Source organism: Streptomyces sp. 5-10 (assembly GCF_014712245.1).
Classification (GTDB): domain Bacteria; phylum Actinomycetota; class Actinomycetes; order Streptomycetales; family Streptomycetaceae; genus Streptomyces; species Streptomyces violaceusniger.
This window is the reverse complement of the sequence record NZ_JACVYG010000039.1, coordinates 1-57,671: the sequence shown is the minus strand read 5'-3', so window position 1 is coordinate 57,671 and position 57,671 is coordinate 1. Positions and strand designations below refer to the sequence as shown.

Genomic DNA, 57,671 nt, shown 5'->3' with positions numbered 1-57,671 from the left:
CCGCTGTTCGACGGCACCAAGAAGTCCTTCGACAAGTGGCAGCACGTGGGCGGCGGGGCCTTCGGTCTCAACGACGACGGCAGCATGACCAGCGACACCTCGGTCGAGGGCATGGGCATGCTGTGGTTCCCGCAGCGGACGTACGACGACTTCTCGCTGAAGCTCCAGTTCCGCGATGACGCACCCGGGACGGGCAATGCCAACGGGGGTGTCTTCGTGCGCTTCCCGTACGTCCATGACCACCCCGAGGAGTCCCGCCCGGAGTGGGTCGCCATCAAGTACGGGCACGAGGTGCAGATCCTCGACCGCCCGGACGGCGATATGTACAAGACCGGATCGATCTACGGTTTCGACCGGGTCGGGCTGGCCGGGGCGGGGGTCACCCCCAAGGGCAGCTGGAACGACTACGAGATCCGGGTGGTCGGTCAGCACTTCTCGATCTACCGCAACGGTGTGCTGCTCAATGAGTTCGAGAACACCGGTGGCCAGGAGTTCACCCCGCCGCGCGCGGACGACCCCGGCACGGACGGCCGTCGGTACTCCTCCGGGTACATCGGTCTCCAGGTCCACAGCACCGATGATGTGATCTCGTACCGCGACATCCGCATCAAGGAGCTGTAGGAACGCCTCGTACGGCATGAGGAACGGCGCGAGGGTGAGTGGCCGCCGGAGCACCCCAGTCCCCGGCGGCCACGGACCACGGGCCCTGACGTTACCTCAGGTAACACTCATCGGTAACCCCTGTGCTCCAGACCTGCCAAACCCCCGCTCCCGGCTTGCGGAAGCGAGGGTTTCACGCGGGGGTTTGACGTATCGTCAGGAGGCTGGGGCGGTCAGGACGCCAGGGTGTCCAGAATCCCCTGCCCGTACTTCACCAGCTTGTTCTCGCCGACCCCGCTCACCGTGCCGAGCTCCTCGAGGGTGGCCGGGGCGCGGGTGGCGATCTCGCGCAGGGTGGCGTCGTGGAAGACCACATACGCGGGGACGCCCTGCTCCTTCGCGGTCGCCGCCCGCCAGGCGCGCAGCCGCTCGAAGACCGGCACGGCCTCCTCCGGCAGATCCACCGGGGCCTTCTTGGCCTTCCCCGAGGCCCCCGGCTTCGCCTTCGCGGTGCGCGGTGCCTTCTCCGGCTCGCGCCGCAGCCTGACCTCGCGCTGCCGGCCCAGCACCTCCGCGCTCGCGTCGGTGAGCACCAGCGTGCCGTAGTCCCCCTCGACGCCGAGCAGCCCCTGGGCCAGCAACTGCCGTACCACACCGCGCCATTCGGCCTCGCGCAGCTCGGTGCCGATGCCGAACACCGACAGCGCGTCATGGTCGAACTGGATGACCTTGGCCGTCTTCTTGCCGAGCAGGATGTCGATGATCTGCCCCGCGCCGAACTTCTGGTTGCGCTCCCGCTTGAGCCGCACCACCGTGGACAGCAGCTTCTGCGCGGGGATGGTGCCGTCCCAGGACTCCGGGGGCGTGAGGCAGGTGTCGCAGTTGCCGCAGGGGGCGGACTTCTGGCCGAAGTACGCCAGCAGCCCCACCCGGCGGCACTCCACCGTCTCGCACAGCGCCAGCATCGCGTCGAGATGGGCGCCGAGGCGGCGCCGATGGGTGTCGTCGCCCTCGGAGGTGTCGATCATCTTCCGCTGCTGGATCACGTCCTGGAGCCCGTACGCCAGCCATGCGGTGGAGGGCTGTCCATCACGCCCGGCCCGGCCCGTCTCCTGGTAGTAGCCCTCCACGGACTTGGGCAGGTCCAGATGGGCCACGAACCGCACATCGGGCTTGTCGATCCCCATGCCGAACGCGATCGTGGCCACCACGACCAGACCGTCCTCGCGCAGGAAGCGCGCCTGGTGCTCGGCGCGGACCCGCGCGTCCAGCCCCGCGTGGTACGGCACCGCGTCGATGCCCTGGGCCACCAGGAACTCGGCCGTCTTCTCCACCGAGGAGCGGGACAGGCAGTAGACGATCCCCGCCTCGCCCGCGTGCTCGGTGCGCAACAGCTCCAGCAGCTGCTTCTTCGGCTCGTTCTTGGGGGCGATCCGGTACTGGATGTTCGGGCGGTCGAAGCTGGCCACGAAGTGCAGCGCGTCCTGGAGCTTCAGCCGGGACGCGATCTCGGCGTGGGTGGCCTCGGTGGCGGTCGCGGTCAGCGCGATCCGGGGCACGGTGGGCCAGCGCTCGTGCAGCTCGGACAGGGCCAGATAGTCCGGCCGGAAGTCGTGCCCCCACTGCGCCACGCAGTGCGCCTCGTCGATGGCGAACAACGAGATCTGGCCCCGGTCCAGCAGCCGCAGCGTGGACTCGACCCGCAGCCGCTCCGGGGCGAGATAGAGCAGATCCAGCTCGCCCGCCAGGAATTCGGCCTCGACCATCCGCCGCTCGTCCAGGTCCTGGGTGGAGTTGAGGAACCCGGCCCGCACCCCGAGGTTCCGCAACGCGTCGACCTGGTCCTGCATCAGCGCGATCAGCGGGGAGACGACGACGCCGACGCCCTTCCGCACCAGCGCCGGGATCTGGTAGCACAGCGATTTGCCACCGCCGGTCGGCATGAGGACGAGGGCGTCACCACCGGCCACCACATGGTCGATGATCTCCTGCTGCCCTCCCCGGAACGAGTCGTAGCCGAAGACGCGGTGCAGAACGCCGAGCGCCTCGCTCGTCTCGGGGCCGGGCGCGTCGCTCATGTCGGGGCCGGTGTCGGGGAGAGCCATCCGGCGATTCTAGGGTGCCGGAAGGTACGCGTGGTGACCGCCTGTGGACAACCGGCCGGATGAGAGAAGGTGTGGGGACGCAGTGGCCGATGAGCGGGCGGACATGCCATGCTCATGCCCACTTGCTCCGTCCATCCTTTCCCCACGAGGAGGCCGATCGTGAGATCCAGCACGTTCGTACGTGCCTTACCCGCCGCGGTGACGGCGGTGCTCGCCCTGACGGCCGGACAGGCCGTGGCCGCCCCCGCCTCCGCCGCCCCGGCGGAGCACACCGCCGCCGCGCGGACGGTGACGTACGACGCCAGCGGGGCCGCCGAGTTCAAGGACGCCGTGGCCAAGGGCGCGGCGATCTGGAACGAGAGCGTGGTCAACGTCCAGCTGAAGCCGGCCACGTCCGGGCAGCGGGCCAACGTCCGCATCATCGCGGACAACGGCTGGCCCCGCACCCTCTCGACCGGTCTGGGCAGCGGCACGATCTACTTCGGCCGCCAGGCCGTCGACGAGGGCTACAACACGGTGCGGATCTCCTCGCACGAGCTCGGCCACATCCTCGGTCTGCCGGACATGAAGCCGGGCCCGTGCTCGAGCCTGATGTCCGGCTCCACCGCCGGGGTCTCCTGCACCAACCCCTACCCGAACGCCGCCGAGAAGGCCGAGGTCGAGGACAGCTTCGGCCTCGTGGGCGCGGGTGCCACGGCCGCGGCCGCACCGCGGATGTACCGGGACTGACGTACCGGGACCGACCGGAGTGGGCCGGGTGCGCCGGAACCGACCCGAGCGGGCCGGGAGCCAGGCTCCCGGCCCCTCACCCCGGAACCGCCACCGCCGCCGAGGTGGTGCGCCGTCAGACGGTGATCACCTCGGTGTCGGGCAGCGCCCGGAAGGGGCCCAGCTGGTCATCGGTGGCGCCGCTGTCGGTGACCAGCGTCCACGGCCGGTCCAGCGGGGCCCAGGCGGTGAACGGGGACTGGCCCAGTTTGCTGCTGTCGGCCAGGACGTACACCTCCTTGCCGCGGTCGGCCATCATCTCCTTGAGCGAGGTCTGCTGGAGGCTCGCCTCGCAGATCCCCAGCCGCGCGTCCAGCCCGTCGGCGCCGAGGAAGACCTTGTCCGCGGTCAGCCGGGACAGGGTCAGCTCGGCGAGCGGCCCGACGAACCCCTGGCTGACGTGGCGCAGCGTCCCGGCGAGGGTGATCAGCTCGACGCCGTCCGCCTCGGCCAGCTCGCGCAGCGCGGTGAGCCCGCAGGTGATCACGGTCAGATCGCCGCGGGCGCGCAGATGGTGGGCGAGCCGTCCGGTGGTGGTGCCGGCGTCGAGGATGACGGTGTCGCCCGGCACGATCCGCGCGGCCGCCCAGCGCCCTATGCGGTCCTTCTCGGCGACCGCGAGCCCGCTGCGCTGCCCGAGGGTGGGCTCGGCGGTGTGACCGGCGCTCATCGCGCCGCCGTAGGTGCGGGCGATGGCGCCCTGTTCGGTGAGGAGCGCGAGATCCCGGCGGATGGTGGAGGGCGTCACCTCCAGCGAGCGGGCCAGCTCCTCCACGACGACCGTGCCATCGGTCTGGATCATTCGGGCGATCAGTTCCCGGCGGTCCCCGGCGCGCAGCCGCCTGCGCTCCTCCGCCCCGGCCTCCTGACGCATCGCGCCCCCCATCTTCCGTCACTCCGCGCGACTCTGCGCAGCCCTGAGCAACCCTATCAGTCTGCGCATTTCGCGCTGATCCATCGCGGAAACCGCGCAGTTGCTTGCGTGTTACGTGCAATCGTGCGAGCGTTCCGCTCATAACGCGCATGGAGTGAAGAGGGCGCACCACTCGCCGAAGGAGAGAAGCCGACAGCATGAACACTTCCCCCGCCGACTTCGCGGCCCGGCTGCGCGCACGCCGGCGAATCATCGGCTACTGGGTCGTCCTCGACAATCCCGTCGGCACCGAGCGCCTGGCCGGGCTCGGCTACGACTACATCTGCGTCGACGCCCAGCACGGCCTCCTCGACTACAAGGGCACCCTCGCCGCGATGACCGCCATCGACGCCCGCGGCACCGCCGCCGGTATGGTGCGCGTCCCGGGCAATGACGGCTTCTGGATCGGCCAGGCCCTCGACGCCGGCGCCCGTGGCGTGATCGTTCCGCTGGTCAACACCGCCGAGGAGGCGGCCGCCGCGGTGAGCTACTGCCGCTACCCCCCGCTCGGGATCCGCTCCTACGGCCCGATGCGCTCGGGTCTGCGCGTCGGCCCCGCCCCGGACGAGTCCAACCGGCAAGTGGCCTGCGTCGTGATGATCGAGACGGCCCAGGCGCTGGCCAACACCACGGAGATCTGCGCCACGGACGGGCTCGACGGCGTCTACATCGGCCCGTCCGACCTCACCATCGCGCTCGGCGGCCGCACCTCGACGGACACCGCGGTGGCGGAGCGGTTCGACGCGGCGCTGGCGAAGGTCGCCGAGGAGGCACGGACCGCGGGCATCGCCGCCGGTATCCACTGCCCCGACGGGGCGACGGCCGGCAAGCGCCTGGCCCAGGGCTTCACCTTCGCCACGGTCAGCAGCGACCTGGCCCACCTGGAGCAGGCGGCGGCCGCGCATCTGCGCGACGCGGCCGGCTGAGCGCGCTCTCCCGGGCACCCTCCCGGGTCAGCTCTCCACGCGCAGCGGCGGGTCCGTCAGGCCCCGGCCCCTCGGCAGCAGCACCGTCCGCAGGGCGACCCCGGGGGACAGCAGCCGGGACGGCCCCGCCGCCAGATAGGTGACATCGCGGAACGCCGCGCCGACCACCCGGTCGATCGCCGCCCGGTCCGCCAGCCGCCCGAAGTACCAGCTCCGCAGCCGCTCGGCCGCCCTCGGTGGCGTGGCGTCCGCGTCCGTGACGTACGGGCGGTCCGCGCCGACGGCGGTCAGCCAGGCGGTGTCGCCCGCCCGGGCCACGGCGCGCTGCGCCGCGGCCGCGAAACCGGGCCGCAGTCCCCCCTCGGCCAGGCAGCGGCGCAGGGCCAGCCCGCTGAGGGCGGCCACCGCCATGCCCTGGCCGTAGATCGGGTTGAAGGTGCAGGCGGCGTCCGAGACCGCGAGGAACCCCTCGGGCACCCCGCCCGGGGCGTCGTAGTGGCGGCGGCGGTTGGAGGTGTCGCGGAACCCGTACGGCGGGGACACCGGCTCACAGGTCAGCAGGTGTTCGTACAGCGCGGGCTCGCCCAGGGACTTGACGAAGCCGGGCACCTCCGAGCTCTCGGTCGGCGGATGGTGACCGCGCACCCCGCCGAGCGTCAGCAGCCAGGTGCCGCCCTCGACCGGGGACCACGCCGCGCCGCGCGGACAGTCCGGGCGCGGCTGGATGACCATCACCATGTCCAGCGGCTCGGCGGGCCGGAACTCCTGCGTGCAGTAGCCGATCCCGGCGTCGACGACCTCCTCGCGCGGCGCCGGAGCGCCCAGCTCCGCCAGCCACTTGAGGGCGCGCGAGCCGCGCCCCGAGGCGTCGATGACCAGATCGGCGGGTAACTCCCGCTCGGCGCGCCCGGCGTCCCGCGCCCGCACCCGTACGCCGGTCACCTGGTCCGCGCCGCCGAGCAGCCCGACGGCCTCGGTGCCCTGGAGCACCTCCACCCGGGTCCCGGACCCCTCGGCCTCGGCGAGCACCCGCGCCCGTACGGTGGCGTCGAACAGCGCCCGGGTGCAGCTGGTGGTGGCGTGTCTGCCCTCGTGGAAGCGGCGCTGCCAGCCGTTGCCGCCCTTGGTGATCACATCGCGCGGCGCCTCCAGGCGGTGCGCGCCCGCCGCCTCCAACTCGCCGTTCAGCCCGGGGAACAGCTCCTCCAGGGCGCGCCGCCCGCCGCTGAGGAAGACATGCAGATGGCGGCCCTGGGGCACGCCCTTGCGGAAGGCCGGGCGGTCCGGGTAGCGGTCGCGCTCCACCAGGGTGACCGTGTCGACGTGGCCGAGGAGCGCGCCCGCCGCCAGCGTGCCCGCGAGACCCCCGCCCACCACCACCGCGTCGCCCTTGCCCATGTGCCCGCCCCTCCCGCCGACCGTGATCGATAACGGCCCAAGCCTGGTGCCCCGGGCTTGGGCCGTCAACCACACACGGTTATGGGACGACCACGATCTTCCGGCCCACTCCCGCCTTGAACTGGTCGAGTGCCTTGGGGTACTCCTCCAGCGGCATCCGGTGGCTGATGAAGATCTTCGGGTCCAGCACCCCGCTCGCGAACAGCCCGGCGGCACGCTCATAGCTGTGCAGCACGGCCATCGAGCCGGTGATGGTGATCTCCTGGTTGTAGATCTTGTACGGCTCGATGGTGGCCCGCGTCGCGTAGTCGGAGACACCGAACTGCAGGAACGTTCCGGCCTTGGCCACCCGGCCCAGGCCGTCCTGAATGGCGGCCTGGTTGCCGGTGGCGTCGATGACCACGTCCCAGCCCCGCGGCTGGTCCAGCTCGTCCGCCGAGGCGGCGGACCGGGAGCAGCCGAGGGTGGTGGCGGTGGACAGCCGATCGGGGTTGACATCGAGCATGTCCACGCTGGTGGCGCCGGTCCGCTTGGCCAGCTCCAGCATCATCAGCCCCATGGTGCCGGAGCCGTAGATGAGCACCTCGGCGCCCAGGTTGCCGTTGAGCACGTCATAGCCGCGCACCGCGCAGGACAGCGGCTCGATCAGGGCCGCGTCGGCCACGTCCACCTGCTCGGGCAGCTTGACGCAGTTGGCCACCGGGGCCACCGCGAACTCGGCGGCCCCGCCGGGGACGCTGACCCCGATCGCGTTCCAGTTGTCGCACAGGTTGCCCCGGCCGATCCGGCAGTAGCGGCACTCGTGGCAGTGCAGCGAGGGGTCCACGGCGACCCGGTCGCCCACCGCCACCTCGGTGACATCGCTGCCGAGACCGACGACCACACCGGCGAACTCATGCCCGGGGACGATCGGCAGCGTGGGCGCGAACTCCCCCTGGAGGATGTGCAGATCGGTGCCGCACAGCCCGCAGGCCGCCACGTCCACCACGACCTCGCGGGGGCCCGGGGTGGGGTCCGCGACGGTGGTGACGGCGACCTTCCCGGGGGCTTCGATGACTGCGGCCCTCATTTGACTGCTCCTAGCGACAGGCCCTGGACCAGCTTGTCCTGGGCGGCGAAACCGGCGGCCAGCACCGGCAGGGAAATGACGACCGACGCGGCGCACACCTTGGCCAGGAACAGCCCCTGGCTGGTCACGAAGGTCGTCAGGAACGCCGGGGCGGTCTGGGCGACCACACCGGTGAGCACTTGGGCGAAGAGCATCTCGTTCCAGCTGAAGATGAAGCAGATCAGCGAGGTGGCGGCGATGCCCGGGCCCGCGATCGGGGCCACGACCCGCCACAGGATGGTGGGCAGCCGCGCCCCGTCCATCTGGGCGGCCTCGATGATCGATACCGGGATGTCGGCGAGGAAGGACTGCATCATCCACACCGCGATCGGCAGGTTCATCGAGGTGTAGAGGATGACCAACAGCCAGACGTTGTCCAGGAAGTTGATGTCCCGGGCGAACAGGAACACCGGCAGCAGTCCGGCCACCACCGGCAGCATCTTCGTGGACAGGAAGAAGAACATCACATCCGTCCACTTGCGCACCGGCCGGATCGACAGCGCGAACGCCGCCGGTAGCGCCAGCAGCAGCACGAAGCAGGTGGAGAAGAGGGAGGTGCCCACCGAGTTGAGCAGCGCGGGCCAGGGACTCGCCCCGCCGCCCACGCCGAAGAAGTCCTTGTACCCGTCGAGGGTCAGCGGCGCGGCCAGCGACGGCGGGTTGGTGGCGGCGTCGGCCTCGGAGTGGAACGAGGTCAGCAGCATCCACAGCACGGGCAGTACGAAGACGATGCCGACGAACCAGGCCAGCACGCCGAGCGCGGCACCGCGCCGCTTGGCCCGGCGGGTGGCCTCCGGAACGGATGTGATGGTCACCGGGGTGCTCACGGCGGTCATGCGCGGGACGCCTCCTCACGGAAGAGGGACGACACCACGCGCAGCGCGAAGGTGGCGATGATGATCGTGCCGATCACCACCACGACTCCCGCGGCCGATGCCAGCCCGTACTCGTGGGCGTTGTAGAAGGTTTCGTAGATGGTGTAGGGGAGGTTGGCGGTGTCCAGGCCACCGCGGGTCATGGTGAAGACGGCGTCGAAGTTCTGCACGATGTAGATGGACCCCAGCAGGGTGCCGAGCTCCAGATAGCGGCGCAGATGCGGAAGCGTCAGAAAGCGGAAGATCTGCCAGTTGCCGGCCCCGTCCAGCCGGGCCGCCTCGACCATGTCCAGCGGCTTGCTCTGCAGCCCGGCCAGCAGGATGAGCATCATGAACGGCGTCCACTGCCAGATCAGCGACGCCTCCACCGCGATCAGCGGCGTATCGGTGAGCCACTCCGGCTGGGGTCCGCCCAGCCAGTTGAGCACGCCGTTGAACAGGCCGTACTCGGGGTTGTACAGCGCGTGCTTCCACAGCAGCGCCGAGGCCACCGGCACCAGCAGGAACGGGGCGATGAGCATGGTGCGCACCAGGCCCCGGCCGCGGAACTTGCGGTCCAGCAGCAGTGCCAGCAGCAGCCCCAGCACCACGCTGACGATCACCACGGAGGCGGTCAGCAGCACGGTGGTGACGATGGACTCGCGCAGCGACGCGTCGCTGAGCACCGTCTTGTAGTTCTCCAGCCCCGCGAACGCACGGCGGTCGGGCCGGAACGAGTTCCAGTCGAAGAGCGAGATCACCAGCGTGGCCACGAACGGAAGCTGGGTGACCACGATCAGGAAGATCAGCGCGGGCAGCAGCGGTGCCCGGGTGGCCCACTCCCGGGCCCGGTTCCGGGACGCCACGGGGCGCCCCGCGGAGGCGGGGGCCGCGGTCGGTGGCCGCTGGCCGCTCACGGGTACTGCCGTCGTCGGATTACTCATCGGTACTCCTCGCCGACCTTCTCGGCCAGCTTCTGCGAATTCTTCAATGCCGTATCGACGGACTGCTTTCCGGCGATGGCGGCGCTGATCTCCTGGGCGACCTTGGTGCCGAGATCGGCGAATTCGGGTATGTCGACGAACTGGATGCCGATGGTCGGCCGCGGCTGCACTCCCGGATCACGCGGCTTGGCGCTGAGGATCGCCTTGCGGGTCTCCTCCGAGAAGCTGCCGGCGGTCTCGCGGTACTCCGGAGAGGTGTAGGTGGACGACCGCTTTCCCGCGGGCACGTTGGCCCAGCCGAAGGTCTTGCCCACCAGGGCCTCGTACTTCTTGCTGGATGCCCAGGAGATGAACTTCCACGCGTTGTCGGGGTGGCGCGATGCCTTCTGGACGCCCCATGCCCAGGTGTAGAGCCAGCCCGAGCTCTCGGTCTTCTCCACCGGCGCCTGGACATATCCGATCTTGCCCTTGACCGGGGACTTGCTCGCCTCCAGCGACCCGGCGGCCGAGGTGGCGTCGTACCACATGGCGCTCTTGCCCTGGGTGAGGTTGTTCAGGCACTCGGCGAAGCCCGACTGGGCCGCACCGGCCTCACCGTGCTTGCGCACCAGGTCGACATAGAACTTGGTCGCCTTGGTGAATTCCGGCGAGTCCAGCCGCGCCTTCCAGTCCTTGGTGAACCAGGTGCCGCCGAAGGTGTTGACCACCGTGGTCAGCGGCGCCATCAGCTCACCCCAGCCGGGCAGTCCGCGCAGGCAGATGCCGTTCATCCCCTTGCGGGCGCCGTCCACCTTGGCCGCGATGTCCGCGACCTGCTGCCAGGTGGGCCGCTCGGGCATCTTCAGCTTCTTCTCGGCGAGGACGTCCTTGCGGTACATCAGGAACGACGACTCACCGTAGAAGGGCTCGGCGTAGAGCTTGCCGTCCTCGGCGGTCAGCGACTGCCGCATCGAGGGGAGGACGTCCTTCTGGTCGAATGCCTTGTCCTTGGCGGCGTAGCCGTCGAGCGGCATCAGCCAGCCGTTCTTCGCGTAGAACGGCACCTCGAAATTGCTGATGGTGGCCACGTCGTACTGGCGCGCCTGATTGGCGAAGTCCTGACTGATCTTGTCGCGGACCTCGTTCTCGGGCATCATCGTGAATTTGACCGTGATGCCCGTTTCCTTGGTGAAATACTTCTTGGTGAGCTTCTGCAGGTCCACCATCTGGGGGTTGTTCACCATCAGGACATTGATGGTCTTGTCGCCTGAGCTGCCGCCCCCCATACCGGCGCAACCGGTCAGGAGCGCGCCCGCGGTCAGGGCCACCACCGGTATCCGGGCAGCACGAAGAGTCAGGACTGGCATCACGGATCCAATCGAAGGGACGTGGGGAAGGAAAACAGTGGGGGAAGGGCGTCAGACCCTGACGATCTGGGGGCCCAGCAGCGAATAGCGGTGTGCCTCGGTCAGCGGCAGACCCGTATCGGTCACGATCGTTTCGAAGTCCGAGACATCCGCGAACCGGCAGAAGCTGACGGCTCCGAATTTGGTGTGCACCCCGGAGAAGATCTTCCGCCGGGACACCCGCACCACCTGCGCCTTGACCTCGCTGACCGCCGGATCCGGGGTGGTCAGGCCGTACTGGCGGGAGATGCCGTTGGCGCCGATGAACGCCAGGTCGATGACGAAGCCCGAGAGCATATGCGTCGCCCAGTGGTCGACGGTGGCCATCGTGCCCCCGCGCACCCGGCCGCCGAGGAGCAGCACGGTGGTGTTGTCACGGGTGGCGAGGCCGGTGGCGGTCGTGAGGGAAGCGGTGATCACGGTGAGCGGCCGGTCCCTGGGCAGGGCCTCCGCGATCAACTGCGGGGTGAATCCCTCGTCGATGAAGACCGTCTCGGCATCGCCCAGCAGATCGGCGGCCGCGGTCGCGATCCGCGACTTCTCCGGTACGTGCATGGTGGTGCGGAAGGCGAGGGTGGTCTCGAAACCGGCGCTCTCCACGGGGTAGGCGCCGCCATGGGTACGCCGCACCAGCCCGTGCTGTTCCAGGACCCGCAGGTCGCGGCGCACCGTCTCCTTGGACACCCCGAGGTCGGCGGCGAGTTTGCCGACGTCGACGACGCCGGCACGGCGAGCCGTGTCGAGGATCTCCCGACGGCGTTCCTCCGCGTCCACGCCGCACCTCCTGCCTAGGTCTTTCGGCTTGCGTGGCAGTTTTACAAGCGTGCAACAGGGGAAGCCAGCCTTGGCACCACAGAGATCGTGACCGTATGCGCCCGTTTCACAACCGTTATAAGAGCAGTTCGGAGCGGGTGAGGCAACGGACGGTGAGGAACTCGGCTGCCTGGTTGTCCACCCGGCGGGCCCGTTTCCCGCCCGTTTACCGAAAGAGGGCGTGAACGGAGCCCGTCCGGGCGGGTTCACATACTGGGGAATGCCCGAACGGACATGTGCTATAGGGCCCCGGAGGCGTCGAGAATCCGGCCCGCGACCTTGACCGAGTCCACCAGCGGGTGGAGCGCCAGGGCCCGCAGGGCCGCACCGCGGGCGATGCCCGAATCGCTGCCCGCTTCGGTCGTGGCCGCCTCGATGGCCGAGCGCTCCACCGCCTTGATCGACAGCATCAGACCGAGCTGGTCCGGCGCCACCGCGCCGGTCGCCAGCGGCCGCGCCCCGCCCGCGTCCACCAGACAGGGCACCTCCACCACGGCGTCCTCGTCAAGACCGGGCACGGCCGTCCGGTTGCGCACGTTGAGGATCAGCGTGGCGCGCTCATCGCGGGCGATCGCCCGCATGATGGCCAGCGCGATCCGGTCGTAGCCGCCGCCGTCCAGATCGCAGGAGTCGCGCTCCCAGCCGCCGGTGGCCTCGCGGCTCTCGGCCATGTACGTGGCCTCACGCTCCAGCCGGGTGCGCTCCCACTCCCTGAGTGCCCCGGGCGCCCCGGAGCCCGCCGTCTCGTAGAACCGGGCCTGCTGGTCGCGGAGGAACTCGCCACGAGTGGCCGGGGCCTGCCGGATCGAGGCCACCGCCTCCCGGTTGAAGTAGTAGTAGTGCAGATACTCGTTCGGCAGCGCGCCCAGCGCCCGCAGCCACTCGGCGCCGAAGAGCTTGCCCTCCTCGAACGACTCCAGGGCGCCGGTGTCGCCGAGCAGCTCCGGCAGCCGGTCCCGGCCGTCCACCACCACCCGGCGCAGCCAGCCCAGGTGGTTCAGGCCCACATAGTCGTACGTGGCCCGGTCCGGGTCGGCGCCGACCGCCCGCGCGGCGCGGCGGCACAGGCCGACCGGGGAGTCGCAGATGCCGATCACCCGGTCGCCGAGCACCCGCTGCATCGCCTCGGTGACCATGCCCGCCGGGTTGGTGAAGTTGATGACCCAGGCGTCCGGGGCCACGGTGGCGATCCGCTCGGCGATCCGCAGCGCCACCGGCAGGGTGCGCAGCCCGTAGAGCACGCCGCCCGCGCCGACGGTCTCCTGCCCCAGCACCCCCTCGCCGAGCGGAATCCGCTCGTCGTTCGCCCGGCCCTCCAGACCGCCGACGCGGATGGCCGAGAAGACGAAGTCGGCGTCGCGCAGCGCCTGGTCGAGATCGGTGGTGGCGCGGACCGCGGGGGCGGTGGGGCGGCCCGTGGCCTGTTCGGCCAGGACCGCGCGGATCGCGTCCAGCCGGCGCCGGTCGGTGTCGTACAGCACCAGTTCGGTGCAGCGCCCCGCCCGGTCCCCGGTGTCATCGAGCAGCGCCCGGTACACCAGGGGCATACGGAACCCTCCGCCGCCCAGCACGGTCAGCCTCATACGGTCACTACCTCCACATCGCCCTCGCGGAACACGGCGAGCGTCGCCGGGTCGGACGTCTTGTTGGTGATCAGGGTGTCGATGCCCTCCGGTCCGCAGATCCGGGCGAGGCCGGTGTCACCGGGGAACTTGCCCGCGGTGACCAGCAGCACCACCTCCCGGGCCGCGCCGAGCATGGCCCGTTTGACCGGCACCTCCACATGGGTGCTGTCCAGCACGCTGCCGTCGGGGAGCACCCCGCTGGCGCCGAGGAAGAGCCGGCCGACCCGCAGCTGGCGGATATTGGACTCGGTGAGGAAGCCGACCACGGAGCGGTAGTTGGCGCGCACCTGGCCGCCCAGCAGGATCAGGGTCACCCGCGGGTCGTCGCGCAGCTCGTCGTAGACCGCGAGATTGCTGGTCACCACGGTGACCGGACGGCCGCGCAGCAGCTTGGCGAGCTGGAGGGTGGTGGTGCCGATGTCCAGCAGCAGCACATCGCCGTCCGCCACCAGCTCCGCGGCGGCCCGGGCCACGGCCTCCTTGTCGGCCAGGTCGTCGACCGCCACCTCGCTGAACGGGCGCTCCTCGTCCTGCGAGGGTGCCGCCACCGCGCCGCCGTAGACCCGGGTGAGCCGGCCCGCCCGGCCCAGCTCGGTGATGTCCCGCCGGGCCGTGGCCTCGCTGACGCCGAGACGCGTGGCGATCTCCCCGATGGGCAGCACGCCCTCCTCGCCGAGGATGCTCAGCAGCTTCTCGTGGCGGCTCTCTCGCAGCATGGTGGCAACGTACTGCAGATGAGCGAGTGTGCGCGACTCTGATCGACCTCTTGCATTCACCCCAGGTGAGGTGCAAGGTGTCGCTCACGCCAACAGGGTCCTTCCGGCGGATGTCCGTGGGCATGCCGGGCGTCGCGACGCCGCGGAGATCCGTCAGGAGGGCCCTGGGCGCGAACAGGCCATGCCGCACAAGGAAAGGCACGTCGGTGAGCACCACGGCCGGAACCCCCGATCCGATCCAACCGATCCAACCGATCGACCCGCTCGCGGCGCTGCGCGCCACCACGGACCCCGAGCACGACGTCTACCTCACCGGCACCGTGTTCCTGGACATCATCTTCACCGGGCTCGACCACGCCCCCGTCCGCGGCACCGAGTCATGGGCGCGCGGCATGGGATCGAGCCCCGGCGGCATCGCCAACATGGCCACCGCCCTGGCCCGGCTCGGCCTGCACACCACGCTCGCCGCCGCCTTCGGCACCGATGTCTACGGCGACTACTGCTGGGAGAGCCTCGCCCTCGGCGAGGGCGTGGACCTCACCCCGTCCCGCCGCGTCCCCGGCTGGCACTCCCCGGTCACCGTCTCCATGGCGTACGAGGGCGAGCGCACCATGGTCACCCATGAGCACCCGGCCCCGCCGCCCGCCGTCCGCGGCGCGCCGCCCCGCTCCCGCGCCTGTGTGGCCACCTTCGAACCGGGGCGCCAGGACGACTGGGTGCGCCGGGCGCAGACCCAGGGAGCCAAGATCTTCGCCGATGTGGGCTGGGACGAAACCGGCCGCTGGGACCCCGCCGCGCTCCCCGATCTGCCCTACGCCCACGCCTTCCTGCCCAACGCGGCCGAGGCCCAGCGCTACACCCGCACCGACAGCCCCGAGCGGGCGGTGCGCGCCCTGGCGGAGCTGGTGCCGATCGCCGTCGTCACCCGGGGCGCCGAGGGCGCCGTGGCCATCGACTCGATCACCGGGGAGAGGGCGGAGGTGCCCGGGCTGCCCGTGGACGCGCTGGACCCCACCGGGGCGGGCGATGTCTTCGTGGCCGGATTCATGACCGGCACGCTCGCGGGCTGGCCGCTCGCCGACCGGCTCGCCTTCGCCAACCTCACCGCCGCCCTCTCCGTCCAGCACTTCGGCGGCTCCCTGGCCGCGCCCGGCTGGCCGGAGGTGGCCGCCTGGTGGAACCGTGCGCGCCGGGCGGCCGGCGGCGGGGCGGACGCGGCCGGACTCGCCCGCCGCTACGCCTTCCTGGGCGAGCTGATCCCGGACCGGGTGCACGGCTGCCCACGGCTGCGGGCCCTGCCCACCATCGGCTTCCGGGTGCACGACAGTGCCCAACGGTCCTGACGGTCCTGATCACCGCATCGAGGAGAACCCCATGGAACTCGCCCGTACCGGGGCGCGCCGGACCCGTGGCAGAGCCGTCCCGGCCGCGCTCGCCATCGGCGTCGTCCTGCTCGCCGCGGGGTGTGTCCCCGGCACCGACGGCTCGGGGGCCGCCGGTGCCGGGACCGGCGCGGCCACCGCCATACCCGATCCGGCGAAGGCCGGAAAGACCACGCTGACCGTATGGGACCAGGAGATACGCGGCGGGACCAACGGGGAGATACAGCAGCTGAACCGGGAGTTCGAGCGGAAGTACCCCAATGTGCGGATCAAGCGGGTCGCCCGGAGCTTCACCGATCTGAAGACCACCCTGAAGCTGGCCGTCTCCGGCAACAATCCGCCCGATGTCATCCAGGCCAACCAGGGCTACCCGGACATGGTGGCCTTCGTCCGGGCCGGGCTGCTCGCCCCGCTGGACAACTACGCCGGGATCTACGACTGGAACACCCGCTACCCCGCCACCCTGCTGGGCCTCAACCGGGTCTCCGCCGACGGCAACGACTTCGGCAGGGGGCGGCTGTACGGCATCTCCCAGACCGGCGAGTACATCGGCCTCTACTACAACAAGGACCGGCTGAAGCAGGCGGGGCTCCAACCCCCGCGCACCTGGCGCGAGTTCACCGACGGCCTGGCCCGGCTCAAGGACCGCGGCGAGCTGCCGATCCAGTTCGGCAACCTCGACAAGTACCCCGCGATCCACACCTTCGGGGTGCTGCACGACCAGCTCGGCGCCTCCGACGCCCGCGACACCGTCCTCGGCCGCGGCGGCGGCTTCGACAACGCCGCCACCAAGAAGGCCGCGGCCACCCTCGCCGACTGGGCGAAGCGCGGCTATCTGCCCGGCGGCGCCAACGGCCTCGGCTACGACGACGCGGCCAAGAAGTTCGCCTCCGGCGACGGCGCGTACCTGCTGACCGGCACCTGGCAGCTGGCCGACCTGAAGAAGCCCATGGGGGACAAGCTGGGCATCATGCCGCCCCCGCCCGCCAAGGCCGGCGGCGACCCCGTCACCACCGGAGGCCAGGGCCTCGCCTGGTCCATCACCTCCCGCTCCCGCCACCCGGAGGTGGCCGCCGCCTATCTGGACTTCCTCACCAACGCACACGCCGCCGACGTGATGACCCGGCACGGAGTGCTGCCCGCCGTCCCCGCGAAGGCCGCCGCGGGCGTGAGCCCGGACAGCGCCGACGGCCAGATGATCGCCGGGTGGAAGCGGCTGAGCGCCGCCGACGGGCTCGTCCCGTACCTCGACTACTCCACCCCCACCTTCTACGACACCCTCTCGGCCGCCCTCCAGGGCGTGGTCAGCGGCAAGACCTCCCCGGACAGCTTCGCGAGGATCCTGCAGAAGGACTACGGGACCTTCATGAAGAAGCAGCGCGAGCAGCACACTTCGGCGGGGCCCCGATGAGACTCGCCGCCCTGACCGGGGCCTACCGCCGCCGCGCGCCCGGCGAGCCGCGGGCCATCGGCTACCTCTACATCCTGCCCGCGCTGATCCTGTACGCCGTCTTCCTGCTCTACCCCTTCGGGCAGTCGGTGTGGCTGTCCTTCGTGCACTGGGACGGGCTGACGGTCGCCACCCCCGCCGGATTCGACAACTACCGCGCGCTGTTCACCGACGCGAGCCTGCGCGCACCCTTCCTCCACGCGCTGCTGCTGCTCGTCTTCTACGCCGCGCTGCCGGTGGCCATCGGGCTGCTGCTGGCCGCCGTGATGTCCCGGGCCCGGGTCCGGGGGATGACCTTCTTCCGTACGGTGCTGTTCCTGCCGCAGGTCCTGGCGCTGATCGTGGTCGGCGTGGCCTGGCGCTCGATCCTCGCCCCCGACGGGCTGCTCAACGACGCCCTCCGCGCCGTCGGCCTCGGCGGCCTCGCCCGCCCCTGGCTCGGCGACTACACCTGGGCGCTGCCCGCCGTCGGCGTCGTCGGCACCTGGGTCGGCACCGGGCTGTGCATGGTCCTCTTCCTCGCCGGGGCCCAGCGCATCCCGCGCGAGCTGTACGAGGCGGCGCGGATGGACGGCGCCGGGCCGCTGCGCGAGTTCCTCACCGTCACCCTGCCCGGCCTGCGGCCGCAGATCGCGGTGGCGCTGACCCTGACCATCGTGGCGGGGCTGCGCAACTTCGACCTGATCTACATCACCACCAGCGGCGGCCCCGGAAACGCCACCTCCGTCCCCGCCTACGAGGTCTACCGCCGGGCCTTCGAGACCAACCAGGTCGGCTCGGCCGCCGCCGTCGGCGTGGCCCTCACGGTCCTGATCTTCGTCCTGACCGTCACGGTCTCCCGGCTCGTGGAAGGGCGGCGGGCATGACCACACGCCTGGAACGCAACGTCACCTACGGCATCCTCGCCCTCTTCACCATCATCGCGCTCACCCCCGTGATCGGCATCCTCTCCACCGCCTTCGGCTCACAGAGCTCACTGGACACCGGCTTCGCCCTGCCCGAGGACGGTCTGCACTGGAGCAACTTCGCCGACGCCTGGAGCCGTGGCCACTTCGGCACCTATCTGGGGAACTCGGTGCTGGTCACGGTGGCCGTGGTGGCCGCCACCACGGTGCTGGCCATCCTCGCCGCGTACGCCTTCGGGGCGATGCGCTTCCCCGGCTCCACGGTGCTGTTCCACCTCTTCGTGATCGGGCTGACGCTGCCCCAGGAGGCGCTGGTCGTCCCGCTCTACTTCGATCTGCGCTACGCCGAACTCACCGACAGCTACTGGGCGTTGATCCTGCCGCAGACCGCGCAGTCCCTGGCCTTCGGGGTCTTCTGGATGCGCACGTACTTCCGCGGCAGCGCCCGGTCGGTCATCGAGGCGGCCCGGATCGACGGGGCCAACACCTGGACCACGCTGTGGCGGGTGCTGGTCCCGATGGGCCGTCCGGCGATCTCCACCATGGTGGTGATCACCTTCATGTGGACCTGGAACGAGTTCCTGATGGCCCTGGTGATGGTCAGCGACGAGGCGCATCGCACGGTCCCCCTCGGCCTCGCCTTCTTCCAGGGGCAGCACAGCTCCGACGCGGCGCTGCTCGCGGCGGCCTCGGTGCTCATCGCGCTGCCGGTGGTCGTGGTCTATGTGGCACTGCAGCGCCGGTTCATCGAGGGCATGCTGGGCGGGGCGGTGAAGGAGTGAGCCCGGCGGGCGCCGGGCTCATGCCGAGGGGGTGCGGCTGACCGGGCGGCCGAGGCGGGCCACGGCGCGGGCGAAGACGGCCGCGTCGTGCACCGCCGCCCCGCCCGTGTCGTTGTTGAAGTACGCATAGACCTCCGCGTCGGCCGGCCAGGTGTCCCCGACCCGCCGCGCCCAGGTGGCCAGCGCCTGGCGCCCGTAGCGCGGGGCCGGGCGGGCCAGCCCGCCGTGGAAGCGCAGATACCCCCACCCGGTGGTCCGCCACAGCGGGGTGACCGGCCGGGAGCCGGAGTCGGCCCAGCACAGCGCGGCCGCGCGGCGCTCCAGCACCGCGCGGATCTCCTCGGTCCACCAGGAGGTGTGCCGCGGCTCGACGGCCACCCGCGTCCCGGAGGGGAAACAGCCCAGGCAGCGGTCCAGCAGCTCGCCGTCGGCCCGGAGGGTGGGCGGCAGCTGCACCAGTACCGGGCCCAGCCGGTCGCCGAGCCCGGCCGCATGGGACATCAGCCGCTCCACCGGCTCCTCCGGGTCGCGCAGCCGCTTGATGTGGGTGAGGTAGCGGCTCGCCTTGAGCGCCATCACGAAGCCCTCCGGCAGCCGCTCCCGCCAGGTGGCGAACTGGTCGTACGAGGGCAGCCGGTAGAAGGCGTTGTTGCTCTCCACCGTGGCGAAGGCGCGGGTGTACTCCTCCAGCCACAGCCGCTGCGGACAGCCCTCGGGGTAGAGATCGCCGCGCCAGTCCCGGTACTGCCATCCCGAGGTGCCGATGAGGGTGGTCATGCCTCGCCCGGATGCCAGGGCGGCCACTGCCCGGGCCGGTCCTCCCAGTGCACCTGGGCCGGGTCGTCCAGGTCGATGTCGGGGAAGACCTGCCGGACGCGCGGCTCGAACTCCTCCCGTTCCAGCGGTTCGCACCCCAGGCCACGCAGCCGCACCAGCCGGTAGCGGCTGTCGGCCTCGATTGACTCGACGAAGACGGGGTAACCGGACTCGTCCGGGCCTGTGGTGTTCTCCATACCTCCAGGGTGCCGGGTCTCCGGTATCCGCGCGCCCCGGCCATCGGCCGGGTACCGCCGGTTCGCGGACGGGCGAACCGTCGGCTCGATTCGCAGATGAGTCCCTCAGGAGCGGGGGTGAGTCATGATCTTCACCGACCGGACGGACGCCGGGCGGCGCCTCGGCGAGGCGCTGCGTCCCTTGGCGGATGAGAAACCGGTCGTGCTCGGGCTGCCGCGGGGCGGGGTGCCGGTGGCCTTCGAGGTGGCCCGGGCGCTCCATGCGCCCCTGGACGTGATCATCGTCCGTAAGCTCGGCGTCCCCTACCACCGGGAGCTGGCGTTCGGCGCCATCGGCGAGGGCGACGTACGGGTCGTCCATGAGGCGATCGTCCGGATGAGCCGGGCCGATGAGGAGGACCTGGCCGAGGTGGAGCGGACCGAGCGGGAGGAGCTGGCCCGCAAGGCGCGCCGGTTCCGCCAGGGCCGCTCGCGGATCCCGGCCGAGGGCCACACCGTGATCATCGTGGACGACGGCATCGCGACCGGCGCCACGGCCCAGGCCGCCTGCCGGGTGGCACGGGCCCAGGGAGCCACGCGGGTGGTCCTCGCCGTGCCGGTGGCGCCGCCGGACGCGGTCGCCGCGCTGCGCGAGGACGCGGACGAGGTGGTGGCCCTCTCCACCCCCTCGGACTTCGCGGCGGTGGGGGAGTGGTACCGGGACTTCTCGCAGACCGCGGACGACGAGGTGGTGGAGTTGCTGTCCCGGTCGACCGGAGAGACCGGTGAGGCGCATCCTGGAAGGTGACGCAGGAGGTGAGCGCGATGGAGACGATCGTGGGATGCGACATTCAGATGGAGTTCCGTGAGATCGGTCCGCTGACCGAAGCGGTCGTCCGGCTGAGGATGCACGACGGCACGGAGATGCTGGCCCAGGGCCGCGCCAACCGCAACCCCGACGACCCGGCACAGCCGAGGGTCGGCGAGGAGATCGCGGCGGCGCGGGCACTGAGCAATCTGGCGCACCGGCTGATCGGCAAGGCGGGCGGCGACATTGAGGAAGTCACCCATTCCAAGGCGCATTTGGTGATGTAAGGCGGTTGATGCGAAGGAGCGCCCGCCGCGGTGGACCACCGCGGGCGGACGCTCCTGTGCGTACGCACTGCTGGTGTCATGCTCCCGTGCGTACGCACCGCCCGTGCGCGGGCTCGTTCAGTGGCGCCCGAGGGTGAGCTGCTGGCCGGGCCGGATCAGATCCGGGTCGGCGCCGATGACCTGGCGGTTGATCTCGTAGAGCCGCTCCCAGCCGCCCGCCACGCTCTCCCGGTCCGCGATCCGGGAGAGGGTGTCCCCGCGGACGACGGTGTACGACCCGGCCTGGGGCTGGGCCTTGGCCGGTGGTTCGGGCACCGCCTTCGGGGCGATGAGCAGCGGCTGGGCCTTCGTGGCCGTGACGGCCGTGACGGTGGTCGCGGCCGGGGTCGGCGAGGTGGGCGTGGCGGCTGAGGCGGCGTTCGCCTGGCCGATGCCGATGAGCGGCAGGGCGACGCCGGCGCCGCCCGCGGTGATCGCGAGCGAGGTGCGGGAGACACGGTGGGGCCGGGGCCGGCGATGACGTCCGCGTGCGGCCATGGAGTCCTTCTTCCTGTCCTGGTACGGCAGTTGGCGAGTGCGATGGCTGCCGAACAGTAATCCCAGGGTTCTGGCGTGGACAAGGTGTTCGGATGTTTGCGGTAGAGAATCCAATGTGAGGAATTTGAGCGCGGACGCGATCAATGTGCCCCGGACATAAGAGCCTGCGCGTGGGGAAGGGAGTCCGATGGGGGAATGCACGGGAGGCATCGGGGCACCCGCCTTCGATGCCGGTGGCCCCGGCAGACGGCTGACCTCGGGAGGTCGCTCATGAGTCAACGGAACGGTTCGGCTCCTCGGCGCACGACTCGACGCACGGCGGCAGCGCGGTCCCGGCCGCCGGTCTTATGCGCGCTGCTGGTCGGCGCGCTGGCCACGGTCACCGCGTGCGGCAGCGACACCGGGGGCGGGGACTCCGCGCGGCGCGCCTCGTCCGTCACCCCCGCCTCCTCCGCCGCGCCGCCCTCTTCCCCCTCGGCCGCCTCCTCCGGCTCCTCCGCCTCCTCCGAGAGCGGGTCCTCCCGGAACGAACGGCCCGCCTCGCAGACCGCGCAGTCCCCTCCGCCCTCGGCGCGGCCCTCGCGTCCGCCCTCCTCGCGGCCCGCCGCCGCGTCCGGGGTGCGCCGCGTCTGCTCCAAGGCGCAGTTGACGCTGGCGGTCGGCCGGATGGACATCGGCGCCGGCAATGTCCATCTGCCCCTGGTGTTCACCAACAAGTCCACCACGACCTGCACCCTCACCGGATACCCCGGTGTCTCGCTGCTCGACTCCACCGGCGCGGTGATCGGCGACCCCGCCACCCGGCGCGGCCCCACCCGCTCCCCGGTCTCCCTGCCGCCCGGCGGCAGCGCCTCGAGCAGTCTGCACACGCTCAATGAGGGCATGAACGACACCCCGTGCCGGCGCACCGCCGCGCTGATCCGGGTCTATCCGCCGGATTCCTTCGACGCGATGACCGTCCCGGCGCGGTCGTTCCGGGTGTGCGGAGGCGTGTTCGAGGTCGAGACGATGCAATCCGGAATGGGTGGATGACACCGGCATATCGGGGGGCTCCCGGGCGCGCGGAAGTGACCGAAAATCTTGACAACGCAGGCGCCGACTGGCCGTGTTCACTCTTTCGCAATCAAAAGGGGTAAGACACCATGGGGATGCCTCATATGAGCCATTAGGGAGCGTCCGGAGGGGGACGGTGTCATGGAGCGAGTCGCGACCGAGGTCGAGACAGAGCTGCTGGACCTTTCGGGGGCGACACTCGAAGACCTTGAGCGGCACGAAGGGCTTTCCGCGATGACGGAGCGGCTGCTCGACATCGTCCAGTACCCGCCGACGGTCAGCGGCAACTCGTCGTCGTCGGAAGGCTGTGGTGGGAGCTAGGCGGCCATGACGTCCTCCGCCACGCGGGGCCTCAACCACCGTTTGCCGGTGGAGTCTTTCGCCGAGTTGGCGCGGGGTTCCGGAGGCCCCTCGGCCGTGGCCGAACTGAGGTCGGGACAGCGCAGCCGGGCCATGCTGCTGCTGCGCGCCCTGGTGGACATCGCCTCCGCGCACCCCGCCCTGCCCGGCCCCCTTCCCCCGCCCGGGGACGCCTGGCACCTGCTGGTTCGGGCCGAGAACCGCTCCCCGGCAGCCGTGGACAGGCTGCTGCTGCACCCTCCCACGGGCGTATGGCTCAACCGCTGTCTGCGCAGGCTGCGCGGTATGGAATCGGGGGACGGGCCGCTGTGGAGCGCGGTGGGACATCTGCATGCCGTAGCCGCCGCGGCCGCTCTTCTCGCCGGAATCGACTTTCGCGGCGCCGTTCCGGCGCGCGCGGGCGCGGTGATGTTGCCCGCCCTGGGACTGGCCCGCATTCCGGACACCGCCGATGTCGCCGAGGTCGTCGGATACGGCCGGAAGGCGGCGGTGTTATCCGGCCCCTATTCGGTGATGCTGCCCGCCGACTTCTCCGAGGACGCTCCCGGTTGGCACGGTCTGCGGCGGCTGCGCGGAGAGCACGAGGGGATTGTCTGCGCCCCCCTTGTCGATGACCTCGATCCCTATCGCGACTTTCTCCGGATCCGGGACCCGGAGCGGCTCGGCGACGAAGAGTGGCGGGGCTGGCAGAAGCGATTCGGCAATGCGTGGCGGCTGGTCTCGGAGCAGCGCCAGGTGGACCCCCGGGGAATCGCCGCCTGCCTGTCCTCCGTGGTGCCCGTGCCGTACGCCGCCTGGCCCGAACCGTTCAGCGCCTCGTCGCCGGAGGCGTACGGCTGTGTGCTGCTCAACGGGGCCACGGACCCGCTGACCCTCGCCGCCGCGCTGGTGCACGAGGCCCAGCACATCAAACTCAGCGCGCTGATGGACCTGGTGCCCCTGATCGAAGGGGGCCTGGAGGAGATCCACTACGCGCCCTGGCGGCTGGACCCGCGACCGCTGCGCGGACTCCTCCAGGGGGTGTACGCGTTCCTGGGCGTGACCGGATTCTGGTGGGACCGACTGCGGCGCGCCGAGCCCGGACCGGCCCGGGACACCGCCGCGTTCGAGTTCGCCCTGCGCCGGGCACAGACCGCCTCGGGGCTGCGCACGCTCCTCGCTCATGCCGAACTGACGCCCCGGGGCGAGGAATTCCTCCACCGGCTGGAGGGACGGCTGGCCCTGTGGCTCGCGCAGCGGGTGCCCGCCGTACCGGGGGGCCTGGCGTCGGACCTGATCCACGATCATCGGCTCGTCCACCGCATGCGCCACCTGGCGGCGGACCCGGAGCCGACCGCCCAGTGGGCGCGGGCCTGGCGGGAGCGGACCGACCCGCCCGGAGAGCTGCCCGGGACCTCCGTCCGGCCGACCCGCCCCGAGGCGCCGGCGCGCCCCGCGCTCGCCCGGCTCCGGCTCGCGGATCCGGCGGGGTTCGCCCGGCTGAGCGAGGGCGGGGGAGCGGGGCTGCGCGAGGGCGAGGACGCCCCCGACCGAGCCGATCTCGACTGGGCCGCAGGGGACACCGCGGCCGCGCTGCGCGGCTACCGGGCCCGCCTGGAAGCGGACCCGGACGACATCGCGGCATGGGCGGGCCTCGCGCTCAGCCTGCCGGACGGCGCGGCCAGGACGGTGCTGCTGAACCACCCCGAACTGGCCCTGGCCGTCCACCGGGAGCTGCGCACCGCGCCGGACACGGGCCCCGATCCGGTGGCTCTGGCGCGGTGGATCGGGACGCGTACCCGCGAGTGAACGGCGCGCGGCACGGGGCCCGCGAACGGCCCCGCGCACGGCGGCTCAGATGGAGATCGCCTCCACATCGCAGTCCGCCCGGATGCCCCGGGCCGCCGCGACCGTCGCCGGGTGGTTGGCCGTCAGCACCCGGCGCAGCCGGCCGAGCGCGTCCTGGTGCAGCTCCTCCGCCCGCCTGCCCTCGCCCAGCGCGCGCAGATCCCCCGACAGATTGACCGCACACGCGAGCGTGGTGGGGTGGTCCTCACCGAGCCGGGACCGGCAGGTCGCCAGGGTCGTGGTGTCCAGGTCGTGGGCCTCCTGGTAGTCCGCGAGGGTGTAGTGGTCGCTGGCCATGTTGATGGCACAGGCCAGCGCCGTGGGGTGGTCGGCCCCCAGCCGCTCGACGAGCACCGGCAGCGTCTCCTTGTTCAGCGCGAGCGCCTCGTCCGTCTCGCCCAGCAGCCGCAGCGTCACGGCGAGGTCGGTCGCCGCGCCCAGGGTCGCCGGATGCCGTTCCCCCAGCAGGACGCCCATCTCGTCGAGGCATTTGCGGCCCAGCTCACGGGCGCCCTCCAGATCGGCGGTCTGCCGCAGATCCATCGAGACGGCCAGGGCCGTGATGGTGATGTGGAGGTTGGGTTCGGTGTAGCGCAGCCGGTAGCGCTCCAGCACCTCCCGGCTGAGGTCCAGGGCGCCCTCGTGGTCGCCCGCCTTACGACGCGCCACGGCCAGGTTGCGCAGGGCGAAGATCCCGATGGGCGCGTTCTGCGGGAGCACTCGGCGGACGCGGGCGCAGGTCTGCTCCAGCATGTCGCGGGCGGCCAGGTAGTCCCCGCCCTCGCGGATGTCGATGCTGAGGTTGGCCTCCACCAGGATGGTGAGCAGGGCGTCCTCGCCGAGCACCAGACCGGCGGTGCGCCGGGCGTCCTCGTCCAGCTGCCGGGCGCGTTCGTAGTCCCCCATCGCGCGCAGTGCCAGGGCGTAGTCGTTCGCCGCGCCGATGGAGTACGGGTCCTCGTCCCCGAAGAGCCGCAGGGTCCTGGTCCAGCGGTCCTTCTCCAGCTCCACATAGCGCGCGTAGTCGCCCTGGTAGCGGTTGTCGACGGCGACCGCGCCCTGAGTCACCAGGGTGTTCTCGTGGTCGTCGCCGTCCTTGGCGCGCTGGAGCTCCAGCGTCCGGCGGTTGAGCTCCCGGGCCTCCTTGAAGTGGCCGAGCACGGTCAGGACATGGCCCAGGGTCCGGGAGACGGCCAGCGTCTCCGCACTGTCCTCGCCGAGCGTCTCCACCCACTGCCGCCGCACCTGGTTGCCGAGCTCCAGCGCTCCCTCGTGGTCCCCCCAGATGAAGAGGAAGCGGACCAGGTTCCGCACCATCTGCCGCACCCATTTGTCGTCGCACTCCATCGCGCGCGACGCCCGGACATGGGAGAGGAGGTCGGCGTACCGCCCCCAGTTCGCGGGGGTCACGTCGTTGGGGTCGCCGACGGCCAGCAGCACATGGGCGCTGTGCCGCATGTCCGCCTGCTGCTGTGTGGACATCTGGCCGATCAGCACGGCCTGCACCAGCCGGTGCATCTCGATCGTGTTGCTGCGGTGGTTGATCTTGATCAGGGCGTAGCGGTTGATCTCACGGATCGCGTGGCCGAGCCTGATGGGGTCCTGCAGCACCTCTGACAGCTCGGGCGAGAGGGACACCCCCCGCACGCCGGAGAAGAGCCGCCGGGAGATCGGCTCGGGTGCGAAGAACGAGCACATCTGGAGGAGCTGGATGGCACCGGGATGGGTTTCGGCCAGCCGCCGCAGCGACATGTTCCAGGCGGCGGCGACCGGTTCGGGGTAGTCCACCGGAACGCCCGCCGCCAGCAGCTCGTTGCGGCGGGTGGAGACATCGGCCCGCTCGTCCTCGAAGACCTGGAGGTACTCGTCGACCGGCATCCCGGTCTCGGTGAGCCACGCGGCCGCCTGCTCGATGGCCAGCGGAAGGTCCCCCAGCGCGTCGGCGACCCGGTCCGCCTGGTCGCGCGGCAGCTCCGGCCCCCGGCGGCGCAGCAGCTCGATGCTCTCCTCCCGCTCGAAGACGTCCACTTCGACGGTGCGGGCGGCACGCGACCACTGGGCGTTCCTCGAGGTGACCAGGATCCGGCCGGGCCCGCCCGCGGGGAAGAACGGCCGAACCGTCTCCAGCTCCTCGGCGTTGTCGAAGACCAGCAGCCAGTTGCGGCACGGGCGCCCGGTGCGGAGCGCGTCGAGCACGCTGGGCACGGCCGTGTTGGCCTCCATGCCCGCGTGCAGCCCGAGCCGGTCGGCGAGCTGGACCAGCGCCTGGCGGATCTGCTCGGGGCGCTCCGCCGGGATCCACCACACCGCGTCGTAGTCGGCGGCGTGCTGGTGGACGTACTCCAGCGCGATCTGTGACTTGCCCACCCCGCCCAGCCCGTGCAGGGCCTCCGGCAGCACGGCGGCGGTGCCCTCGCTCCTCAGCCGCTCGTGGAGAGTGTCGAGCAACGTCTGCCGCCCGGTGAAGTTGTTGTTCCGGGGCGGCACATTTCCCCAAATGGACGGGGGTTCCCCGGGCTGGCGCTCCTCCACGGCGGGCAGGGACCGGGCAGCGGTCACGGACACGAATGTTCCTCTCAGATGCTCCCCCGCCGGGCCCGGCGCGCCGTGCGCCGGCGGGGATGGTGAATCGTCGGCCTGGGACAGCGGGTCTGTTCGGGGAGACGTGGAGTCAGTCATGGCCGCAACCGCCTCGGAGACCACATATTTTCCCCTGTGTGATGCGTCTTCAACTGGATCGGGTGGGCTTTCCCCCGAGCGGGCGAGCGCCTGATGGGCCAGGACAAGGGCGCGAAAGGAGCGCGCGCCCTCCAGGTACGGCCCCGAAAGCGCCTGGTAGACCTGCTCCTGGAGGCGGATGTACGGCAGCAGGCGCTCCGTCCTGGGCAGGTCGCCCACCGAGCCCGAGGGGTGGTTGAGCAGATCGCGCAGCATCAGCAGCGGCTTCCAGCGGCGGCCCAGCCGGTCCAGGACGCTGCCGAGGATGTACAGCGACTCGTCCCGCATCCCGGCGGACAGCAGCAGTTCGCGCACCCCGTCGTGGAACTCGTAGCCGATGCCCGTCTCGTCCAGCGGGTCGGCGGTCCCCACCTTGCGCAGCAGCCCTCCCAGCAGCACCTCGGCCAGATCTCCGGGGCTGCCCTCCGGCTGGTGGATCCCCTGCACGAACTCCATCACGGGAATGTTCAGCGGGGCCGCGGCCAGCCGGGACGCCAGCCGGAAGGCGCTCGGCGAGGCGGTGGCGCGGAACCGGAAGACGCGGTCCCAGGCGCTCGGTTCCGGTTCGGGATCCCAGAGCTCGGCGGGCGCCCCGGGCAGCAGCGCCATCGTGTTCTCGCCGCGCGCCGACGGGCGGGCCACCAGCCGCGCCCAGTTGGCCATCCACCGCGCGTCCAGCTCCAGCACCGGGACCGGTGGCGCGCCGCCCGGCCAGGAACCGCCGTCCGCCCGCCGCCAGGTGCCGTTGGGGGCGCCCGGTTCGGGGACCCGCACCCGCACCCGCTCCGGCGCCACCCCGGTGTGGTGCCAACGGCCCTGGCGTAAGACGTGGAGCACCGCGACCGACGCCTGCCGCGCCCAGCCGGCCAGTGCGCGCCGGGCGCTCTCATCGGCCCAGGCCGCGCCGATGCCGTCGGTCAGCACCAGCACCGTACGCTTGCCGCGCGGCGCCATCCCCGCCACCGGCGACCGGTCCTCGGCGGATAACGGATGGTCGGTGTTCACCCGGTGCACCCGCACATCCCGGAAGGCACCGGTGCGTTGCAGCACGGTGACCAGATGCGTGGCCGTCCGCCGCCACACCACCATCGAACTGCCGCAGTCCACCACCAGGACGGCGTCCATCCAGCGCTCGCGCACGGGCACCAGGTCGGGCACCCACAGCCCCTCGCGCGCCGCGCGCTCGGCCGTGGCCTCCTCGTCGACCTCCGTCTCGACCGGCGACGGCGAGGTGCGTTTGAGCGGCCGCAGCGCCCGGAACAGGGCGCGCTCGGGCAGCGGCGGCCCGTCGGCGGACGGCCGGCGCACGGGCACGAAGGCCTCCGCGACGGTCGCCGGCTCCGCCTCGCCGGGCGGCGCGGAGACGCCGACCAGCTCCGCGGGGAGCGGCGGTTCCGCGACCGCGGGCGCCGCCTCGGGCCCGGACGCGGGGCGCTCCCCCCGGCGGTCCCGCCGCGGCTCGTCCGACGGCTCGTCACCGGGCGGCGGGGCGTCCGCCTCCGGTGTCCCGGGGAGGGGGCCGGGGTCCGGCCGTCCGGGGCCACGGTCCGTCTCGGCCTTGCAGATCGCCAGCCACAGGGCGTCGGCGAGCTGCCGCCAGTCGAGGTCCCGTGGGCCCGGCCCGGCGGACCCGCCGCCTGGGTCGTGTGTCATGTCGAGCCCGCTGCGCTGTCCAGCCGGTGCCAGACGGCCTGCAGTAGCTCCTCCCACTCGGGCCCCGGAACATGTGACTGGGACATCACCAGATACACCGCGTTGAGCAACTGGTCGGCGGCCAGGCCGCCTTCGCGCTCGCTGCGCTCGAGGAACATCTGGATCAGCTCCCGCGCACGCGGATCGCCGGCCCGCCCCAGATGCGCGGCCACGATCGCGGCGAGCCGGTCCGCGTCCGGGTCGGGCAGCCGCAGCTGGAGACAGCGCCGCAGGAACGCGGGCGGGAACTCCCGCTCGCCGTTGCTGGTGATGACGACGACGGGGAAGGCGCGGCAGCGCACCCGCCCCGAGGCGATGACGGTACTGCGCTCCGGGTCGTCGGTGAGGACCGATACGGCCGGGCGGCGCCTGCGGATGCGCACCAGCTCCGGGATGGAGTACTCGCCGGCCTCGAAGATGTCGAGGAGGTCATTGGGCAGATCGATATCGCTCTTGTCGAATTCGTCGATGAGCAGGACGCGCGGCAGGCGGTGCGGGAGCATCGCCGTGCCCAGTGGCCCGAGTTGGAGGAAGTCACCGATGTCCTCCGGTCCGGGTTCGCGGCTGTCCCCCTCCGACGCCTGGCCGGCCGCGGCGGCGTGCACACGGCCGACGGCATCGTAGCCGTAAAGCCCGGACCGCAGGGTCGATCTTGTGGTGATCGGCCAGCGCAGCACCCGGCCCAGACCCAACTCCCGGCTGATGCGGTACGCCAGCGTGGACTTGCCGGTGCCCGGGCGGCCGGTCACCAGAAGGGGACGCCTGAGGATCAGGGCCGCGTTGACGAGATCGGCCTCCTCGGGGTCCGAGCGCACGCCCAGGGGCATCGCGCCCAGCCGCCGGGCGGTGTCCTGCTGGTCCTCCGGCGGTGCCGGGGGCTCGGTCGGGGCTTCGTCCGCGTCCGGTAACGCGCCGGACTGGCCGTTGCCCTCGACCGGGCAGGCCGAGACCCCGCCGAAGGCGCGCCACGGGGGCGGCGGCGGAAGGATCTCCTCCAGGCTCACGTCGTGCAGCGGGCGCCCGGTGCCCTGGTAGATCCACCAGGGGCGCGGGATCCCGGACGGCAGGGCGGCCGAGGCGGAACCGGAATCCTGGTGGACCCGTCCGTTGTGGCGCCGCGCAGGCTCTTCGTCGCTCATCGACCACCCACCCCCTCGTCCGGCCCCGTCATGCGCCCTTGCGGTTCCACGGGACGGGTCGGGTCGTCCCAAACGAGCACCACATGCTGCCCCAGGTGATGCTCCCGCTCCGCGGAGTCGATCGTATGGGCGTCCAGACGTAACTCTGTCACGGCTTCGCGGAGCCGTGCCAGGTTCCCGCTGGCGTCGGCCTGTTTTTGCCCCAGCTGCTGGACGAAGCCGGGGTCCCGGGTCGCCCGGCCGTCCCAGGCGACCACCGGAATCCCGGCCCGCCATGCGGTCAGCGCCTCCGAGGTGCCCTCGGGGGTGGTGCCCGGGGGCGAGGTCAGGACCAGGGCCACCACCTGCGGATCGGCCTTGAGTCGGGCCAGCAGCGCGTTGGGGTCGCCGGAGCGCGGGCTGTCCGGCTCCTCGCCGTCCACGACGAGCTGCTTGGCGCGCTCGGGCTGCTGGTCGAGGAGGTTCCAGCGGTGCTTCCACTCCCGGTGCCAGCGCCGGGTACAGCTGCGCTCCAGGCTCCGTACGACCACCGGATGGTCCATGTACAGCGGGATGGGAAACTCGCTGTCGAGCTCCAGACGCCAGCGGTGGACCGGCAGATTCAGGTCATCCGGGCCGAGCATGAACTCGATGTGGATCGCCCGGGCGTCGTCCCACTCCTCGGCCGCCTGGTACACCAGCGTCTGGACCGCCCGCTCCGCGGTCTCCGAGGTGACCTGGGCGACCGGGCCGCGGACCGGATGCCAGCCGGTGGGGTCGTACTGGCGCCAGGACGAGAGTTCATAAGCCCCGGCCTCCTCCCGCGGCAGCAGCCGGATCACCAGGTAGGCGTCCACCGGACCGGCCGGTGCGGCATGCCCCACCTGCTGCCGCAGCGACCGCAGCTGGGGCGTCAGACCCAGCTCCCGGGCCTGCTCATCGGCCCATTCGCGCAGCGCGTCGGCCCGCTGCAGCGGCCGCGCCGCCGCCGCGAGGTACTCCACGAGGGCGAGCCCCGGCGGCAGCCCGCCCGGCTGCGCGTTCATCCGGCTGAGCACCTCGAAGGCGTGCCAGGGGCCGGTGACCGGGGGGACGTCCTGCAGCGGGCCCGCCGCCGCACGGCACAACTGGCCCAACTGCTCGATCTCCAGCTCCTCCAGCAGCGACCGCAGCTTCGCGATGGCGGTCTCGGGCAGCGCCGGACGGGCCGTCATCTGCTCCATGACCGAGTCGAGCCGCTTGATCGCGTCCTCGTCGGCCGCCGCCATCACCGCGAGGGACGCGCGTAGCGCGTGCATGATCCGCACGTTTTCCAGGCATTCGCGGGCCAGCTCCACCAGGAAGTAGTCGGTCACCCGATGGGCGCGTACGGGGACGCTGGTCATCTCCAGCTCCATGGCGACCAGATCCAGACACAGCGTGCGCAGATCCGGATCCGTCAGACAGCGGAACTCCTTCAACGCCGTGACGAGGTTGCCCACCGATTTCAGGCCACCTTCCCCCATGGCCGCCATGCCGTGCCCTCCCCCGAGGCCGCATCATCGGTCCCCGCCGCCGATGATCCCGCCGGAGACCCTGCCACACGCGGGCACCACCCGCCCGGACTCCGGGACAACTTGTATGCCCCGCAGGTCTCTCGTGACACCCCCTGGGCGAGTATGTCCGTGGCACCGTCCCCCGGGCCCGGGGCGGGCACCGCCGCGGCCGGGACGCCCTCGGCGGTGGACCGCGGAGCCCGCTCCCGCGGCGGCCGCGAGGCGGAAGGCCGTCCTCCCCAGGGGCCCACCTGGAGGGTTCCGGTGAGCTCGGGCGGGGACGCCGTCCCGGGGCGGCTCGGGGAGGGCGCGGGGGAGGGCGGCCCGGGGCTCGGGCACGCCGGGCGGGAGGGTGAGGAGGGTCACTCCAATCCGAGTTCCTCGACGCGCCGGGCGAGTTCGGCGGCCGCCGGATCGCCCGGCGCGAGTACCGCGACCACCTCCACCAGCTCGCCCATCGCCCGCCGCGCCTCGCAGACGCGCAGCAGCGACAGGGCCTCCGCCCGGCTCTCCGACTGACGGCCCACCGCGGTGCCGACGGTGGGCAGTTCGTCGAGCAGCTGCTGCCAGCGCGCGGGCGAGGTCATCCCGGCCACGGCCAGCAGGGTGTCCGCGAGTACGCCGAGGTCACGGATGGTCAGCCTGCGCCGCCGGGAGCCCTCGGGCGGCCCGCCGGCGGCGAGGGACCGGGTACCGGCGGCGAGCGGCCGGGTCGCCACCGGGTTCGCCACCGGGACACGGCCGATCAGCTCGAAGGCGAAGGCGGCCGCGTTCCGGGAGGCCACCGGCTGCCAGCGCTCGTCGTGTGCCTCGCCCTTGTCCCCGAGCAGATCCGAGATACCCCGGACCACCAGGGCGTCCAGATGCTGATTGACGTACGCGCCGGCGAGGAAGCCGAAGCCCTCCATGTCCACCGCGAGCGCGTCACCCGCACTGGCCGCGAGCCTGAGCCCGACGTCCGAGCGGTGGTGCGCCACCACCCGGCCGCCCGCCGCGAGGGGCTTCACATGGGCACGGGCGCGCGGCGCGTCATCCGCCAGGGCGCGCGGCGCGGCGTCCCCCGGGCGGACCCGCCGCTGCCACGCGTCGCCCGCCGCCACCAGCCGGGCCAGCTGCACCAGCCCGTACGCGGACTGATAGGTCTTCTGCCGGGGCCAGAACCCCGACTCGGTGTCCTTGCCGGTCTCGTAGTCGTACACCGCGTCGGCCGCCACCACATCGCCCAGCGCGACGTCCTTGACGCCACCCGCCACCCCCACGAACAGCACCGCCCGGGGCGCGAAGAGCGCCGCCGCCCGCTCCACCGAGGCCGCCGCGCCGGGATTCCCCGGGCCCGTCATATGGATGGCCACCGTCCGCTCACCGGACTCCTCGCGGAACACGCCCAGCTCGAACAGCGCGCCCCGCTCCGCCTGGACCGGACGCACTTCCTCCAGATGGGCGCGCACGGCCCGGTACTCGACCTCCAGCGCGGTCAGGACCACCACATCGGCCCGCACCGCACCCCCGTTGTCACCAGCGCCCACGGATCCCCCCTAGGACAGCCTCTGCCGATACCTTCCGGGCCCGACGAGCCCCACGGGTCATCCCACATCATGGCCGGTGCAGATCCGCGTACAACACGATCTGCACCGCCAGCACGGTGACCAGCGCCACCTCCGCCACCGACACCGCCAGCAGCACCGCCCGCACCGGCTCCGACGTCCAGTACACGATGAGCGCGGCGATCGGCGCCACCGCGAACAGCAGCAGATCCGCCGCGAGCTGAAGCCGCTTGCGGGAGACCCGGCGGCCGTCGTCGCGGTGGACCCGCTCCCAGCCGAACACCGGTGGCCGGCCCGGGGCGAGCGCCGTCAGCCGGGGCCCCAGATCCTCCCGGACATACCGTCCGATGGCCGATATCTTCTCGTCGTTGACCAGATATGCCCAGCCCAGCAGCGCCGACGCCGGGGGCAGCAGCAACAGCAGCTCCGGGCGCCCATGGCTCTGCAGGGAGAAGGTGATGATGGCCGCCATCGCGGCCAGCGTCGCGTAGAGCAGATTGTCGCGGAACCCGATCCGCGCCCGCTGCTCCTCCTTCACCTGCTCGTACTCCAGGATCAGCAGCCTGCCCGTGACCGCCTCGTTCTCGGCGCTGTTGTCCCGCGTCACCGTTCCCCCTCCACGGCCCATGACCGGCTCCGGTGTGACCGGCCCCCCTGGAGACTGATTCCGCCGCTACGCCTGGTCCATTCCGTACGCCCGCAACTTCCGGTACAACGTGGCCCGGCCGATGCCCAGGGACTCGGCGGCCCGCGCCTTGTTGTCCCCGTGCCGGCGCAGCGCCTCCAGGATCGCGGTGCGCTCCGCCCGTTCGATGCCGCTCAGCCGGCGGGTGGCCGGTGGCACCCGCAGCCCGTACGGCAGCTCCTCCCGCCGCACCGGCCCGGTGGCGCGGCGGCGCTCGGCCACCTCCCGTACGACCTGGGCGAGTTCGGCCACATTGCCCGGCCAGGTGTGCTGCTCCAGCGCCCGGCGGGCGTCCAGGCTCCAGGTCAGCGGGGGACGCCCGGGGGAGGGGCGCCGGGCGGCGAGGCCCGCCAGCAGCGCCGGGATGTCCTCGACGCGTTCGCGCAGCGGCGGCAGCGTCACCGAGCGGGCCCCGAGGCTGTCCAGCAGCCGGCTCAGACACGGGCCGGTGGGCGCGCCCGGGGTGTGCGTCGCCACCAGCGGCACCGCGGGCCGTTCCGCCAGCAGCGACAGCAGCGCCGCCACATCGGCCTGGCCCAGCCGCTCGGCGTGGCGCAGGAGCAGCGGCGGCGCGCCGCCGTCCCCCTCCGGCTCCGGGAGCTCCGCGAGCGCGTGACACCAGCGCGGGACCTCGCCGGGCACCTGCTCGGCGGCGTCGACGACCCGCGGCGCGGCCGTGCCCCGCAGGCCGAGCAGGGCGCGGGCCAGCGCGGTCTTGCCCACGCCCGGCTCGCCGATCAGCAGCAGCGGCTCCACGGCCCGCGCCAGCTCCGTCGCTCGGGAGACGGCCAGCCGCCAGGGCCGGGACGTGCCGACGAGCCCCGGGAGCCGGTCATGGCCCCGCCGCTCCGCCGACCGCGCCCGCCGGGCCGCTGTGCACACCGTGGCCACGGCCCCGATCACCTCGCCCCCGTGCACCAGGCGCGTCATCCTCACGGTGAGCCCGGCGCCGTCCGGTACGGGGATCTCATCGTCCGGTACGGGGATCTCCTCCGGTGCGTGCTCCTCCGGGCCCGTGGCCGCGTCCCTGAGGAGGGCCGTGGCACGACGCTCCAGCCGCGCCAGCGTCTCGTGCGACAGCAGCCGCGCGGCCTCCGGGCTGACGAGGCGGCTGCCGCCGTCGAGCGCCACCACCGCCGCCCCCTCGGCCCGCTGCCGCAGATACGCGTCGAGCAGCACCCGCTCCGGCGGGCGCGCCCGGCCCAGCAGCTCCGTCTCGATCGCGTGCGCGGTGGCCTCGGCGAGCGCCGCGCCCGGGTGGGCGGTGCGGCCCTCGCCCAGCGGGGCCATCACGGTGACGGTGCCCGCGGGGCGGCCCGCCGTCGGCTCGTACAGCGGAACGCTGACCGCCGACACCTCCTGCCACAGATCGAGGAAGTGCTCGGGGCCGTGGACCTCGGCCCGGCGCCCCGTGCGCAGCGCGAGCGCGGCGCTGTTGTGCCCGACCGCCTTCTCCGACAGATCGAGACCGGCCATCCCGTCGGGCGTACCGGCGTACCGGCCGCCGCCCGACCACAGCGCCCGGCCGCGGGAGTCGACCAGCACCAGCCCCATCGCACCGCTCAGCGTGGGCGCCACGCGGTCCAGCACGGGGCGCGCCGCGGCCAGCAGCGGTGAGTCCACCGGCGGCCGGACCCTGGGCGGGGCCGCCAGGTCGCGCGGTACGCCGAAGAACCGCGCCCGCCGCCAGGCTTGGGCGAGGTCCTGCGGGATCCCGTCGCCCGGTGGCCGTCCGCTGAAGAACCGGTCCCGCGCCCGGCGCAGCGAGGAGAGGGCCGGGTCGGCGGGGGTGTCGTCGGTGGTCGTCACAGCACCTCCACCGTATACGTCGCCACTGTTTCGAAATGAGACACCTCGGGGTCCGGGTTCTGGAACAAGATCATCACTGGTCGATCGGCGATCGTGATCGCGCCGGGAGAACGGCCGGCACGGGGGAGAGGACGGGGAGCGGACCGAGAGGAGCCCTTCAGCAGTGGAGACCGTCGAGACCGACGTACTGGTCGTGGGCAGCGGCCCCGCCGGAGCCGCGACGGCGCTCGCCCTGAGCACCTACGGCGTGCCCAACGTCATGGTCACCCGGTACGGAAGCCTGGCGGACACGCCCCGCGCGCACATCACCAACCAGCGCACCATGGAGGTGCTGCGCGACCTCGGCGTCGAGGACCAGGTCACCGCCCTGGCCACGCCGCAGCCGCTGATGGGGAACACCGTCTTCTGCACCAGCCTCGCGGGCGAGGAGCTGGGACGGCTGCGTTCCTGGGGCAATGAGCCGCTCATCCAGGCGGCGCACGAACTGGCCAGCCCCAGCCGGATGTGCGACATGCCGCAGCACCTGATGGAACCGGTGCTGGTGAACGCCGCCGTCTCCCGGGGCACCACGCTGCGCTTCCACACCGAGTACCTCTCCCACGAGCAGTCGGACGACGCCGTGACCGCGCTGGTCGAGGACCGGCTGCGCGGGGACACCTACCGCGTCCGGGCCCGCTATCTGGTCGGCGCGGACGGCGGGCGCAGCCGCGTGGTGGAGAACGCCGGGCTGCCCACGGTGGGCCGGATGGGCGTCGCGGGCAGCCTCAACATCGTCTTCGAGGCGGACCTGACCCACCTCACCGCCCATCGCCCCTCCACGCTCTACTGGGTGCTCGCCCCCGGCGCGACCGTCGGCGGCATCGGCGCGGGCCTGGTGCGCTGTGTGCGCCCCTGGACCGAGTGGATGGTGGTGTGGGGCTACGACCTCGACGCGGGCCCGCCGGACCTCACCGATGAGTTCGCGCGGTCCGTGGTGCACCGGCTGCTCGGCGACGACACGATCCCCGTGCGGATCACCTCCACCTCGGCGTGGACCGTCAACCACCTGTACGCCGAGACCTACGCCGACCGGCGGGTGCTGTGCGCGGGCGACGCCGTCCACCGCCACCCGCCGTCCAACGGGCTGGGCTCCAACACCTCCATCCAGGACGCCTACAACCTCGCCTGGAAGCTCAAGCTGGTCCTCGACGGCACCGCCGCCCCGGCCCTGCTGGACACCTACTCCGCCGAACGGGCCCCGGTGGGACGGCAGACCGTCGAGCGCGCCAACCGGAGCATCGGTGAGACCGCGCCGGTTTTCGAGGCGCTGGATCTGCTCTCCACCTCCGATCCCGAGCAGATGTGGCGCAATGTCGGCGCCCGTAAGGCCGCCACGTCCGAGGGCGCCAAGCGGCGGCAGCGGCTGCGCGAGGCCATCGCGGCCAAGGTGTACGAGTTCAACGCGCACGGCGTGGAGATGAACCAGCGGTACGTCTCGGACGCCGTCGTCCCCGACGGCACCCCCGACCCCGGCTTCGACCGCGACCCGGAGCTGCACCACCAGCCCACCACCCGTCCCGGCGCCAAGCTGCCGCACGCATGGGTCGTCCGGGGCCCCGAGCGGCTGTCGACCCTCGACCTCGGCGGCCACGGCCGGTTCACCCTCTTCACCGGCATCGGCGGTGGCTGCTGGGAGGAGGCGGCCGCGGCGGTCCGTCAGGAACTGGGCGTGGAACTCGCCACCGTCTCCATCGGCCCCGGCGAGGAGTACGAGGACCCCTACGGCGACTGGGCCCGGCTGCGCGAGATCGGCGACTGCGGCGCCCTGCTGACCCGCCCCGACAACCACATCGGCTTCCGCCACGCCGAAGCCTCCCCGGAGGCACGGAAGTTGCTGCTCGGCGCGGTACGGAAGATCCTCGGCCACGGCTGACACCCACCCCCCGGGCGTCCGGAGTCCACCCCGGGGCTTCATCATGGACGCGCCCCCATCCCCAGAGAAACCGTTAGTGAGATGACTGCAATGCCCCTCGCACTGCTCCGGCGCATGCGCACCCAGCGTCCGGACCGCGGATCAGGACTGAGGATCCCCCTGCCCGTGGGTGCCGGAGCCTTCAGCTGCGAGGTCCTGGACCCCGTGGGCCAGGCCCTGGGCGGCGTGGAGGTCACCGTCACCGAGACGCGTGGCGCCGCCCGTACGGTGGCCAAGGCCACCACCGATCCGCATGGACTGTTCCTCGCCACGCTCGAGCCGGGCCAGTACACGGTGCTGCTCACCGGAAGCGGTCTGCAGCCCAACCGGCTCACCGTCGACATCGCCCCCGGCCAGAGCGAACCTCCCCGCCGGGTGCAGATGGAGCCCTCGCAGGCGCTGGAACTCCCCCCGCCCGGCACCTGGCTCTTCGACCCGCCGCACACCGCGATCCGCTTCATCGCCCGCCACGTCGGCATGGCCAATGTGCACGGCCGCTTCACCCGCTTCCGGGGCGGCATCCACATCGCCGAGCGGATGGAGGACTCCCGCGTCGAGGTCGTCATCGACGCCTCCAGCATCAACACCGGGAACAACACCCGCGACGCCCACCTGCGCTCGGCCGACTTCCTCGATGTCGACAACTTCCCGGAGATCCACTTCATCAGCAACCGCTTCACCTGGCGCAGCGGCCCCAAGTGGACCATCCAGGGCCCCCTCACGATGCACGGCGTCAGCCGCTCGGTGACCCTGGACACCACCTACCTCGGCGCCGTCAACGGCGGCTACGAACAGGAACTGCGCTGCGCCGCCCTCGCCACGGCCGAACTCCACCGTGAGGACTACACGCTGAACTGGCGCAACATGCTCGCCCGCGGCATCGCCGTGGTCGGCCCCACGGTCAAGCTGGAGCTCGACATCCAGGCGATGTACCGCAACCACGCCACGCCGACCCCGCCGGAGTAGGCGGCCACCTGGTCATCGACGGGGGCGGGCCCCGCGGCCCGCCCCCGTCGCCGTGTCTGACGGTGACCGTCACCTCGGGCGTGTGACCACATAGATTGGGCCCACCCACCGAACGACGAAGGCGGTAGATCTCATGAGCCTGTACGACATCCCCCTGCGCGCCCTCACCGGCGAGCCGACCTCGCTCGGTGAGCACCGGGGTGCGGCGCTGCTGGTGGTCAATGTGGCGTCCAAGTGCGGTCTGACCCCGCAGTACGAGGGGCTCGAGCGGCTGCAGCAGCGCTATGCCGGGCGCGGGTTCACCGTGCTGGGGGTTCCGTGCAACCAGTTCGCGGGGCAGGAGCCGGGGACGAGCGAGGAGATCCAGACGTTCTGCTCGACGACCTACGGCGTGTCCTTCCCGCTGCTGGAGAAGACCGATGTCAACGGCGAGCAGCGGCATCCGCTCTACGCCGAGCTGACGCGGACGCCGGACGCGCAGGGCGAGGCGGGCGATGTGCAGTGGAACTTCGAGAAGTTCCTGATCTCGCCGGACGGTGAGGTCGTGGGCCGGTTCCGGCCGCGGACCGAGCCGGAGGCGGACGACGTCGTCACCGCGATCGAGGCCCAGCTGCCCCGGTGAGGTGCGGCGGAGTGGGTGGGGCGAGGGGCCTTCAGGCCCCTCGCCCGCCGGGTCAGCCGCGTTCCGCGGCAAACGCGGCCAGCCACGCCAGCGGCGCGTTCCAGTTGATCGCCACCTCATTCGTGGAGTACGAGCCGATGTCGTCGATGTAGCACGCCGCGGGCGCGCAGCCCGGGAGTTTCTCCTGCGCCACCGGGTCCTGCAGCCCCGAGTTCGCGCCGCCCGCGATCGAGCCGGCGGGCGGGTTCGGCAGCGAGGCGTCGTACTGGTGCGCCCAGAAGCGGTGGTGCTGGTTCTGGGCGGCGCGCTCGCCGTAGCCGGTGACATACGACTGGCCGAGCGCGTTGCGGCCGAGCAGATAGTCCAGCGTCTCCAGGGCCCCGGTGCGGTACCGCCGCTGCTTGGTGAGCTCGTAGGCGACGGCCAGGACCGTCCCGTTGTTGGCCACCTGGCCGTTGGAGCCCCATACGTAGCCGTCCGCCGGCAGCGGCACCGCGTAGCCCTGACCGGCCATCGTGCTCAAGCGGGCATCGGCCGCGGACACCACGGAGGCGCGGACGCGGGCGAGGTCGGTGGCGGGCAGACCGTTGCGGACGGTGGCCAGGACGATCCGCCCGAGGGGCCCGGTGGCCTGCCAGCTGAAGCCGGCCGGGGTGAACACATCGCTCGCGGTGTGGTACGGCGAGGAGGTGACCGCGTCCCGGTACCGCGCCTCCCCGGTGGTCGCGTACAGCTCCGCCGCCGCCCAGTAGAACTCGTCGCCCACCTCGCTGTCGTCGTACGCCCCGCCGCCGGTGGAGTCGGAAGCCGGGGCGAGCACATCGGGGTTCGCCCGCGCGGCGGCCCAGGCGCGGCGCGCGGAGTCCAGGCAGCGGGCGGCGAAGGCGGCGTCGTACGGGGCGTAGACCCGGGCGCACTGCGCCGCCGCGGCGGCCAGGTTGAGCGTGGCGGCGGTGGACGGCGCGTGCAGCTCACGCGGCTCGGCGTCCTGCTCCGGCCGGGTCGGCAGCCCGGTCCAGGCGGCGTCGTGGACCTTGTGGAAGGCCATGCCCGCCCGTGGCTCGCCCTCCGGGATCTGCATGCGCATCAGGAACTCCAGCTCCCAGCGCGCCTCGTCGAGCACATCGGGGATCCCGTTGCCGCGCTCGGGGACGCGCAGCGTGGAGTCCCCGAGCGCGGCCGCGTGCCCCGTACGCTTCGCGCGCTCGAAGGAGTTGACCAGCTGCCAGACCGCGAGACCGCCGTTCACCACGTATTTGCCCTGGTCACCGGCGTCGTACCAGCCGCCGCGGACATCCCGGGTGCCGTCGCACACCCCGCTGACGCAGGGCACGGCGGTGTCGCCCCGGTTGGGGGCGACGCCCAGATGGCCCGCCGGGCGCGCGTAGGCCGCACCGGCGAGCGACGCCTCGATGGGGATACCGCTGCGCTGCTGGTAGAAGAAGGACATCGCGTCCGCGCGCAAGCCCTCGTAGAGGTTCGCGCGGAGGTCGAAGGGGTGGCTGGTCCGCCCGTCCACGGTGAGCGTGAAGCCGGTGCCCGTCCCTTGGTACGAGGAGAAGTCCACCAGATGCACCGACTGCCCGGAGGCGGCGTCCGCGCCCCGTACGGTGGTGGTGCCCGAGGCGGCCGTACGCCCCGCCGCGTCGCGCAGCTGCCAGGGCAGGGCGGTGGTGCTCGCGCTGACGACGGTGGCGCGTTTGGGGCCGTCCGGCAGATAGCCCAGCTGGTTGACCTGGACGGCGGAGGGCATGGCGGCCGCGGGAGCCGTGGGAGAGTCCGCTCCGGCGGGCGCGGACTGGGCCGCGATCAGCAGCAGTGCGCCGGTGAGCAGCGCGGTGGCGGTCCGCGCACCGCGCGGACGGCGTAACAGGGGCAGGGACATGACCGACCCTCCTGGGGAGTGGGAGGAATGGGAGCGCTCCCAACTTGTGTAATGATGTGATTGCAGCGCGTCAAGGGACTGGACGGGTGCACGGTCCGCCCCGCCCCTCTGTCACATCGCACCCCGCCCATCCGTCAGCACGGTGTGGCCTGCGACGGTGCGGTCCGGACAAGGGGATGTGACCGATGAACGAGAACCACCTACTGGCGGAGGGCTTCGAGGCCCACCGCGGCCATCTGCGCGCGGTGGCCTACCGCATGCTCGGCTCGCTGAGCGAGGCGGACGACGCCGTCCAGGAGGCATGGCTGCGGCTCAGCCGCTCCGACACCGGCGCGGTGGAGAACCTGGGCGGCTGGCTGACCACCGTCGTCGGCCGGGTCTGCCTGGACATGCTGCGCTCGCGCACCGCCCGGCGCGAGGAGCCCCTGGGGGTGCGCCTCCCCGACCCGGTCGTCAGCCGTGTGAGCGGGCCCGGCCCCGAGGACCAGGCGCTGCTCGCCGACTCCGTCGGCCTCGCCCTGCTGGTCGTTCTGGAGACGCTGGCCCCCGCCGAACGGCTGGCCTTCGTGCTGCACGATCTGTTCGCCGTGCCGTTCGACGAGATCGCCCCCATCGTGGACCGCACCCCGGCCGCCGCCCGTCAGCTCGCCAGCCGCGCCCGCCGCCGGGTGCGGGGAGCGGCCCCGGTCCCCGACGCGGACCTCGCCCGGCAGCGCGAGGCCGTGGGCGCCTTCCTCGCCGCCGCCCGCGACGGCGACTTCGAGGGGCTGATCGCCGTGCTCGACCCGGACGTCGTGCTGCGCGCCGACTACGGCCCCGCGCCCGCGCGCGCCCCGCGCGAGGTGCATGGCGCCGCGGCCGTGGCGGACCAGGCGCTCACCTTCTCCCGCCTCGGCGGCCGGGACCTTCACGCCCGGCCCGCGCTCGTCAACGGGGCGGTGGGCGTGGTCAGTTCGCGGGAGGGGCGGCCGTACTCGGTGCTGGCCTTCACGGTCGCGGACGGCAGGATCGTGGCGATCGACATCCTGGCCGACCCCGAGCGGCTGAGCGGGCTCGATCTGGCGGACCTGGACTGAGGAACCGGGCCGGCGAACCGGGCCCGGCGAACCGGGCCCGGCGAGCCTGGGCTGACGAACCGGGCCCGGCCGACGGTGCGCTCGGTGGTGACCGGCGAGCGGCCGCCGTCGGCGGCGGCCGCGTTCCGGCTCGCGCCAGAGCTGGTGGCCGCGCGGTTCGACACGCTCACCGCGGCGGCCGAGGGATGTGACGTGCTGCTGGCGACCGGCCTGATGCCGGCCAGCGCACGCTCGGTGGCCGAGAAACTGGGCATCCCCTATGTGTTCGCGTGCTTCCATCCGTTCGGACTGCCGTCGCGGCACTTCCCTCCGGGGAGGCGGCCGGGCACACCGTCCCCCCGGGAGGAGACCGACCTCACGGTGCTGTGGGAGCAGGACGCCCAGCGGGTGAACGAGCTGTACGGCGAGGCGGAGAACCGCCACCGGGCGGCGATCGGCCTGCCGCCGGTGGACAACGTCCGCGACTACGTCTTCACCGACCGGGCATTGCTGGCGGCGGACCCGGTCCTGGGCCCGTGGCAGGACATGACGGAACTCGACCTCGTCCAGACCGGGGCGTGGATCCTGCCGGACCAACGTCCGCTCCCGGCTGAGCTGGAGGCGTTCCTGGCCGCCGGTGAACCGCCGGTCTACGTGGGCTTCGGCAGCATGGCCATGTCGGCCGCGCTGAAGGTGGCCCTGACCCCCGGGACCCGGGTACGGGCGAGGGACGTGGCCGGCGCGATGCGCACCGACGGGACGACGGTGGCCGCGAAGCTGCTCCTCGACGCCGGGGCGTCGGGCGGTCAGGCGCGCAGGTAGGTGAGGACCGCCAGGACGCGTCGGTGTCCGTGGCCGTCCAGGCGGAGGTCGAGTTTCTGGAGGATGGAGCTGACGTGCTTGTTGACCGCGGCCTCGGTGACATAGAGGTCGCGGGCGATCTCGGCATTGGAGCGTCCCTCGGCCATGAGGGAGAGGACCTCGCGCTCCCGGGGCGTGAGCCGTCGCAGGGGGTCCTGCCGTCGGCGCAGGAGCTGCCGCACCACCTCGGGGTCCATGACCGTCGCCCCGGCGGCCACCTGTTCGACCGCGTTCGCGAACTGGGTGACGGCGCTGACCCGGTCCTTGAGCAGATAGCCGATGCCGCTCTCGCTGCCCAGGTCGAGCAGATGGGTGGCGTAGGACTGCTCGATGTACTGGCTGAGCACCAGAATGGGCAGGCCGGGGCGGTGGCCGCGCAGCGCGACCGCGGCGCGGAGGCCGTCGTCGGCGTTGCCCGGTGGCATCCGCACATCGGTGATGACGATGTCGGGGTCGTGCTCATGGGCCGCGGCGATCAGCGCGTCGGCGTCGCCGACGGCCGCCGACACCCGGTGGCCGAAGCGGGTGACCACGCTGACCAGGCCGTCCCGCAGCAGCGGTGAGTCTTCGGCGAGCACGATGTTCAGCGGCACGGGAGCTCCACGCGCAGCAGTGTAGGGCCGCCCGCCGGGCTGGATATCCGCAGTCTGCCGTCCGCCGCGGCGACGCGGTCGGCCAGGCCGACAAGACCGGTGCCTGCGGCCGGGTCCGCCCCGCCGACGCCGTTGTCCCGGACGGTCAGCGTCAGGACATCCGCGTCCAGCCGGGCGTGGACCTCGGCCCGGGTGGCCCGGCTGTGCTTGGTGGCGTTGGCCAGGGCCTCGGCGACGACGAAGTACGCCGTGCTCTCCACGGTCGCGGGCAGGCGGTACGGAAGCCGGATGTCCACGGCGACCGGCAGGGCGGAGCGGGTGGTGAGGTTGTCCACGGCCGCGGCGAGGCCGTGGTCGGTGAGCGCCTTGGGGTGCACACCCCGGCTGAGCTCGCGCAACTCGTTGACGGCGAGGGTGACTTCGCCCTGGGCCAGCGCGAGCTGCCGGGCCACCGGCGAGCCCGGCTCCGCGTCAAGACCGGCCAGGCCGAGCAGGACGTTGATGGAGACCAGCCGCTGCTGGGCGCCGTCGTGCAGGTCCCGCTCGATCCGCCGGCGCTCCGCGTCGAAGGCGTCCACCAGACGCGCCCGGGAGGCCCGGACCTCGGTGAGCTCCCGGCCCAGTTCGCCGTCGCGCGGCGCCAGGATCAGCCGGGTCAGCGCGGCGCGGGCACCGGCCCAGGCGGTGATGGTGTACGGCGCCGCCGGCAGCAGGCACAGGCCGATGACCAGCCACGGCCAGGCGCCGGGGTCATCCACCGGCGATGTCATGAGCAGGACGGGCAGGCCGAGGGCGAAAGCCAGGACGAGCAGGTCCATCCACCACAGGGCGGTCATCGACACCGCGGTGAAGCTCAGCTCACGCCAGGTCGCGGGCTCCCGCAGCCGGGTCTCCAGCCACCCCCGCAGCCCGGGGCGTTCCGGGGCCCGGTGCGGATCCGGCGCCGGGTCCGGGTCCACGAGCCGCAGCCGCCCGCGTTCGATCCGGGTGACGACGATGCCGGACAGCGCCACGGCGAGGAGGAGAACGGCCCCCACCCCCACGATCAGCGACACCAGCCCGGCCAGGGCCATGGTCAGCAGCGTGACCATGGCGATCGCGCCGAAGACGACACCGGACAGCAGATAGGCCAACGCCCGCCAGGGCCAGGCCGAGGCCAGGAACCCCAACGGACGCTGAGCGAGAGCCTGCCAGGCTGTTCGAGAAGGCACCCGCAGAAGATATGCGACCCGGCGCCGCCCGGTCGGTAGTGCGCGCACTACCTCTGATCTCGTACCCACACCAATGCGGTGCCCGCCCCGGCCCCGGTGGGATGGGCGCCATGCCGATCCGAAGCCACAGACGTCTCGTCCGCCTTGCGCTTGCCCCGCTCATCGCCTTGACGGCGTTGGGGTGCCCGGCGACGGCCCACGCCACCACCCCATCCCACCCCACACTGGACGCCGCCTCGATCGACGCCTACGTCAACGCCTATATGGAGCGGACCGACCTGCCGGGCGCCGTAGTGGCGGTCACCAGGGGCGACCAGGTCGTCCACGCGGCCGGATACGGGCACACCGCGGCCGGGAAGGCCATGACCGCGCGGACACCGGTGCCCGTGGCCTCGCTCTCCAAGTCCATGACCGCGCTGGCCGTCATGCGGCTGGCCGAGGAGGGCCGAGTCGACCTGGACACACCGGCCCATCGCTATCTGCCCGAGTTCACGATGGCCGACCGGCGGGCCGAGAAGATCACCGTACGGCAACTGCTGAACCAGACATCGGGCATGGCCGACTCCGCCTACCCCGACCTCACCCGGCCCCAGGCACATACGCTCACCGAGGCGGTCGCGGACATGCGCGGCGCCCGGCTCGCCGCGCGGCCGGGCACCGAGTGGAACTACCACAACCCCAACTACTTCGTCGCCGCACGGCTGGTCGAGGTCGTCAGCGGGCGGCCCTTCGCGGACTACCTGGCCACCCAGGTGTTCCGGCCGCTGGGCATGACCCGCACCGAGTCGGTCGACACCACCGATGAGATGCCCGATCACGCCCGGGGCTACGTCCGCGCCTACGGCATGATGTTCCCGCGCTCCCACCCCCGCTGGTTCGCGGCCGGGGGCCACGGCGTCGTCACCACGGCGCACGACCTCGCCCAGTGGCTGATCGCCCAGAACAACCGGGGCGTGTCCGCGGCGGGGCGGCGCGTCGTCTCCGCACGGAGCATCGACATCACGCACACCCCACCGAAGGGCCGCGAGTACGCCATGGGCTGGTCCGTGACCCCGCCCGGGGAACAGCCCCGGCAGATCCGGCACACCGGGGAACTCCTGACCCACAACGCCATCCAGACGCTGCTGCCCGACAGCCGGACCGGCATCGCGATCGTGGCCAACACCGGCATGATCTCCGGGGACGACGCCGCCGTCATGCTGGACGGACTGGTCGACCTGACCCAGGGCAAGTCGCCCGCGGTGCGCACCCCGTTCACGATGAAGGCCGACTACGTCCTCGCGGCGCTCACCCTGCTGGCCATCGCCCTGGGCGTGCTCGGCGCCGTTCGGGCGCCCCGCTGGGCACGGCGCACCGCGGACCGGCCGCTGTGGCGAGTGGCCCTGCGCATGCTGCCCTGCGCCATCCCGATCATCCTGTTCGCCCAACTCACCGACCTGATCGGGCTGTTCATGAACCGCGAGGGCACCCTGGCCCAGCTCGTCTACATCTGGCCCGCCCTCGTCATCTGGTCGGCCACGGCCGCCCTGGCCGCCACCGTGGTGATCATCGCACGGTCGCTCGCCGTGCTCCGGACCCGGAGGGCCCGGGTTCTCCGGGTCCGGGGATGTCCTCGGAACGGGGCCGGGGACGGATCGCCGACGGTGCGGGGGGATGCCCTCGGAGCGGGGTCCGGGGCGGAGCCCCGGTGAGGCCGGGGGCGCCCCCGGAACCGGAACCGGGGCCGGGGGGCGGAACCCCGGTTCCGGGGAGGGGCGGGGTGGGGGAGCGGCCCTCACTCCCCGCCGTAGCGGGCCAGGGTCCGGCGGGCCGTGGCCGCCATCGCCTCGTCCACCATCCGCCCCTCGAAGCGCACCGCCCCCGCCCCCTCCGCCTGCGCCCGCTCCACCGCCGCGATCAGCCGCCGGCAGCGGGCCAGCTCCTCCGCGCCCGGCGAGAACACCTCGTTGACCACCGGCACATGGGACGGGTGGATCACCGCCATCCCCTCGTACCCCAGCGCACGGTTCTGCTCGGCGAAGCGCCGTAGTCCCGCGAGGTCCGCCACGTCCGCCCACAGCCCGGCCACCGGGTGGGGGCGGTCCGCGGCGCGGGCGTCGAGCAGCACCCGGGCCCGTAGCTCGCGGGTCTCCTCGCCCTCGGGGCTCCAGCGGTAGCCGACCGCCCGTTCCACGTCCCCGCCCGGAGCGGCCACCGCGCCCAGGTGGGCGATCCGGGCGGCGGCCCGGCCGATGGCGTACGCCTCGCGCAGCCCGCGCGCCGTCTCCAGCAGCGGCAGCAGGGCGAAGTTCCCCTCGGGCAGGCCGTGTTCGCGCTCGCACCAGGCCAGCAGCCGGTCGGCGGTGGTCACGTCCTCGGGGCCGCTCACCTTGGGCAGCACGATGCCGTAGAGCCCGGGACGGGCCACCGCGCGCAGGTCGTCGGCGCCCTGCCAGCCCGCCGCGCGGTCCAGCGCGTTGATCCGTACGAGCAGCCGCATCGGACCGGGCGTCCCGGCCGCCCGGTCGACGGCCGCGGCCACGGCCTCCCGCGCCGCCGCCTTGCCGTCCTCCGGGACGGCGTCCTCCAGGTCGAGGATGGCCGCGTCGGCGCCCGCCGCCTCCGCCTTGGGCAGCCAGCCGGTGCGGCCGCCGGGCACGAAGAGCAGCGAGCGCAGGGGGACGCGGGGCGCGGTCACCCCTGTCACGCCGGTCACCCCTGTCACGCCGGTCACGCCGTCAGATGACACCCTCGGCCTCCAGCTTCGCCAGCCGCCCGTCGTCGATGCCCAGCCACTCCCCGTAGACCAGCGCGTTGTCCGCGCCAAGCGCGGGGCCGGTCCGCCACACCGCGCCGGGGGAGCGGTGGAAGCGCGGGATGACCGCCTGCATCCGCACCGGGCCGAGGTCGGGGTCGTCCACCGTGATGATGTCCTCGCGTTCGGCGTAGACCGGGTCGGCGACGATATCGGCGGCGGTGAACACCCGCGAGGCCACCACCTCGGCCCGCTCGAACGCCGCGAGGCACTCGGCCGCCGGGCGCGCCGCCACCCACTCCCGCAGCGCCGTGTCGAGCCGCTCGCGCCCCGCGTGCTGCTGCTCCACGGTGGCGAACTCCTCGTCGGGCAGGCCCAGCAGCCGCACCACATTGCGCACCGAGCGGGTGGTGGCGGAGGTGACGGTGAGCCAGTCGCCGTCGGCGCTGCGGTAGGTGTTGATGACGGCGGCCGGGGCGACGGCCAGCTGGTTGCCCGCCCGCTCGGGGGCCGCGCCGAGCTGGTCGTACGCGATGATCTGCCACTCCACCAGGCGGTACAGCGGCTCGAACAGCGCCAGGTCGATCCACTCGCCGTCGAAGGAGTCCGGATCGGTGTCACGGCGGTGCAGGGCGGCCAGGACCGCGAACGCGCCCATCAGCCCGGTGACCGCGTCGCCGTGCGAGAAGCCGGTGTGCACGGGCGGGCCTTCGGGGAAGCCGGTCAGATGGACCACCCCGCTGCGGGCCTCGCCCATCTTCCCGAAGCCCGGCGCGTCGGCCCGCGAGGAGGTGGCGCCGAAACCGGAGATCTGCAGCAGGATCGCGGTGGGGTTGAGCGCGTGGACGGCCTCCCAGTCCAGGCCCCAGGCGCGCAGCCGGCCCGCCCGGAGCGTCACGATCACCACATCGGCCCAGGCGATCAGCTCCCGGGCGACCTCCCGGCCCTCCTCGTGGTGCAGATCCAGGGTCACCGAGCGCTTGTTGCGGCCCGCCACCTTGAACCAGAGCGGTACGCCGTCGCGCCGCGGGCCCATCGCCCGCGCCGCGTCACCGGAGCCCGGCGGCTCCACGTGGACGACGTCCGCGCCCTGGTCGGCGAGCATGCCCCCGGCGAGGGGGCCCGCCACCACATGCGCGAATTCCACCACCTTCAGCCCCGTGAGCTGTCCCTGCCCTGTGCTGGTCTGGTCCTCCATGCGGCCAGGCTGCGGGGCGGGGCGTATGCGCGTCCAGCAATGAAGAGGGATCAATTCATGCGGATCTCGCAAGGATCGCATGACCCCGCACGGGATCGCCGGACTCCGCACAACAGGACCGCAGGACCCAGCACCGGATCGCAGGACCCCGCACCAGACCGCCGGACTCCGCCCGAGCCGGGGCCGGTCGGCGCTCCCGGCCCCTCACCGGTCCTCGCCCGCCTCCTCCCACACCACCCCCGCCGGCAACGCGTCAGCGGCGGAGCGGAACTCCTCCAGCTGCTCCAGGAAGCGGCGCGCCCCCGGTGGAAGCGTGCGGCGCGTCGGCAGGACGACGTACAGCCGGCGCTCCACCACCGGCCCCACCAGCGGGCGCCGCACCAGCCGGCCCGGCACCACCAGCGGATGGACCAGGGCGGGCAGCGCGGAGACGCCGAGCCCGGCCGCCACAAGACCGCCCACCGTGGCCACGTTGGACGCCTCGGCCGCCGGGTTCGCCTCCATCCCCGCCTGGGCGAAGGCCGCGTCGGTCATCCGGCGCACGCTGGAGTCGGTGCCCACCGCGAGGAACGGCTCCCGGCCCAGCTCCTCCCAGGTCACCTCCGCCCGCTCGGCCAGCGGATGGTGCTCCGGGAGCACCGCGTCGAAGCGGTCCCGCACCAGCGGCCGCAGCGTCACGCCCGGGGCGCGCCGGGCCACCGTGCTGACCGCGAAGTCGGCGTCCCCGTCGACCACCCGGTCCAGCACCGAGCGCTCCAGCCCGTCCAGCAGCCGTACGGTCATCTCCGGGCGCCGCGCCCGGAAGGCGGAGATCACCGGCGGCAGCAGCACGGCCGCGACCGAGGGCAGGGTCGCCAGGGCCACCGCACCGCGCTCACCGGCGCCGTAGCGCCCCAGCTGGGCCAGGCCCGCGCGGTGCGCGGAGAGGATCTGGTCGGCGATGCGCAGCGCCTCGGCGCCCGCCGGGGTGAGCCGCACATTGCGGGTGTCCCGCTCCAGCAGCCGCATCCCCAGCGTCCGTTCCAGATCGGCGACCGCCCGGCTCAGCGACGACTGGGACACATGCAGTTCGGCGGCGGCCGCGGTGAAGCTCACGGCGCGCGCGACCGCCGCGTACGCGGTCAACTGGCGCAGGGTGACGTCCATGGTCCGTGAGCGTAGGCGCGGCGGCCGGACAGGGGAACTGTTGCGCGAAACGCATGGATAGATCTGTGTTCGATGCTGGACGCGGATCTTTCCCCGCTCGGAAACTCTTCGGCAGCACCCGACCGGACGAGGAAGCGAGCGGCCATGCTGGCAGTACTGGGGTTCTGCACGATCGGCGGCTTCCTGCTGCTCACCATGACCAAACGGGTCTCGGTGCTGGTGGCACTCGTCCTCACGCCCGTGGTCACCGCGGTCATCGGCGGATACGGCGACGAGCTGGGCCCGATGGCGCTCGACGGGCTGTCCAAGGTCGCCCCGACCGGCATCATGATCGCCTTCGCGGTGCTCTACTTCTGCCTGATGATCGACGCGGGCCTCTTCGAACCGCTGATCCGCGGCATCCTGCGCGCAGCAAAGAACGACCCGGTGCGGATCACGGTCGGCACCGCCGTTCTGACCGTGTGCGTCGCGCTCGACGGCGATGGCGCCTCCACCTTCCTCATCACCGTCTCCGCGCTGCTCCCCGTCTATCAGCGGCTGGGGATGAGCCGGCTGGTGCTTGCCGGGGTGGTCGGCCTGGGCGCGGGCGTGATGAACATGATCCCGTGGGGCGGGCCGACGGCCCGCGCCGCCGCGGCCCTGAAGATCGACACCTCCGACATCATCACGCCGCTGCTGCCCGCACTCGCCGCCGGTATCGCCTGGGTGCTGCTCGCCGCGTACCTCATCGGACGCCGTGAGCGGCGGCGGCTCGGCGCGCTCGAGCCCGCCCCGCGCGCCGAGGTGGCGGTCGGGGACGGCCCCGGCACACCGCGGGTCGCCGCCCGCCCCGGTGTCGCGCTCACCGTCTTCAATCTGCTGCTCACCGTGGCCCTGCTGGTCTGCCTGGTGCTGGAGGCCATGCCGCTGCCGGTGTTGTTCGTCTTCGCCTTCGTCCTCGCGCTGCTGGTCAACCACCCGCGCTGGGAGGACCAGCAGGAGCTGCTGGAGAAGCACGGCAAGAGCGTGGTGCTCGTCATCACCATGATCTTCGCGGCCGGGGTGTTCACCGGCATCCTCGGCGGCACCGGGATGATCGAGAAGATGGCCGAGGCGCTGGTCGACATCATCCCCGACGGGCTCGGCGGACATCTGCCGGTGCTCGTGGCCGTCACCAGCATGCCGCTGAGCCTCGTCCTCACCCCGGACGCCTACTACTTCGGCGTGCTGCCGGTGCTCGCCGGCACCGCCGACGCCTTCGGCACCGACCACGCCGAGATCGCCCGCGCCGCCGTGCTCGGCCAGATGACCACCGGCTTCCCGCTGAGCCCGCTCACCGCCGCGACCTTCATCCTCCTCAGCATGAGCGGCGTCCAGCTCGGGGAGCACCAGCGCTTCCTCTTCCGCTGGGCCTTCGGAACCACGCTCGTGATGACCGCCGCCGCCCTCGCGACGGGCGCCCTGCCGCTGTGACCCGGAAGGAACCGCCCATGCCGTCCGCCGGCCGCCTGCCCGCCCTGTCCCTGGCCCTCGCCCTCACCGCCGCCCTCGCCACCCCGCTCGCCCACGCCGCCGGCGCCCCGTCCGCCCGCTCCGCGCTTCCCTCTTTCATCGGTGAGCTGACCCAGCGGCGGTACGACGGGCGGAGCGACGATCTGCTCACCGCCGGGCTCGGCTTCGCGGGGCTGCGCGGACCCATGCCGCGAGCCGCCGACCCCGACCGGCCCACCGCCGCCGAACTGCGCCGCCAGGCCATCTGGGCTTCGGCCGGGATGTCCGCCGGATCCGGCGGCGGCCTCGGCAGGCTCTACGGCCCCGACGTGGACCGGGGCCGCCCCGTGCCCGGGGACGGGAAGGTCGCGGGGGTGGAGTACCGGGCCGTGGCGGGCGGCGAGGCCCCCGGCGTGAGCTTCGTGGTGCAGGTGCCGGACGGCTTCGACCGTGCCCGGCCGTGTGTGGTGGCCGCGCCCGCGACCGGGCTCGGCGGTGTCTACAGCATGGTCGGCACCGCCGGGGCCTGGGGCCTGCACCACCGCTGCGCGGTCGCCTACACCGACAAGGGGATGGGCCCGGCCTTCGACGATCTGCACTCGGGCACCGTCATGGGCTACGACGGCACCACCGGCCCACGCGCCGAACTCCGCGGCCGCACCGTCTTCGACGCCGGGCTGAGCGACGCCGAGCGCGCCCGCTTCGACGCGGAGCACCCGTACCGCGTCGCCTACAAGATGGCCCACTCGGGGATGAACCCGCAGGCCACCTGGGGGCGCGAGGTACTGCGCTCGATACGGCTCGCCCTCGCCGTGCTGAACCGCGACTGGCGCGCCGGAGCTCCTGGGGGCGGCTACACCCCGGCCTCCACCACGGTGCTGGCCACCGGCGTCTCCAACGGCGGGGGCGCGGCCATCGCCGCGGGCGAGGATGACCGCACCGGGCTCGTCGACGCCGTCGTGGCCTCCGAACCGCAGCTGAACCTGGCCCCGCTGAACGGCGTCCGGGTCCGCCAGGACGGTCGGGACGTACCCGCCGCGGGGCTGCCGCTGATCCGCTACAACGCGCTGGCCTCGCTGCTCCAGCCCTGCGCCGCGCTCACCGAGCCCACCGCACCCGGCTACGCCGCCCTGGACGTGCCCGCCGCCCGCCGCCGCTGCGCCGCCCTGGTCGGGGACGACCCCCGTCTGATCCCGCGCCGGGACGCCGAGCGGGCGGGTCCGGACGGGCTGCCGCGCCTCGCCCAGGAGGCCCTGGTACGCGCCGGGTTCCAGCCCCAGTCGGGGTATCTGCAGGTCTCGCACTACGACCCGCAGACCCCCGCCTCCTACGCGATGAGCCTCGCCCGCGCCTCGGTCGCCGACGCGCTGTGCGGCTACGGCTGGGCCCGCACCGACTCCTCCGGATCTCCCGCGCCGTACCGCACGGCGGAGCTGGCCGGCGCCTTCGGCACCAGCTCCGGCCGGGCGCCCGCCCCCGGTGTGCTGATCGACGAGAACTCGCCCGGCGGGCCGGTGGCCGACGCCCGCTCCGTCGGACCCGGCGGTGAGCACGACTACAACCTGCGGGGAGAGGCTTGCGTCTACCGGCTCGCCTTCCCACGGGCCGGGGCGCCGCGCGCCGAGCGGGACTGGGCCGCACGGCTCGCCGAGGGCCTGGACGCGACCCGGCGCGACGGCGACTTGCACGGCAAGCCGACGCTCATCGTGCAGGGCCGCGACGACACCCGGGTGCCGGTCAACCACAGCTCGCGGCCGTACCTCGGGCTCACCTCGCGCGCCGGGCACGGGCCGGGCACCGTCGCTTACGCCGAGATCACCCACGCCCACCACAGCGACTCCCAGGCCGCCGGGCTGGACAACCGGTACGTCCCGCTCGGCTACTACTACCAGCAGGCCCTGGACCTGATGTGGGAGCGGCTCCAGGGGCGGGCCGCGCTGCCGCCCAGCCAGGTCGTGCGCACGGTGCCGCGCGGCGGTGAGCCGGGGCACGCCCCCGAGCTGACCCCGGCCCATGTGCCCCCCCATCGCGGCCGACCCGGCGGCGCGGGACCGGATCCGGGTGACGGGCGGGACGGTGCGGGTGCCCTGATCGGGTCCCGCACGGAGCGGGCCGGGCCGCGGCAGCGGGGCGGGGTCGGCTTCAGTAACGGCGTACGAATTCCAGCCCCGGGCTGCCCGGCTCCACTCCGAGGTGCGTCGCCGCCTCCGCGGACACGCCCACCGCCCGCACCTGCCGTACCACCCGCTTCACGGCGCGCCCCGGTCGGAGAGCGCGGCGGGGACCTGCGGGTGCGGACGCGGGACCACGTCCATGGCCCGCCGGGTCGGCCGGGCGGAAGAACGGCCGGTGGCTCGCCGAGCGGGCGGGCTTCGCGGAAGCCGCCCGCGGGCGGTCCCCGTCAGCTCCCGGCCAGGGGCGGGCGGTGCGGTTCGATGACCGTGACCCCGCCCCTGCCGCCGGAGGCCATCGTGGACAGCGCCTCCGGGACCGCGTCCAGCCCGATGACATCGGTGACCAGCAGATCCGGCCGCAGCGAACCGGCCTCGACCATCTCCATCATCGGACCGTAGTCGTGGGCGGCCATGCCATGGCTGCCCAGCAGCCGCAGCTCCAGCGCGATGACCCGGTCCATCGGGATCATCGGGGTCCCGGCGGCCGGGGGCAGCAGCCCGACCTGCACATGACGGCCGTGGCGGCGCAGGCTCTTGATGGACGCCGCGCAGGTCCGCGGGGAGCCCAGCGCGTCGAGCGAGACATGGGCGCCGCCGCCCGTCGCGTCCGCGACCGCATCCGCCACCGAGCCCAGGGTGGACGCCACGTCCACGCACACCGCCGCGCCGAACCGGGACGCGAGGGCGAGCGCCTGCGGCGAGATGTCCACCGCCACCACCCGGGCCCCGGCCGCGGCGGCGATCATCACCGCGGACAGCCCCACCCCTCCGCAGCCGTGCACTGCCACCCACTCGCCCGGGGCCACCCGGCCCTGGGCGACGACGGCGCGGAAGGCGGTCGCGAAGCGGCAGCCCAGACCGGCGGCGGTGGTGAACGACAGCTCGTTGCGTATCCCGACCAGGTTCACATCGGCGTCCTCGATCGCCACGTACTCGGCGAACGAGCCCCAGTGGGTGAACCCCGGCTGCGTCTGCCGCTCGCACACCTGCTGGGCGCCCTCCGCACAGGCGGCACAGCGCCCGCAGGCGCACACGAACGGCACGGTGACCCGCTGCCCCGGGCGCCAGTTGAGGACGTCGGGGCCGACCTCCTCTATCACCCCCGCCAGCTCATGGCCGGGGACGTGCGGCAGCCGGATGTCCGGGTCGTGCCCCATCCAGCCGTGCCAGTCGCTGCGGCACAGTCCGGTGGCCTCGACGCGGATCACCGCGCCGCGCGGGGAGGGAGCGGGGTCCTCGACGCTCCGGACCTCGGGCCGGCGCCCGAACTCGTCGAACACCACAGCACGCATGGACACCGCTCCCTCGCTCGACCACATCCCCCATGACCCGTGTGTCCAGGCGGGCCCTAGAACCTACACCACAACCGGCCGGTATCAGCCCTTGCGGGTGGCGCCCACCGACGGCGGTTCCGCGCCCCGGCCGGTGCCCCAGGACGAGGGCTCGGTGGACAGCCGGTGGGCCAGCTTTCCGCCGTGGGCCACCTGGTCCCAGTCCAGCCACGTCCGCGCCACGTTCCGGCCGTTCAGCGACACACTCCGGACATACCGCTTGGCGTCGCTCGCGCCCGGCGCGGTGACCGTGAGCGTGCCGCCCTGCCGGATGCCGTAGTGCCCGATGCGGACCACGGCCGAGGAGAACTGCGGACTGGACAGGGCGAGGAAGTCCCCGCCGCTCATCGTCGGGTACAGCCCCAGCGAGGAGAAGACGTACCAGGCCGACATGGTGCCGAGGTCGTCATTGCCGGTCATCCCGTCCGGGCCGGTGGTGAACAGGGTCATCGCCGCCCGCACCACGGTCGCCGCCTTCGCGGGCGCGCCCGCCCACAGATACATGTACGGGGCGTGCAGATCGGGCTCGTTGTTCGGGTTGTAGGTGGGCTTGCCGTAGTAGTCGTACGGGGCGGAGATCCAGTCCTTACGGGCGGTGCCCGCCGGGTCGGTGAGCAGCTTGCCGTAGGCGAAGAAGTCGTCGAGCCGCTTCTCGGTCGCGCTCCTGCCGCCCATCAGCCCCACGAGCCCGGCCGGGTCCTGCGGCACCAGCCACTGGTACTGGTAGGCGCCGCCCTCGTGGAACTGCCGGCCCGCCTCCACCGGGTCGTACGGGGTCACCCACGCGCCGTCGGCCCTGCGCGGCCGGAACTGCCCGATCGAGGCGTCCCAGAGCGTGCGGTACGTCTGGCCGCGCTCGGCGAACATCCGGGCGTCGGCGCGGTGGCCGAGCCCGCGCGCCATCAGGGCGAGCGCGGCGTCCGCGGCCGAGTACTCCAGGGTGGCCGAGGCCGGGTGGACGCAGTCGTTGTCGCCACCCTTGTCGGCGCAGTCGGTGCCGAGCTTCAGCCCCGAGGGGACGTAGCCCAGCTCGCGGTAATAGTCCACTCCGGAGCGGCCGTTGTAGGGGGAGTCGGCGGGCGGGGTGCTGGTGGCGTTCTTCTTCAGCAGCGCGTACGCCTCGTCCTCGTGCCCGGCCAGCAGGCCCTTGGACCACGCCTCGACGAGGAAGGGGGTCACCGGGTCACCGGTCATGATGTTGGTCTCGCTGTTGGCCAGCGCCCAGCGCGGCAGCCAGCCGCCGTCCCGGCCGATGGCGACCACCGACAGCGCGACATCGCGGGCCACCCCCGGCTCCACCATCTCCAGCAGCTGGTTCTGTGGCCGGTAGGTGTCCCACAGCGAGAAGTTCTGGTACGGGGTATAGCCGGAGGCGGTGTGGGTCGCGCCGTCGAAGCCGGTGTAGCGGCCGTCCACGTCGCCCGCCACATTGGGGTGCAGCTGGGCGTGGTACAGCGCGGTGTAGAAGGCGCGCCGCCGCTCCTCGGTGCCGCCGCCGACCCGGATCGCGTCGAGCTTCTTCCGCCAGGTGTCGTGGAGCGCGGCGCGGGTGGCGTCGAAGTCGTAGGAGTCCCCGGTCTCCGCCGCGAGGTTCTTGCGGGCGCCCTCGGGGCCGGTGTACGACAGCCCGACCTTGACCACCACATCCCGGTCCTCGGTGGCGTCGAAGGTGGCCCAGGCGCCGTTGCCGCCCTCGCCGGCCGCCTCGCGGGAGCCGGGGGTGGGGGTGGTGCCGCGCCAGGTGCCGTAGGAGGCGAAGGGGCGGTCGAAGGTGGCGGTGAAGTAGACGGTGTGCCGGTCCTTCCCGGCGCAGAAGTTCCCGGCCTCCACCCGGCCCTCGACGGTCCGGTCGCCGACCACGCGGATCTCGGAGCCGAAGACCTTCTGATTGGCCTTGCCGGTGTTGAACAGCACATTGGCCGCGCCGGTGGCCGGGAAGGTGTAGCGCTGCCAGCCGGTGCGCTGGGTGGCGGTCAGCTCGGCGTCGATGCCGTAGGACTTCAGGCCCACCCGGTAGTACCCCGGGGTGGCCTCCTCGTCGTCATGGCTGTAGGTGGAGCGGTAGTGGTCCGGGTCGACGTCGCTGACCGCGCCGGTCGTCGGCATGATGGGCAACTCGCCCGCCACCCCGCAGCCTACCCCGGACAGATGGGTCTGGCTGAAGCCGTGGATGGCGTTCTGGTCGTAGTCGTAACCGCCTTGGCCGCCGGTGTCCGGGCTGACCTGGACCATGCCGAACGGGGCGCTCGCCCCGGGGAAGGTGTTGCCGAAGTTCTCGGTGCCCACGAACGGATGGACCAGCGACGTGGGGTCGGCCGGAGGGGACGCGGCCGAGGCGGCGGCCGCCGCGCCCGGCGGTCCCAGCAGACCGCCGCCCAGCAGCGCCGCCGCCACCACGCCCGCGACCGTGCCCGCGGCGCGGGCACGGATTCCACCGATCAGCGACCGCATGGGACGCACCTCCGTTTGACAACGTTGTCCGACCAAGGTCGCGAAACTCTGGCATGAGGGAGGGACGGTGTCAATGACCCGTGCGCGGGCGGGTCATTGACGCACAGGCCAATGACACCGCCCGGGCACAAGGGTGTGCCGTCCGGGCGGGCACGGGGCCCGTGGCGTCCGCTCGAGCGCGGGGCCGTGGCATCCGCCCGGGCGCGGGGCCCGTGGCGTCCGCTCGGGCGCGGGGCTGTGGGGTCCAGGGCCGTGGCGTCCGGGGCGCACAGGACCGTGGCGTCGTGGGTCGCGCAGGGCCGTGGCGTGGGCGTGCGCAGGGCCGTGACGTTCGCCCGCGCGCCGGGGCGTGGCGTCCGCGCGTGCGCGGGGCCGTGGCGTCCA

46 protein-coding genes and 2 pseudogenes (1 of these 48 running past the window's edge) are annotated in these 57,671 nt (G+C 72.7%); 20 read left to right on the top strand and 28 right to left on the bottom strand.

Translation table 11 applies throughout. From position 1 onward, the window contains the following. A protein-coding gene (locus tag IEJ02_RS33295) for an OmpL47-type beta-barrel domain-containing protein (RefSeq protein ID WP_223864904.1) crosses the window boundary here: on the top strand, positions 1–621 show its 3' portion. 1,533 nt of this gene lie to the left of the window's left edge; 621 of the gene's 2,154 nt are visible here — the last part of the coding sequence; its start codon lies off the left edge, out of view; it ends in the stop codon at positions 619–621. 212 nt (positions 622–833) lie between these two features. Here the strand turns inward: IEJ02_RS33295 and recQ are convergent, their stop codons facing one another. Beyond that, a complete protein-coding gene (recQ, locus tag IEJ02_RS33290; protein ID WP_191068238.1) occupies positions 834–2,705 on the bottom strand; it encodes a DNA helicase RecQ in 1,872 nt (623 codons plus the stop codon). Positions 2,706–2,864: 159 nt separating this feature from the next. On the opposite strand from recQ, the gene IEJ02_RS33285 reads away from it, so the two are divergent. Beyond that, on the top strand, positions 2,865–3,434 hold the full coding sequence (locus IEJ02_RS33285) for a snapalysin family zinc-dependent metalloprotease (RefSeq protein ID WP_191068237.1): 570 nt from the start codon (positions 2,865–2,867) through the stop codon (positions 3,432–3,434). Positions 3,435–3,549: 115 nt separating this feature from the next. On the opposite strand, the gene IEJ02_RS33280 is transcribed toward IEJ02_RS33285, so the two are convergent. Beyond that, complete coding sequence (locus IEJ02_RS33280; RefSeq protein ID WP_191068236.1) at positions 3,550–4,359, bottom strand: DeoR/GlpR family DNA-binding transcription regulator; 810 nt, start codon at positions 4,357–4,359, stop codon at positions 3,550–3,552. A gap of 185 nt (positions 4,360–4,544) precedes the next feature. Between IEJ02_RS33280 and IEJ02_RS33275 the strand changes: the two genes are divergently transcribed. Next, positions 4,545–5,312, top strand: coding sequence for an HpcH/HpaI aldolase family protein (locus tag IEJ02_RS33275; RefSeq protein WP_191068235.1), 768 nt, complete (start codon positions 4,545–4,547; stop codon positions 5,310–5,312). A 27-nt stretch (positions 5,313–5,339) separates the two neighbouring features. On the opposite strand, the gene IEJ02_RS33270 is transcribed toward IEJ02_RS33275, so the two are convergent. The 8 genes from IEJ02_RS33270 to IEJ02_RS33235 form a co-directional block, all read right to left on the bottom strand. Next, positions 5,340–6,710, bottom strand: a complete 1,371-nt coding sequence (locus IEJ02_RS33270; RefSeq protein ID WP_191068234.1) for an NAD(P)/FAD-dependent oxidoreductase — start codon at positions 6,708–6,710, stop codon at positions 5,340–5,342. A 79-nt stretch (positions 6,711–6,789) separates the two neighbouring features. Continuing rightward, a complete protein-coding gene (locus IEJ02_RS33265) occupies positions 6,790–7,779 on the bottom strand; it encodes a zinc-dependent alcohol dehydrogenase family protein (RefSeq protein WP_191068233.1) in 990 nt (329 codons plus the stop codon). After that, a complete protein-coding gene (locus IEJ02_RS33260) occupies positions 7,776–8,654 on the bottom strand; it encodes a carbohydrate ABC transporter permease (RefSeq protein ID WP_137981332.1) in 879 nt (292 codons plus the stop codon). Before IEJ02_RS33260 ends, IEJ02_RS33265 begins: the two co-directional genes overlap by 4 nt. Next, on the bottom strand, positions 8,651–9,616 hold the full coding sequence (locus IEJ02_RS33255; protein ID WP_191068232.1) for a carbohydrate ABC transporter permease: 966 nt from the start codon (positions 9,614–9,616) through the stop codon (positions 8,651–8,653). Before IEJ02_RS33255 ends, IEJ02_RS33260 begins: the two co-directional genes overlap by 4 nt. Continuing rightward, positions 9,613–10,962, bottom strand: coding sequence for an ABC transporter substrate-binding protein (locus tag IEJ02_RS33250; protein WP_191068275.1), 1,350 nt, complete (start codon positions 10,960–10,962; stop codon positions 9,613–9,615). Before IEJ02_RS33250 ends, IEJ02_RS33255 begins: the two co-directional genes overlap by 4 nt. Positions 10,963–11,013: 51 nt before the next feature. Continuing rightward, complete coding sequence (locus IEJ02_RS33245; RefSeq protein WP_020866433.1) at positions 11,014–11,775, bottom strand: DeoR/GlpR family DNA-binding transcription regulator; 762 nt, start codon at positions 11,773–11,775, stop codon at positions 11,014–11,016. 278 nt (positions 11,776–12,053) lie between these two features. Then, positions 12,054–13,397 carry a 6-phospho-beta-glucosidase gene (locus IEJ02_RS33240; protein WP_191068231.1) on the bottom strand — a complete coding sequence of 448 codons (1,344 nt, stop codon included), beginning with the start codon at positions 13,395–13,397 and terminating at the stop codon, positions 12,054–12,056. After that, positions 13,394–14,155 carry a DeoR/GlpR family DNA-binding transcription regulator gene (locus tag IEJ02_RS33235; protein WP_191068230.1) on the bottom strand — a complete coding sequence of 254 codons (762 nt, stop codon included), beginning with the start codon at positions 14,153–14,155 and terminating at the stop codon, positions 13,394–13,396. The genes IEJ02_RS33240 and IEJ02_RS33235 overlap by 4 nt, the downstream gene beginning before the upstream one ends. A 206-nt stretch (positions 14,156–14,361) precedes the next feature. Between IEJ02_RS33235 and IEJ02_RS33230 the strand changes: the two genes are divergently transcribed. From IEJ02_RS33230 to IEJ02_RS33215, 4 genes are read left to right on the top strand one after another with little or no spacing between them, the layout of a single operon-like run. Beyond that, positions 14,362–15,498, top strand: a complete 1,137-nt coding sequence (locus tag IEJ02_RS33230; protein ID WP_191068229.1) for a carbohydrate kinase family protein — start codon at positions 14,362–14,364, stop codon at positions 15,496–15,498. 31 nt (positions 15,499–15,529) lie between these two features. After that, positions 15,530–16,948 (top strand): extracellular solute-binding protein, encoded by a 1,419-nt coding sequence (locus tag IEJ02_RS33225; RefSeq protein WP_191068228.1) that lies wholly within the window; start codon positions 15,530–15,532, stop codon positions 16,946–16,948. Then, positions 16,945–17,853 (top strand): carbohydrate ABC transporter permease, encoded by a 909-nt coding sequence (locus tag IEJ02_RS33220; protein WP_191068227.1) that lies wholly within the window; start codon positions 16,945–16,947, stop codon positions 17,851–17,853. Before IEJ02_RS33225 ends, IEJ02_RS33220 begins: the two co-directional genes overlap by 4 nt. Further along, entirely contained in the window at positions 17,850–18,674 is an 825-nt protein-coding gene (locus IEJ02_RS33215; RefSeq protein WP_191068226.1) for a carbohydrate ABC transporter permease, read from the top strand. Before IEJ02_RS33220 ends, IEJ02_RS33215 begins: the two co-directional genes overlap by 4 nt. Positions 18,675–18,692: 18 nt before the next feature. Here the strand turns inward: IEJ02_RS33215 and IEJ02_RS33210 are convergent, their stop codons facing one another. Further along, on the bottom strand, positions 18,693–19,451 hold the full coding sequence (locus IEJ02_RS33210) for a DUF72 domain-containing protein (protein WP_191068225.1): 759 nt from the start codon (positions 19,449–19,451) through the stop codon (positions 18,693–18,695). Continuing rightward, entirely contained in the window at positions 19,448–19,687 is a 240-nt protein-coding gene (locus tag IEJ02_RS33205; protein ID WP_137981341.1) for a hypothetical protein, read from the bottom strand. The genes IEJ02_RS33210 and IEJ02_RS33205 overlap by 4 nt, the downstream gene beginning before the upstream one ends. 124 nt (positions 19,688–19,811) lie before the next feature. Here IEJ02_RS33205 and IEJ02_RS33200 point away from each other — a divergent pair. Both IEJ02_RS33200 and IEJ02_RS33195 read left to right on the top strand, forming a co-directional pair. Further along, positions 19,812–20,456: pseudogene (locus tag IEJ02_RS33200) on the top strand (phosphoribosyltransferase); the annotation flags it as partial. A 35-nt stretch (positions 20,457–20,491) separates the two neighbouring features. Continuing rightward, positions 20,492–20,761 carry a DUF1876 domain-containing protein gene (locus IEJ02_RS33195; protein WP_039940568.1) on the top strand — a complete coding sequence of 90 codons (270 nt, stop codon included), beginning with the start codon at positions 20,492–20,494 and terminating at the stop codon, positions 20,759–20,761. Positions 20,762–20,878: 117 nt separating this feature from the next. On the opposite strand, the gene IEJ02_RS33190 is transcribed toward IEJ02_RS33195, so the two are convergent. Then, the gene (locus IEJ02_RS33190; protein ID WP_191068223.1) at positions 20,879–21,298 is read right to left on the bottom strand and encodes a LysM peptidoglycan-binding domain-containing protein; all 420 of its coding nucleotides are present in this window, start codon (positions 21,296–21,298) and stop codon (positions 20,879–20,881) included. A 275-nt stretch (positions 21,299–21,573) separates the two neighbouring features. Beyond that, positions 21,574–21,972, bottom strand: coding sequence for a hypothetical protein (locus tag IEJ02_RS49175; RefSeq protein WP_223864912.1), 399 nt, complete (start codon positions 21,970–21,972; stop codon positions 21,574–21,576). On the opposite strand from IEJ02_RS49175, the gene IEJ02_RS49170 reads away from it, so the two are divergent. The 3 genes from IEJ02_RS49170 to IEJ02_RS33175 all read left to right on the top strand — a co-directional run bounded on the left by IEJ02_RS49170 (position 21,965) and on the right by IEJ02_RS33175 (position 24,499). After that, entirely contained in the window at positions 21,965–22,330 is a 366-nt protein-coding gene (locus IEJ02_RS49170; protein ID WP_263408005.1) for a DUF4232 domain-containing protein, read from the top strand. The two genes, IEJ02_RS49175 and IEJ02_RS49170, sit on opposite strands and share 8 nt — an antisense overlap. Positions 22,331–22,492: 162 nt before the next feature. After that, on the top strand, positions 22,493–22,672 hold the full coding sequence (locus IEJ02_RS33180; protein ID WP_191068221.1) for a hypothetical protein: 180 nt from the start codon (positions 22,493–22,495) through the stop codon (positions 22,670–22,672). A 48-nt stretch (positions 22,673–22,720) separates the two neighbouring features. Continuing rightward, positions 22,721–24,499: an HEXXH motif domain-containing protein gene (locus IEJ02_RS33175; RefSeq protein ID WP_317985986.1), complete on the top strand. Its 1,779-nt coding sequence runs from the start codon at positions 22,721–22,723 to the stop codon at positions 24,497–24,499. Between the two features lie 45 nt (positions 24,500–24,544). Here the strand turns inward: IEJ02_RS33175 and fxsT are convergent, their stop codons facing one another. The 6 genes from fxsT to IEJ02_RS33145 all read right to left on the bottom strand — a co-directional run bounded on the left by fxsT (position 24,545) and on the right by IEJ02_RS33145 (position 35,639). Then, positions 24,545–28,909 carry an FxSxx-COOH system tetratricopeptide repeat protein gene (gene fxsT, locus IEJ02_RS33170; protein WP_191068219.1) on the bottom strand — a complete coding sequence of 1,455 codons (4,365 nt, stop codon included), beginning with the start codon at positions 28,907–28,909 and terminating at the stop codon, positions 24,545–24,547. Then, positions 28,906–30,087, bottom strand: coding sequence for an AAA family ATPase (locus IEJ02_RS33165; protein WP_191068218.1), 1,182 nt, complete (start codon positions 30,085–30,087; stop codon positions 28,906–28,908). Before IEJ02_RS33165 ends, fxsT begins: the two co-directional genes overlap by 4 nt. Continuing rightward, on the bottom strand, positions 30,084–31,547 hold the full coding sequence (locus IEJ02_RS33160; RefSeq protein WP_275558610.1) for a VMAP-C domain-containing protein: 1,464 nt from the start codon (positions 31,545–31,547) through the stop codon (positions 30,084–30,086). The genes IEJ02_RS33165 and IEJ02_RS33160 overlap by 4 nt, the downstream gene beginning before the upstream one ends. A 416-nt stretch (positions 31,548–31,963) precedes the next feature. Beyond that, positions 31,964–33,127 (bottom strand): phosphorylase family protein, encoded by a 1,164-nt coding sequence (locus IEJ02_RS33155; RefSeq protein ID WP_191068216.1) that lies wholly within the window; start codon positions 33,125–33,127, stop codon positions 31,964–31,966. 67 nt (positions 33,128–33,194) lie between these two features. After that, positions 33,195–33,752: a hypothetical protein gene (locus IEJ02_RS33150; protein WP_275558609.1), complete on the bottom strand. Its 558-nt coding sequence runs from the start codon at positions 33,750–33,752 to the stop codon at positions 33,195–33,197. A 66-nt stretch (positions 33,753–33,818) separates the two neighbouring features. Continuing rightward, positions 33,819–35,639 carry a sigma-54-dependent Fis family transcriptional regulator gene (locus IEJ02_RS33145; protein WP_191068214.1) on the bottom strand — a complete coding sequence of 607 codons (1,821 nt, stop codon included), beginning with the start codon at positions 35,637–35,639 and terminating at the stop codon, positions 33,819–33,821. 163 nt (positions 35,640–35,802) lie between these two features. Here IEJ02_RS33145 and IEJ02_RS33140 point away from each other — a divergent pair, with 163 nt between their 5' ends. The 3 genes from IEJ02_RS33140 to IEJ02_RS33130 all read left to right on the top strand — a co-directional run bounded on the left by IEJ02_RS33140 (position 35,803) and on the right by IEJ02_RS33130 (position 39,178). Beyond that, on the top strand, positions 35,803–37,551 hold the full coding sequence (locus tag IEJ02_RS33140) for an FAD-dependent oxidoreductase (RefSeq protein ID WP_191068213.1): 1,749 nt from the start codon (positions 35,803–35,805) through the stop codon (positions 37,549–37,551). A 90-nt stretch (positions 37,552–37,641) separates the two neighbouring features. After that, a complete protein-coding gene (locus IEJ02_RS33135; RefSeq protein ID WP_191068274.1) occupies positions 37,642–38,556 on the top strand; it encodes a YceI family protein in 915 nt (304 codons plus the stop codon). A 133-nt stretch (positions 38,557–38,689) separates the two neighbouring features. Beyond that, the gene (locus IEJ02_RS33130; RefSeq protein WP_191068212.1) at positions 38,690–39,178 is read left to right on the top strand and encodes a glutathione peroxidase; all 489 of its coding nucleotides are present in this window, start codon (positions 38,690–38,692) and stop codon (positions 39,176–39,178) included. 52 nt (positions 39,179–39,230) lie between these two features. On the opposite strand, the gene IEJ02_RS33125 is transcribed toward IEJ02_RS33130, so the two are convergent. Beyond that, on the bottom strand, positions 39,231–41,063 hold the full coding sequence (locus tag IEJ02_RS33125; RefSeq protein ID WP_191068211.1) for a glycoside hydrolase family 9 protein: 1,833 nt from the start codon (positions 41,061–41,063) through the stop codon (positions 39,231–39,233). Positions 41,064–41,248: 185 nt separating this feature from the next. Between IEJ02_RS33125 and sigJ the strand changes: the two genes are divergently transcribed. Continuing rightward, on the top strand, positions 41,249–42,139 hold the full coding sequence (gene sigJ, locus IEJ02_RS33120) for an RNA polymerase sigma factor SigJ (RefSeq protein WP_191068210.1): 891 nt from the start codon (positions 41,249–41,251) through the stop codon (positions 42,137–42,139). A gap of 84 nt (positions 42,140–42,223) precedes the next feature. Further along, on the top strand, positions 42,224–42,940 hold the full coding sequence (locus IEJ02_RS33115) for a glycosyltransferase family protein (protein ID WP_370467167.1): 717 nt from the start codon (positions 42,224–42,226) through the stop codon (positions 42,938–42,940). On the opposite strand, the gene IEJ02_RS33110 is transcribed toward IEJ02_RS33115, so the two are convergent. Then, on the bottom strand, positions 42,925–43,572 hold the full coding sequence (locus IEJ02_RS33110; protein WP_191068209.1) for a response regulator: 648 nt from the start codon (positions 43,570–43,572) through the stop codon (positions 42,925–42,927). The genes IEJ02_RS33115 and IEJ02_RS33110 overlap by 16 nt on opposite strands. Beyond that, positions 43,563–44,783, bottom strand: coding sequence for a sensor histidine kinase (locus tag IEJ02_RS33105; protein WP_191068208.1), 1,221 nt, complete (start codon positions 44,781–44,783; stop codon positions 43,563–43,565). The genes IEJ02_RS33110 and IEJ02_RS33105 overlap by 10 nt, the downstream gene beginning before the upstream one ends. A gap of 167 nt (positions 44,784–44,950) precedes the next feature. Here IEJ02_RS33105 and IEJ02_RS33100 point away from each other — a divergent pair, with 167 nt between their 5' ends. Continuing rightward, complete coding sequence (locus IEJ02_RS33100; RefSeq protein ID WP_317985985.1) at positions 44,951–46,474, top strand: serine hydrolase domain-containing protein; 1,524 nt, start codon at positions 44,951–44,953, stop codon at positions 46,472–46,474. A gap of 83 nt (positions 46,475–46,557) precedes the next feature. Here the strand turns inward: IEJ02_RS33100 and IEJ02_RS33095 are convergent, their stop codons facing one another. The 3 genes from IEJ02_RS33095 to IEJ02_RS33085 all read right to left on the bottom strand — a co-directional run bounded on the left by IEJ02_RS33095 (position 46,558) and on the right by IEJ02_RS33085 (position 49,861). Beyond that, positions 46,558–47,469, bottom strand: coding sequence for an HpcH/HpaI aldolase/citrate lyase family protein (locus IEJ02_RS33095; protein ID WP_317985984.1), 912 nt, complete (start codon positions 47,467–47,469; stop codon positions 46,558–46,560). A 31-nt stretch (positions 47,470–47,500) separates the two neighbouring features. After that, positions 47,501–48,715, bottom strand: a complete 1,215-nt coding sequence (locus IEJ02_RS33090; protein WP_191068206.1) for a CaiB/BaiF CoA transferase family protein — start codon at positions 48,713–48,715, stop codon at positions 47,501–47,503. A 204-nt stretch (positions 48,716–48,919) separates the two neighbouring features. Further along, positions 48,920–49,861: a LysR family transcriptional regulator gene (locus IEJ02_RS33085; protein ID WP_191068205.1), complete on the bottom strand. Its 942-nt coding sequence runs from the start codon at positions 49,859–49,861 to the stop codon at positions 48,920–48,922. 144 nt (positions 49,862–50,005) lie between these two features. Here IEJ02_RS33085 and IEJ02_RS33080 point away from each other — a divergent pair, with 144 nt between their 5' ends. Continuing rightward, on the top strand, positions 50,006–51,313 hold the full coding sequence (locus tag IEJ02_RS33080; protein ID WP_191068204.1) for a CitMHS family transporter: 1,308 nt from the start codon (positions 50,006–50,008) through the stop codon (positions 51,311–51,313). A gap of 17 nt (positions 51,314–51,330) precedes the next feature. Beyond that, positions 51,331–53,364 (top strand): annotated as a pseudogene (locus IEJ02_RS49165) (3-hydroxybutyrate oligomer hydrolase family protein); the annotation flags it as partial. A 368-nt stretch (positions 53,365–53,732) separates the two neighbouring features. On the opposite strand, the gene IEJ02_RS33075 reads toward IEJ02_RS49165, so the two are convergent. Together IEJ02_RS33075 and IEJ02_RS33070 are read right to left on the bottom strand one after the other, a co-directional pair. After that, on the bottom strand, positions 53,733–54,797 hold the full coding sequence (locus tag IEJ02_RS33075) for a zinc-dependent alcohol dehydrogenase family protein (protein WP_191068203.1): 1,065 nt from the start codon (positions 54,795–54,797) through the stop codon (positions 53,733–53,735). An 84-nt stretch (positions 54,798–54,881) separates the two neighbouring features. Continuing rightward, entirely contained in the window at positions 54,882–57,287 is a 2,406-nt protein-coding gene (locus IEJ02_RS33070) for a GH92 family glycosyl hydrolase (protein WP_191068202.1), read from the bottom strand. Positions 57,288–57,671 lie beyond the last annotated feature (384 nt).

Coding starts and splice junctions, on each gene's coding strand:
- recQ (WP_191068238.1), bottom strand. CDS start 2,705: ATGGCTCTCCCCGACACCGGCCCCGACATGAGCGACGCGCCCGGCCCC.
- IEJ02_RS33280 (WP_191068236.1), bottom strand. CDS start 4,359: ATGGGGGGCGCGATGCGTCAGGAGGCCGGGGCGGAGGAGCGCAGGCGG.
- IEJ02_RS33275 (WP_191068235.1), top strand. CDS start 4,545: ATGAACACTTCCCCCGCCGACTTCGCGGCCCGGCTGCGCGCACGCCGG.
- IEJ02_RS33270 (WP_191068234.1), bottom strand. CDS start 6,710: ATGGGCAAGGGCGACGCGGTGGTGGTGGGCGGGGGTCTCGCGGGCACG.
- IEJ02_RS33265 (WP_191068233.1), bottom strand. CDS start 7,779: ATGAGGGCCGCAGTCATCGAAGCCCCCGGGAAGGTCGCCGTCACCACC.
- IEJ02_RS33260 (WP_137981332.1), bottom strand. CDS start 8,654: ATGACCGCCGTGAGCACCCCGGTGACCATCACATCCGTTCCGGAGGCC.
- IEJ02_RS33255 (WP_191068232.1), bottom strand. CDS start 9,616: ATGAGTAATCCGACGACGGCAGTACCCGTGAGCGGCCAGCGGCCACCG.
- IEJ02_RS33250 (WP_191068275.1), bottom strand. CDS start 10,962: ATGCCAGTCCTGACTCTTCGTGCTGCCCGGATACCGGTGGTGGCCCTG.
- IEJ02_RS33240 (WP_191068231.1), bottom strand. CDS start 13,397: ATGAGGCTGACCGTGCTGGGCGGCGGAGGGTTCCGTATGCCCCTGGTG.
- IEJ02_RS33235 (WP_191068230.1), bottom strand. CDS start 14,155: ATGCTGCGAGAGAGCCGCCACGAGAAGCTGCTGAGCATCCTCGGCGAG.
- IEJ02_RS33225 (WP_191068228.1), top strand. CDS start 15,530: ATGGAACTCGCCCGTACCGGGGCGCGCCGGACCCGTGGCAGAGCCGTC.
- IEJ02_RS33220 (WP_191068227.1), top strand. CDS start 16,945: ATGAGACTCGCCGCCCTGACCGGGGCCTACCGCCGCCGCGCGCCCGGC.
- IEJ02_RS33215 (WP_191068226.1), top strand. CDS start 17,850: ATGACCACACGCCTGGAACGCAACGTCACCTACGGCATCCTCGCCCTC.
- IEJ02_RS33210 (WP_191068225.1), bottom strand. CDS start 19,451: ATGACCACCCTCATCGGCACCTCGGGATGGCAGTACCGGGACTGGCGC.
- IEJ02_RS33205 (WP_137981341.1), bottom strand. CDS start 19,687: ATGGAGAACACCACAGGCCCGGACGAGTCCGGTTACCCCGTCTTCGTC.
- IEJ02_RS33195 (WP_039940568.1), top strand. CDS start 20,492: ATGGAGACGATCGTGGGATGCGACATTCAGATGGAGTTCCGTGAGATC.
- IEJ02_RS33190 (WP_191068223.1), bottom strand. CDS start 21,298: ATGGCCGCACGCGGACGTCATCGCCGGCCCCGGCCCCACCGTGTCTCC.
- IEJ02_RS49170 (WP_263408005.1), top strand. CDS start 21,965: ATGGACATCGGCGCCGGCAATGTCCATCTGCCCCTGGTGTTCACCAAC.
- IEJ02_RS49175 (WP_223864912.1), bottom strand. CDS start 21,972: ATGTCCATCCGGCCGACCGCCAGCGTCAACTGCGCCTTGGAGCAGACG.
- IEJ02_RS33180 (WP_191068221.1), top strand. CDS start 22,493: ATGGAGCGAGTCGCGACCGAGGTCGAGACAGAGCTGCTGGACCTTTCG.
- fxsT (WP_191068219.1), bottom strand. CDS start 28,909: ATGACACACGACCCAGGCGGCGGGTCCGCCGGGCCGGGCCCACGGGAC.
- IEJ02_RS33165 (WP_191068218.1), bottom strand. CDS start 30,087: ATGAGCGACGAAGAGCCTGCGCGGCGCCACAACGGACGGGTCCACCAG.
- IEJ02_RS33135 (WP_191068274.1), top strand. CDS start 37,642: ATGCCCCTCGCACTGCTCCGGCGCATGCGCACCCAGCGTCCGGACCGC.
- IEJ02_RS33130 (WP_191068212.1), top strand. CDS start 38,690: ATGAGCCTGTACGACATCCCCCTGCGCGCCCTCACCGGCGAGCCGACC.
- IEJ02_RS33125 (WP_191068211.1), bottom strand. CDS start 41,063: ATGTCCCTGCCCCTGTTACGCCGTCCGCGCGGTGCGCGGACCGCCACC.
- sigJ (WP_191068210.1), top strand. CDS start 41,249: ATGAACGAGAACCACCTACTGGCGGAGGGCTTCGAGGCCCACCGCGGC.
- IEJ02_RS33090 (WP_191068206.1), bottom strand. CDS start 48,715: ATGGAGGACCAGACCAGCACAGGGCAGGGACAGCTCACGGGGCTGAAG.
- IEJ02_RS33085 (WP_191068205.1), bottom strand. CDS start 49,861: ATGGACGTCACCCTGCGCCAGTTGACCGCGTACGCGGCGGTCGCGCGC.
- IEJ02_RS33080 (WP_191068204.1), top strand. CDS start 50,006: ATGCTGGCAGTACTGGGGTTCTGCACGATCGGCGGCTTCCTGCTGCTC.
- IEJ02_RS33075 (WP_191068203.1), bottom strand. CDS start 54,797: ATGCGTGCTGTGGTGTTCGACGAGTTCGGGCGCCGGCCCGAGGTCCGG.
- IEJ02_RS33070 (WP_191068202.1), bottom strand. CDS start 57,287: ATGCGGTCGCTGATCGGTGGAATCCGTGCCCGCGCCGCGGGCACGGTC.